At 67.5% G+C, this 56,052-nt stretch carries 56 protein-coding genes and 1 tRNA gene (2 of these 57 only partly in view); 32 read left to right on the top strand and 25 right to left on the bottom strand.

All coding sequences use genetic code 11. From position 1 onward, the window contains the following. The 4 genes in view from BW981_RS01320 to lepB are tightly spaced (at most 26 nt apart) and all read right to left on the bottom strand, a layout consistent with a single transcriptional unit that may run on beyond the window. Positions 1–213, bottom strand: the 5' portion of a protein-coding gene (locus tag BW981_RS01320; RefSeq protein ID WP_076435533.1) for a sugar O-acetyltransferase. The gene continues 333 nt to the left of window position 1, outside the view; the window shows 213 of its 546 coding nt (coding positions 1–213); it begins with the start codon at positions 211–213; the stop codon falls past the left edge of the window. A gap of 11 nt (positions 214–224) precedes the next feature. Next, the gene (gene era, locus BW981_RS01315; RefSeq protein WP_076435530.1) at positions 225–1,136 is read right to left on the bottom strand and encodes a GTPase Era; all 912 of its coding nucleotides are present in this window, start codon (positions 1,134–1,136) and stop codon (positions 225–227) included. After that, entirely contained in the window at positions 1,129–1,830 is a 702-nt protein-coding gene (gene rnc / locus BW981_RS01310) for a ribonuclease III (protein WP_076435528.1), read from the bottom strand. Before rnc ends, era begins: the two co-directional genes overlap by 8 nt. Positions 1,831–1,856: 26 nt before the next feature. Next, positions 1,857–2,624, bottom strand: a complete 768-nt coding sequence (gene lepB / locus BW981_RS01305; protein ID WP_076435526.1) for a signal peptidase I — start codon at positions 2,622–2,624, stop codon at positions 1,857–1,859. A 265-nt stretch (positions 2,625–2,889) separates the two neighbouring features. On the opposite strand from lepB, the gene aqpZ reads away from it, so the two are divergent. Then, positions 2,890–3,615, top strand: coding sequence for an aquaporin Z (gene aqpZ / locus BW981_RS01300; RefSeq protein WP_076435523.1), 726 nt, complete (start codon positions 2,890–2,892; stop codon positions 3,613–3,615). 25 nt (positions 3,616–3,640) lie between these two features. Here aqpZ and BW981_RS01295 read toward each other — a convergent pair whose 3' ends face one another. The 3 genes from BW981_RS01295 to BW981_RS01285 form a co-directional block, all read right to left on the bottom strand. Continuing rightward, positions 3,641–4,762, bottom strand: a complete 1,122-nt coding sequence (locus BW981_RS01295; protein ID WP_076435521.1) for a mechanosensitive ion channel family protein — start codon at positions 4,760–4,762, stop codon at positions 3,641–3,643. Between the two features lie 103 nt (positions 4,763–4,865). Then, positions 4,866–5,276, bottom strand: a complete 411-nt coding sequence (gene acpS, locus BW981_RS01290) for a holo-ACP synthase (RefSeq protein ID WP_076435519.1) — start codon at positions 5,274–5,276, stop codon at positions 4,866–4,868. A 9-nt stretch (positions 5,277–5,285) separates the two neighbouring features. Further along, positions 5,286–6,035 carry a pyridoxine 5'-phosphate synthase gene (locus tag BW981_RS01285; protein WP_076435517.1) on the bottom strand — a complete coding sequence of 250 codons (750 nt, stop codon included), beginning with the start codon at positions 6,033–6,035 and terminating at the stop codon, positions 5,286–5,288. A gap of 274 nt (positions 6,036–6,309) precedes the next feature. On the opposite strand from BW981_RS01285, the gene BW981_RS01280 reads away from it, so the two are divergent. The 5 genes from BW981_RS01280 (at position 6,310) to parC (ending at position 14,025) form a co-directional block, all read left to right on the top strand. Continuing rightward, positions 6,310–8,034 carry an ATP-binding protein gene (locus BW981_RS01280; RefSeq protein WP_076435515.1) on the top strand — a complete coding sequence of 575 codons (1,725 nt, stop codon included), beginning with the start codon at positions 6,310–6,312 and terminating at the stop codon, positions 8,032–8,034. 102 nt (positions 8,035–8,136) lie between these two features. Then, positions 8,137–8,529, top strand: coding sequence for a DNA-directed RNA polymerase subunit omega (gene rpoZ / locus BW981_RS01275; protein ID WP_076435513.1), 393 nt, complete (start codon positions 8,137–8,139; stop codon positions 8,527–8,529). A gap of 166 nt (positions 8,530–8,695) precedes the next feature. Further along, entirely contained in the window at positions 8,696–10,906 is a 2,211-nt protein-coding gene (locus BW981_RS01270; protein WP_076436703.1) for a RelA/SpoT family protein, read from the top strand. Between the two features lie 5 nt (positions 10,907–10,911). Further along, entirely contained in the window at positions 10,912–11,655 is a 744-nt protein-coding gene (gene recO / locus BW981_RS01265; protein ID WP_076435511.1) for a DNA repair protein RecO, read from the top strand. 120 nt (positions 11,656–11,775) lie between these two features. Next, complete coding sequence (gene parC, locus BW981_RS01260) at positions 11,776–14,025, top strand: DNA topoisomerase IV subunit A (protein ID WP_076435509.1); 2,250 nt, start codon at positions 11,776–11,778, stop codon at positions 14,023–14,025. Positions 14,026–14,061: 36 nt separating this feature from the next. Here the strand turns inward: parC and BW981_RS01255 are convergent, their stop codons facing one another. The 7 genes from BW981_RS01255 to BW981_RS01225 form a co-directional block, all read right to left on the bottom strand. Then, positions 14,062–14,661, bottom strand: coding sequence for a hypothetical protein (locus BW981_RS01255; RefSeq protein ID WP_076435507.1), 600 nt, complete (start codon positions 14,659–14,661; stop codon positions 14,062–14,064). 85 nt (positions 14,662–14,746) lie between these two features. Next, on the bottom strand, positions 14,747–15,772 hold the full coding sequence (locus BW981_RS01250; RefSeq protein ID WP_076435505.1) for a DUF2336 domain-containing protein: 1,026 nt from the start codon (positions 15,770–15,772) through the stop codon (positions 14,747–14,749). A gap of 155 nt (positions 15,773–15,927) precedes the next feature. Beyond that, positions 15,928–16,701 carry an arginyltransferase gene (locus BW981_RS01245; RefSeq protein ID WP_076436702.1) on the bottom strand — a complete coding sequence of 258 codons (774 nt, stop codon included), beginning with the start codon at positions 16,699–16,701 and terminating at the stop codon, positions 15,928–15,930. 109 nt (positions 16,702–16,810) lie between these two features. Further along, positions 16,811–17,290: an RDD family protein gene (locus BW981_RS01240; RefSeq protein WP_076435503.1), complete on the bottom strand. Its 480-nt coding sequence runs from the start codon at positions 17,288–17,290 to the stop codon at positions 16,811–16,813. 53 nt (positions 17,291–17,343) lie between these two features. Next, complete coding sequence (locus BW981_RS01235; RefSeq protein WP_076435501.1) at positions 17,344–18,600, bottom strand: threonine ammonia-lyase; 1,257 nt, start codon at positions 18,598–18,600, stop codon at positions 17,344–17,346. A 15-nt stretch (positions 18,601–18,615) separates the two neighbouring features. Beyond that, positions 18,616–19,956, bottom strand: coding sequence for a branched-chain amino acid ABC transporter permease (locus tag BW981_RS01230; protein ID WP_210188636.1), 1,341 nt, complete (start codon positions 19,954–19,956; stop codon positions 18,616–18,618). Between the two features lie 54 nt (positions 19,957–20,010). Further along, a complete protein-coding gene (locus BW981_RS01225) occupies positions 20,011–21,267 on the bottom strand; it encodes an SAM-dependent methyltransferase (RefSeq protein WP_076435497.1) in 1,257 nt (418 codons plus the stop codon). Between the two features lie 263 nt (positions 21,268–21,530). On the opposite strand from BW981_RS01225, the gene glyA reads away from it, so the two are divergent. The 11 genes from glyA to BW981_RS01170 all read left to right on the top strand — a co-directional run bounded on the left by glyA (position 21,531) and on the right by BW981_RS01170 (position 33,141). Further along, positions 21,531–22,829 (top strand): serine hydroxymethyltransferase, encoded by a 1,299-nt coding sequence (glyA, locus tag BW981_RS01220; protein WP_076435495.1) that lies wholly within the window; start codon positions 21,531–21,533, stop codon positions 22,827–22,829. A gap of 39 nt (positions 22,830–22,868) precedes the next feature. Continuing rightward, complete coding sequence (nrdR, locus tag BW981_RS01215; protein ID WP_076435493.1) at positions 22,869–23,360, top strand: transcriptional regulator NrdR; 492 nt, start codon at positions 22,869–22,871, stop codon at positions 23,358–23,360. Continuing rightward, complete coding sequence (gene ribD, locus BW981_RS01210; protein ID WP_076435491.1) at positions 23,353–24,483, top strand: bifunctional diaminohydroxyphosphoribosylaminopyrimidine deaminase/5-amino-6-(5-phosphoribosylamino)uracil reductase RibD; 1,131 nt, start codon at positions 23,353–23,355, stop codon at positions 24,481–24,483. Before nrdR ends, ribD begins: the two co-directional genes overlap by 8 nt. Further along, complete coding sequence (locus BW981_RS01205) at positions 24,483–25,130, top strand: riboflavin synthase (protein ID WP_076435489.1); 648 nt, start codon at positions 24,483–24,485, stop codon at positions 25,128–25,130. The genes ribD and BW981_RS01205 overlap by 1 nt, the downstream gene beginning before the upstream one ends. Positions 25,131–25,313: 183 nt before the next feature. Next, positions 25,314–25,838 (top strand): 6,7-dimethyl-8-ribityllumazine synthase, encoded by a 525-nt coding sequence (gene ribH, locus BW981_RS01200; RefSeq protein WP_076435487.1) that lies wholly within the window; start codon positions 25,314–25,316, stop codon positions 25,836–25,838. Next, positions 25,835–26,302, top strand: coding sequence for a transcription antitermination factor NusB (nusB, locus tag BW981_RS01195; RefSeq protein ID WP_076435485.1), 468 nt, complete (start codon positions 25,835–25,837; stop codon positions 26,300–26,302). The genes ribH and nusB overlap by 4 nt, the downstream gene beginning before the upstream one ends. Before the next feature lie 107 nt (positions 26,303–26,409). Beyond that, a complete protein-coding gene (thiL, locus tag BW981_RS01190) occupies positions 26,410–27,411 on the top strand; it encodes a thiamine-phosphate kinase (protein WP_076435483.1) in 1,002 nt (333 codons plus the stop codon). A gap of 59 nt (positions 27,412–27,470) precedes the next feature. After that, positions 27,471–28,682 carry an MFS transporter gene (locus BW981_RS01185; protein WP_076435481.1) on the top strand — a complete coding sequence of 404 codons (1,212 nt, stop codon included), beginning with the start codon at positions 27,471–27,473 and terminating at the stop codon, positions 28,680–28,682. 14 nt (positions 28,683–28,696) lie between these two features. Continuing rightward, the gene (allE, locus tag BW981_RS01180) at positions 28,697–29,497 is read left to right on the top strand and encodes a (S)-ureidoglycine aminohydrolase (RefSeq protein WP_083712084.1); all 801 of its coding nucleotides are present in this window, start codon (positions 28,697–28,699) and stop codon (positions 29,495–29,497) included. Positions 29,498–29,710: 213 nt separating this feature from the next. Then, positions 29,711–31,867 (top strand): sodium-translocating pyrophosphatase, encoded by a 2,157-nt coding sequence (locus BW981_RS01175; RefSeq protein WP_076435479.1) that lies wholly within the window; start codon positions 29,711–29,713, stop codon positions 31,865–31,867. Positions 31,868–32,214: 347 nt separating this feature from the next. Further along, a complete protein-coding gene (locus tag BW981_RS01170; protein WP_076435477.1) occupies positions 32,215–33,141 on the top strand; it encodes a DMT family transporter in 927 nt (308 codons plus the stop codon). A gap of 77 nt (positions 33,142–33,218) precedes the next feature. On the opposite strand, the gene BW981_RS01165 is transcribed toward BW981_RS01170, so the two are convergent. Next, positions 33,219–33,713: an outer membrane protein assembly factor BamE gene (locus tag BW981_RS01165; RefSeq protein WP_076435475.1), complete on the bottom strand. Its 495-nt coding sequence runs from the start codon at positions 33,711–33,713 to the stop codon at positions 33,219–33,221. 143 nt (positions 33,714–33,856) lie between these two features. Here BW981_RS01165 and BW981_RS01160 point away from each other — a divergent pair, with 143 nt between their 5' ends. The 7 genes from BW981_RS01160 (at position 33,857) to sugE (ending at position 38,659) form a co-directional block, all read left to right on the top strand. Then, positions 33,857–34,402, top strand: coding sequence for a ubiquinol-cytochrome C chaperone family protein (locus tag BW981_RS01160; protein WP_076435473.1), 546 nt, complete (start codon positions 33,857–33,859; stop codon positions 34,400–34,402). Then, positions 34,392–34,946 (top strand): YceD family protein, encoded by a 555-nt coding sequence (locus BW981_RS01155; RefSeq protein ID WP_076435471.1) that lies wholly within the window; start codon positions 34,392–34,394, stop codon positions 34,944–34,946. Before BW981_RS01160 ends, BW981_RS01155 begins: the two co-directional genes overlap by 11 nt. Before the next feature lie 181 nt (positions 34,947–35,127). Then, on the top strand, positions 35,128–36,186 hold the full coding sequence (plsX, locus tag BW981_RS01150) for a phosphate acyltransferase PlsX (protein ID WP_076435469.1): 1,059 nt from the start codon (positions 35,128–35,130) through the stop codon (positions 36,184–36,186). A gap of 13 nt (positions 36,187–36,199) precedes the next feature. After that, a complete protein-coding gene (locus tag BW981_RS01145) occupies positions 36,200–37,177 on the top strand; it encodes a beta-ketoacyl-ACP synthase III (RefSeq protein ID WP_076435467.1) in 978 nt (325 codons plus the stop codon). A gap of 189 nt (positions 37,178–37,366) precedes the next feature. Beyond that, positions 37,367–37,681 carry an integration host factor subunit alpha gene (locus BW981_RS01140; RefSeq protein ID WP_076435465.1) on the top strand — a complete coding sequence of 105 codons (315 nt, stop codon included), beginning with the start codon at positions 37,367–37,369 and terminating at the stop codon, positions 37,679–37,681. A gap of 35 nt (positions 37,682–37,716) precedes the next feature. After that, a complete protein-coding gene (locus tag BW981_RS01135) occupies positions 37,717–38,196 on the top strand; it encodes a MerR family transcriptional regulator (protein ID WP_076436699.1) in 480 nt (159 codons plus the stop codon). A gap of 145 nt (positions 38,197–38,341) precedes the next feature. Then, the gene (gene sugE, locus BW981_RS01130; RefSeq protein WP_076435463.1) at positions 38,342–38,659 is read left to right on the top strand and encodes a quaternary ammonium compound efflux SMR transporter SugE; all 318 of its coding nucleotides are present in this window, start codon (positions 38,342–38,344) and stop codon (positions 38,657–38,659) included. A 4-nt stretch (positions 38,660–38,663) separates the two neighbouring features. On the opposite strand, the gene BW981_RS22420 is transcribed toward sugE, so the two are convergent. Both BW981_RS22420 and BW981_RS01120 read right to left on the bottom strand, forming a co-directional pair. After that, positions 38,664–38,864, bottom strand: a complete 201-nt coding sequence (locus BW981_RS22420) for a hypothetical protein (RefSeq protein WP_076435461.1) — start codon at positions 38,862–38,864, stop codon at positions 38,664–38,666. 15 nt (positions 38,865–38,879) lie between these two features. Further along, positions 38,880–39,842, bottom strand: coding sequence for a LysR family transcriptional regulator (locus BW981_RS01120; protein WP_076435459.1), 963 nt, complete (start codon positions 39,840–39,842; stop codon positions 38,880–38,882). Between the two features lie 185 nt (positions 39,843–40,027). Here BW981_RS01120 and BW981_RS01115 point away from each other — a divergent pair, with 185 nt between their 5' ends. The 3 genes from BW981_RS01115 (at position 40,028) to BW981_RS01105 (ending at position 41,859) form a co-directional block, all read left to right on the top strand. Beyond that, on the top strand, positions 40,028–40,960 hold the full coding sequence (locus BW981_RS01115; protein WP_076435457.1) for a ring-cleaving dioxygenase: 933 nt from the start codon (positions 40,028–40,030) through the stop codon (positions 40,958–40,960). Positions 40,961–41,029: 69 nt separating this feature from the next. Next, positions 41,030–41,650 (top strand): alpha/beta hydrolase, encoded by a 621-nt coding sequence (locus tag BW981_RS01110; protein ID WP_076435454.1) that lies wholly within the window; start codon positions 41,030–41,032, stop codon positions 41,648–41,650. A gap of 131 nt (positions 41,651–41,781) precedes the next feature. Beyond that, positions 41,782–41,859: transfer RNA gene (locus BW981_RS01105), tRNA-Pro, on the top strand. 49 nt (positions 41,860–41,908) lie between these two features. Here the strand turns inward: BW981_RS01105 and BW981_RS01100 are convergent. The 3 genes from BW981_RS01100 to BW981_RS01090 are packed head-to-tail and all read right to left on the bottom strand — an operon-like array spanning position 41,909 to position 45,803. Beyond that, on the bottom strand, positions 41,909–43,018 hold the full coding sequence (locus tag BW981_RS01100; RefSeq protein ID WP_076435452.1) for an acyltransferase family protein: 1,110 nt from the start codon (positions 43,016–43,018) through the stop codon (positions 41,909–41,911). After that, entirely contained in the window at positions 43,015–44,256 is a 1,242-nt protein-coding gene (locus tag BW981_RS01095; protein WP_076435449.1) for an O-antigen ligase family protein, read from the bottom strand. The genes BW981_RS01100 and BW981_RS01095 overlap by 4 nt, the downstream gene beginning before the upstream one ends. Further along, a complete protein-coding gene (locus BW981_RS01090; protein WP_076435446.1) occupies positions 44,253–45,803 on the bottom strand; it encodes an undecaprenyl-phosphate glucose phosphotransferase in 1,551 nt (516 codons plus the stop codon). Before BW981_RS01090 ends, BW981_RS01095 begins: the two co-directional genes overlap by 4 nt. A 511-nt stretch (positions 45,804–46,314) precedes the next feature. Between BW981_RS01090 and BW981_RS01085 the strand changes: the two genes are divergently transcribed. Then, positions 46,315–46,692, top strand: coding sequence for a DMT family transporter (locus tag BW981_RS01085; protein WP_083712083.1), 378 nt, complete (start codon positions 46,315–46,317; stop codon positions 46,690–46,692). Continuing rightward, positions 46,689–47,024 (top strand): SMR family transporter, encoded by a 336-nt coding sequence (locus tag BW981_RS01080; protein WP_280174168.1) that lies wholly within the window; start codon positions 46,689–46,691, stop codon positions 47,022–47,024. The genes BW981_RS01085 and BW981_RS01080 overlap by 4 nt, the downstream gene beginning before the upstream one ends. Positions 47,025–47,032: 8 nt before the next feature. Here BW981_RS01080 and BW981_RS01075 read toward each other — a convergent pair whose 3' ends face one another. Together BW981_RS01075 and BW981_RS01070 are read right to left on the bottom strand one after the other, a co-directional pair. Beyond that, a complete protein-coding gene (locus tag BW981_RS01075) occupies positions 47,033–48,184 on the bottom strand; it encodes a glycosyltransferase (RefSeq protein WP_076435441.1) in 1,152 nt (383 codons plus the stop codon). A 25-nt stretch (positions 48,185–48,209) separates the two neighbouring features. Then, positions 48,210–48,770, bottom strand: a complete 561-nt coding sequence (locus BW981_RS01070; protein WP_076435439.1) for a polysaccharide biosynthesis/export family protein — start codon at positions 48,768–48,770, stop codon at positions 48,210–48,212. A 178-nt stretch (positions 48,771–48,948) separates the two neighbouring features. On the opposite strand from BW981_RS01070, the gene BW981_RS01065 reads away from it, so the two are divergent. Continuing rightward, complete coding sequence (locus BW981_RS01065) at positions 48,949–51,111, top strand: GumC family protein (RefSeq protein ID WP_076435437.1); 2,163 nt, start codon at positions 48,949–48,951, stop codon at positions 51,109–51,111. Between the two features lie 5 nt (positions 51,112–51,116). On the opposite strand, the gene BW981_RS01060 is transcribed toward BW981_RS01065, so the two are convergent. Then, positions 51,117–52,337 (bottom strand): GNAT family N-acetyltransferase, encoded by a 1,221-nt coding sequence (locus BW981_RS01060; RefSeq protein WP_083712082.1) that lies wholly within the window; start codon positions 52,335–52,337, stop codon positions 51,117–51,119. 131 nt (positions 52,338–52,468) lie between these two features. Here BW981_RS01060 and BW981_RS01055 point away from each other — a divergent pair, with 131 nt between their 5' ends. Continuing rightward, positions 52,469–53,521, top strand: coding sequence for a polysaccharide deacetylase family protein (locus tag BW981_RS01055; protein ID WP_076435434.1), 1,053 nt, complete (start codon positions 52,469–52,471; stop codon positions 53,519–53,521). Between the two features lie 32 nt (positions 53,522–53,553). On the opposite strand, the gene BW981_RS01050 is transcribed toward BW981_RS01055, so the two are convergent. Further along, complete coding sequence (locus tag BW981_RS01050; RefSeq protein WP_076435433.1) at positions 53,554–53,763, bottom strand: DUF2842 domain-containing protein; 210 nt, start codon at positions 53,761–53,763, stop codon at positions 53,554–53,556. 173 nt (positions 53,764–53,936) lie between these two features. Here BW981_RS01050 and BW981_RS01045 point away from each other — a divergent pair, with 173 nt between their 5' ends. Further along, a complete protein-coding gene (locus BW981_RS01045; RefSeq protein ID WP_076436693.1) occupies positions 53,937–55,004 on the top strand; it encodes a COX15/CtaA family protein in 1,068 nt (355 codons plus the stop codon). 116 nt (positions 55,005–55,120) lie between these two features. Here the strand turns inward: BW981_RS01045 and BW981_RS01040 are convergent, their stop codons facing one another. After that, positions 55,121–56,052, bottom strand: partial view of an O-acetylhomoserine aminocarboxypropyltransferase gene (locus BW981_RS01040; protein WP_076435431.1) — the 3' portion only. Its footprint extends 346 nt past the window's final position; 932 of the gene's 1,278 nt are visible here — the last part of the coding sequence; the start codon falls outside the window, past its right edge — the gene reads right to left on this strand; the stop codon is at positions 55,121–55,123.

Here is a 56,052-nt window from a genome sequence, read left to right as displayed (position 1 = left end):
GCCGTAGTCGCAATGGAAGGGCGGGCGGATGGTGACATCTCGGCCGACATGGCCGAAGGCCTCGCGCAGCAGCGGGTCGCGATCCTGCGGCCGCGCCGTCGTGGCATTGAAGCGGGCCATCCAATCGCCGATCCGGCGGTTGTCGGCCACGAGTTCCGGGTCATCCGCCCGGTAGAGCGCGCCGGCGAGCATCTTCTGCTTTTCGCTGGGCATCGCTCGGCCGCTCAGCCCTTCGGGAAATCCAGCCCCATCTCGCGATAGCGCTCAGGATCGTCGCTCCAGTTCTCGCGCACCTTCACGAACAGGAAGAGGTGGACCTTGGCCTCGGCCGCCTCGGAAATCTCGATGCGCGCCTTCTGGCCGATGGCCTTGATCGTCTGGCCGCCTTCGCCGAGCACGATCTTCCGCTGGCCCTCGCGCTCGACATAGATCGTCTGCTCGATGCGCACCGAGCCGTCCGGCTTCTGCTGCCAGCTCTCGGTCTCGACGGTCGAGCGGTAGGGCAATTCGTCATGCAGCCGCTCGAAGATTTTCTCGCGGGTGATCTCGGCGGCGAGGAAGCGCAGCGGCGCGTCGGAGATCTGGTCCTCCGGATAGAGCCAGGGACCGGGCGGCAGCCGCTTTTCCAGCCAGGTCAGGATGTCCTTGACCCCGTACCCGGTCAGCGCCGCGACCATGAAGGTCGTCTCGAAGGTCGAGCGCTCGTTCACCTTGGCGGTGATCTCGAGCAGTTTCTCCTTCGGCACGGTATCGATCTTGTTGAGGATCAGGAACTTCGGCTGCTTCAGCTCGGCGAGCTTCTCCAGCAGCACGGTGTTCTCCTCGTGGTCGAAGCGCGCGACGTCGATCAGCACGCCGATCAGGTCGGCATCCGTCGCACCGCCCCAGGCGCTGGTCACCATGGCGCGGTCGAGCCGGCGCTTGGGCGCGAAGATGCCCGGCGTGTCGACGAAGATGATCTGCGCAGCGCCCGAGAGCGCGATGCCACGGACCTGTGTGCGCGTCGTCTGGACCTTGCGGGAGACGATGGAAATCTTGGCGCCGACGAGCTGGTTCAGCAGCGTCGACTTGCCGGCATTTGGGGCGCCGATCAGCGCGACGAATCCGCAGCGCGTCGGCTCTTTGATGTCAGACATTCTCGCCTTCCGGGCTTTCGTTCCAAAGGCCGAGTCGTCGCAGGAAGGCCTCGGCCGCCGCCTGCTCCGCCAGCCGCTTCGAGAGGCCGCGCCCTTCGGCGTCAGGCAGCCCCGTGATCTTGGCCGCCACGACGAAGACCGGAGCATGGTCCGGGCCCGAGCGGCCGCGCTCGCTATAGGTCGGCGTCGGATAACCTTCGCCCTGTGCCCATTCCTGCAACGCGGTCTTGGCGTCGCGCAGGGGGCGGGCCGGCTTCAGCAGGCGCTCGCCGAAGGCGCGCTCGACGAGGCCGCGAGCCTTATCGTAGCCGCCATCCATGAACACCGCGCCGATCACCGCCTCGCAGGCATCGGCGAGGATCGCCTTGTTCTTGCGGGCGCCGCCGAGGATCTCGCCTTCGCCCAGCCGCATGAACTGGCCGAGGTTCCAGGCCTGCGCAACCTCGGCGCAGGTTTCCTTGCGTACGAGATCCGCCAGGCGCCGCGAGAGATTGCCCTCCTCCGCCAGGGGATAGCGGCGGAACAGCATGTCGGCGATGGACAGGCCGAGCACCCGGTCGCCCAGGAATTCGAGCCGCTGATAGGTGGCGAGCCGCGAGCCCTCGGCGCTCATATGGGTGAGCGCCGTCGCCAGCAGCGAGGCGTCGGCGAAGCGGTGCTCGAGGATGGCCTCGAGCCGCGCGATGTCGGGCATGGTGCGCCCAGTTGCGTTCGGCTTGCTCACTTGATGGTGCTGAAGATCCGGTTCCAGCGAACCGTATACGGCCATTCCCAGATCTTCCAGGCCGATGCGCCTTCGTCGATCGAGAAGAAGATGATCTCGGCCCGGCCGACGAAGTTCTCGAACGGCACGTAGCCGACGCTGCGGTCGCGCGAATCCAGCGAGTTGTCGCGGTTGTCGCCCATCATGAAGAAGTGGCCCGGCGGCACGACGAAGACCTGGGTGTTGTCGAAGGTGCCGGTGTCGCCCTCGCGCTCGATGATCTCATGCTTCACCCCATTGGGCAGCGTCTCGACATAGCGGATAACCGGGGCGTTGCGCCCCCAATTATCCGTCGTCGTGTAGTCCGCGATGCGCTCGCGCTTTACCGGCTGGCCGTTGATGTTGAGGATGCCGTCGATCATCTGGATGCGGTCGCCGGGCAGGCCGATGACGCGCTTGATGTAGTCGGTCGAATTGTCGCTTGGCAGCTTGAAGACCGCAATGTCGCCCCGCTTGGGCTCGGCGGCCCAGACGCGGCCCGACATCACAGGCGGCCCGAACGGGATCGAGTAGCGCGAATAGCCGTAGGTGTATTTCGACACGAACAGATAATCGCCGATCAGCAGCGTCGGGATCAGCGAGCCGGATGGGATGTTGAAGGGCTGGAACAGCAGCGTGCGGATGACGAGCGCGATCAGGAGCGCCTGGACGACGACCTTGATCGTCTCCAGGATGCCGCCCTCGTCCTTGGCCGGCTTGGATTTCGTGTCGACGTCGTTGGCCACGCGGGCGCTCCTTGGACTGCGATCCGGCGCGCGGTCTACAGCATCGGGCGATGCTTTGCCAAAGGAATAGATCGCCAGGCTGCGTCAGCTCGGGCGATCTAGCCTGTTATCGCGTGCCCGGCAATCATCCGGCGGGTTGGTGGCGATTCCGCGGCGGCGCCGATCGACAGATCGCTGACATGGCACGCGTCCATGCCGGGCCCAATATTGACGGAATCGTGGCGGAGGCGCAGGTTGCTCAATATTTAACCGGGGGGATCAGGTTATGAATGCAAGGAAATACGCCGCTGAAGCCCTGGGGACCTTCTGGCTTACTTTCGCAGGGTGCGGGAGCGCGGTCATCGCCGCCGGGTTTCCCAATGTGGGCATCGGCCTGCTCGGCGTGTCGCTCGCCTTTGGCCTGACTGTCGTGACCATGGCCTATGCGATCGGCCATGTCTCGGGCTGCCATCTCAATCCGGCCGTGACGGTCGGTCTGGCCGCCGGCGGTCGCTTTCCGGCAGGGCAGATCCTGCCCTACATCGTTGCGCAGGTGGTCGGCGCGGTTGCAGGCGCCGCGCTGCTCTACATCATCGCGCGCGGGGCGCCGGGCTTCGATCTCGCCGGCGGCTTCGCCTCGAACGGCTATGGCGACCATTCTCCCGGAAAATACAGCCTCGTCTCGGCCTTCCTGATGGAGGTGGTGATGACCATGATGTTCCTGTTCATCATCATGGGCTCCACGCATGGCAAGGCGCCCGCCGGCTTTGCTCCGCTCGCCATCGGGCTCGGGCTGGCGCTGATCCACCTCGTCAGCATCCCGGTGACCAACACCTCGGTCAATCCGGCCCGCAGCACGGGTCCGGCGCTGTTCGCCGGCGGCTGGGCTCTCGGCCAGCTCTGGCTGTTCTGGGTCGCCCCGCTGATCGGCGGCGCGCTGGGCGGCATCCTCTACCGCTGGCTCAGCGAGGAGCCGGAGGGTCTCGTCACCGGAAGCCAGCCGGCAGAGTGACGGTCATCATCCGGCAGGTTCGCGGCTATTCCGCAGCGAGGGCCAGATCCGTCCGCTGCTGCCGCTCATCGCGCTCGCCGGGCTGCATCCGCAGACGCGGCAGCGCGTAGGGGTGTTCGCGCTGCAGGAAGGCGACCAGCTTCTCGCGGACCTCGCAGCGCAAATCGAAGGCGCGCCCCGCCGTGCGCGCGCTGGCGAGGACGCGGACCTCCATCACATGCTCGCGGAAATCGGTCACCTGGACCACAGCGACCTGGCCGTCCCAGATGCTCGACGCCGCGGCGATCTCCGCCACCTTGGCACGGATGAGGTCCACCGGCGCGCGGTGGTCGAGATAGATCATCACCGTGCCGATGAGCGAGGCGCTGTCGCGGGTCCAGTTCTGGAACGGCTTTTCGATGAAGTAGGACAGAGGCAGGATCAGGCGGCGCCAGTCCCACAGGCGCATGACGACATAGGTCGAGGTGATCTCCTCGACATTGCCCCATTCGCCCTCGACCAGCAGTGCGTCGTCGATGCGGATCGGCTGTGTGACCGCGAGCTGGATGCCGGCGAAGATGTTCTTCAGCACAGGTTGCAGCGCCAGGGCGGCGACGAGGCCTGCGGCGCCGGCGGAGGCCAGGAGGCTGACGCCATATTGCCGGACATTGTCGAAGGTCATCAGCATCGTCGAGACGACGAGCATGACGATCAGCACCTCGCCGATGCGCTTGAGAATGCGCGTCTGGGTGACGTGCTTGCGCGCCAGCAGGTTGTCGTCCGCATCGAGCTTGAAGCGCCGCAGATAGACCGTCGTCCAGACATGCAGGGCCGTCTTGGCGATCCATCCGGCCAGGCCGATGAAGCCGAGCAGCAGGGAGTGCCGCAGGAGACTGGTCTGCATGTCGGTGAGCGGGGCGACGCTGGCGCCGAAGGACAAGGCGATCGCGAGCGTGACGAAGCGCGTCGGCCCTTCGGTTCGGGCGATGAGCGAGCGCCAGAACAGGTCCCATCGGCTGACGAGGCGGCTCGCCAGCCGGAAGACGATGCGGTGGATCAACAAGCCGGCCCCGACCGCCACCGCCAGGATCGCGAGGCTCGCCAGCCAGGCCGGCACGAATCCGAGATGCTGATCGAGCCAAAGATTGACCTGCGCTGCTGCGCTCAAGCCATCCTCCTCTCAGCTTTTGGAACGATGATGCAACGCGAAAGCAGCGCTGCGGTTCGATGCCAACCTTAGAGAGCCGATGCGGCGAGGATGAGACGGCCTCCTAGCGGCAGCCAGTCAGGGGCCGCGCCTCGATGACGACGAAGGCCTGCGCCATCGGCGGGTCGTCCGTCAGCGAGACATGGACGAAGGCTTCATGCCCGGCCGGCGTCATCGCCTTGAGCTTCTCGGCCGCGCCGCCTGTCAGGCGCATCGTTGGGCGCCCGCCGGGCAGGTTGACGACCTCCATGTCGCGCCAGAACACGCCGGCGCGCAGGCCCGTCCCCAGTGCCTTGGAGCAGGCCTCCTTGGCCGCGAAGCGGCGGGCATAGGAGGCTGCACGCGTCGAGCGCCGGTCGGATTTCGCGCGCTCACCCTCGGTGAAGATCCGGTGGGTGAAGCGCTCGCCGAAGCGGTCGAGCGATTGCTGGATCCGCGTGATGTCGCAGAGGTCGGAGCCGATGCCGAGGATCATGGGTCCGGCTTAAGTGCTGGCGCGGCCCTCGTCCATCGCTTTGCGCATCTGTCTAATCGCAGCCTCCAGGCCGATGAAGATCGCTTCGCCGACGAGGAAATGGCCGATGTTGAACTCGACGAATTCGGGCACGCGCGCCAGCCTCCGCGCGCTGTCGAAATCGAGGCCGTGGCCGGCATGGACCTCGAGCCCGAGCGAAGCCCCAAGGGCCGCCCCGCTGCGCAGACGCTCGAATTCGGCCTGCGCCTTTTCGGCCTCGCCATGCGCCAGCGCCTCGCACCAGCTTCCGGTATGCAGCTCGATGACGGGCGCGCCGAGTTCGGCCGCCATCGCGATCGGCGCCTTGTCCGGCTCGATGAAGAGCGAGACGCGGCAGCCCGCCGCTTTCAGGCGTGCGATGCGCGGGGCGAGATGCTCCCGCTGCCCCACCACGTCGAGCCCGCCTTCGGTCGTGCGCTCCTCGCGCTTCTCGGGCACGAGGCAGGCCGCATGGGGCCCCAGCCGCTCGGCAAGGGCGATCATCTCGTCGGTCGCTCCCATTTCGAAATTGAGCGGTTTGGTCAGTTCGCGCGCCAGCCGCTCCATGTCCGCATCGCGGATGTGGCGCCGGTCCTCGCGCAGATGCGCGGTGATGCCGTCGGCCCCGGCCGCGATCGCTAGATGCGCGGCCCGCACCGGATCGGGCAGGGCGCCGCCGCGTGCATTGCGCACGGTCGCCACGTGATCGATGTTGATGCCCAGACGCAGCCGTTCGGCCATCCCTGCCCCCTTCAAAGTCGCGCGACGCGAGGCCGCCCGCCGGGGGGCGTGCAGCATCGTTGTGCCTCGTGGATAGCCAAACCCGCGCGTCCGCTCAATCGCGCCTCCGGTATGGCCGATGCTCCCCAAGGACTTGGCGCAAAAAGGCCCGGCAGATGCAAGCCGTGGCCTTGGCGATTTGCTAACCGCGATCGGACGAAGTCGTCGCCCTCCAAGAAAATCGTAACCGGGCTCCCCTTTCCATGGCTCGGCAGGACTTGGAACGGGTAAAGACATGCAGCTCGCCGTCGAAGCGGGGCTTTTCAACACCGACATCATGAACGACCGCCGCAACGCCCAGCAGCCTCCTGAGCGCGTGATCGGCCGCGTGATCGGCTGCGATGGCGGGCGGGCCACGATCCTCAGCGCCGTCTCGACCGGAAGCTGGCTCGCCACGGATGCCTGGGCCATCGGCAAGCTGATCTCGATCAATCTCGGCCAGAGCCGCATCGTCGCCCTCGTCTATAAGGTCCATGCCGTCGAGCCGACCTGGAACGACGAGGCCGAGAACCCGATCCGCGTCGAGGTCGAGTTTCTCGGCGAGGTGCTCGACGGCACGGGCGGCGGTGCCCCGCGTTTCCAGAGCGGCATCACCGGCTATCCGCCGATCGGCGCCGTCGCCCATCGCATCCGGGCCGCCGACCTCGCACTGGTCTACGAGCTCGGCGGCCGCAAGGGCGTTGTCATCGGCAAGATCACCCAGGATGCGAGTATCGACGCCACCGTCGACATGGAAGGCATGCTGTCGCGTCACTTCGCCCTGCTGGGGACCACCGGCGTTGGCAAGTCGAGCGCGGTCGCCCTGCTCCTGCGCCGGGCGGTGGCGGTCCGGCCGCGCCTGAGGGTTCTCATCCTCGATCCGCACAACGAATATGCCAGCGCTTTTCCGGATCTCGCGCTGACGATCGATGGAGAGGCGCTCGACCTTCCCATCTGGATGTTCAAACAGGAGGAGCTGGCCGACGTCGTGTTCCGCGGCCGTCCCACGCTGCCCGACGAGCCGGACATTCTCCGCGAGGTCGTGGCGACGGCGCGGGCGCGTTATCGTCTGCCAGCCGTTCCCGACAACGCGCGGGACTTCGCGTCACCCCTGCTCAAGCGGCCTCTGGATCACGGCGGCCAGCGCGCCGGGGCCGATCCGGCGTCCACGGCGCAGGGGACGGCGTCCGACGTGGCGACGCCCTACCGCGTCAAGGACATCTTCGCGGCGATCGATGAACTGATCGGCCTTCACGAACTGCGGTGGCCGAGGCCCGCGCTGCGCTCGCTGAAGGTGCGGCTGGAGTCGCTGCATGCCGATCCGCGCTACCAGTTCATGTTCGGCCGGGCCAACATGCATGAGACGGTGGCCCCGATCCTCGCGCAGATCTTCCGCGTGCCGCTGCATGGCCGGCCGATCACCGCCTTTCAGCTCGGCGGCCTCCCGGGCGAGGTGGTGAACGCCGTCGCCTCCGTCCTGTCGCGGCTGGCCTTCGAGATCGCCATGGCCAGCCAGGGCGCGATGGAGGTGCTGGTCCTTTGCGAGGAAGCGCATCGCTATGTGCCGAGCGACCCAAGGCTCGGCTTTGCGCCGACGCGCCAGGCCATCGCCCGCATCGCCAAGGAGGGCCGCAAATACGGCTGTTATCTCGGCGTCGTGACGCAGCGGCCAGGTGAGCTCGATCCCACGATCCTGTCGCAATGCTCGACGATCTTCGCGATGCGGCTCGCCAACGAGCGGGACCAGCAGATCATCCGGTCTGCGATCTCCGACGCTTCGGCGAGCACGATCGCCTTCCTGGCCTCGATCGGCAATCGCGAGGCGATCGCTTTCGGAGAGGGGGTGGCGACCACGATGCGGATGCGCTTCGCGACGCTCGCGCCCCACGAACTGCCGGCGATGAGCAGCCGCAGGACTGTTCCCGACGGGCCGCGTTTCGACCCGACGCTCGACGACATCGTCAGGCGCATGCGAGCCTGACGGCCCGCCTGCTGCCCCGAAATTCTTGCATCGGCGGCGCATTGCCTGTATGGCCCTCCACAAATCCATTTCCCTGCATCGCCGAGATCGGAAGGAGCCGCCATGGCTCGCGTCACCGTTGAAGACTGCATCGACAAGGTCGAGAACCGCTTCGAACTGGTCCTGCTCGCCAGCCATCGCGCCCGCATGATCGGCTCGGGATCGCAGATCCTGGTCAACCGCGACAACGACAAGAACCCGGTCGTGGCCCTGCGCGAGATCGCCGACGAGAAGCTGAAGCCCGAGGATCTGAAGGAAGACCTGATCCACTCGCTGCAGAAGCATGTCGAGGTCGACGAGCCGGAGGCGGAGGCCGTGCCGCTGCTCGCCAGCCCCACCGCGGCTGCCGCCGGCGCCGACGCCGAGGTTCAGTTCGACCGCATGAGCGAGGAAGATCTCCTGCGCGGGCTCGACGGTCTGGTCCCCCCGACCGAGAGCGCCGACGACGAGGATTGAGCGCGTTCCGCGTGATCGCGGAATTCCTTCACCTTGCTGCCCTAAAGCCCGGCGATGCCGGGCTTTTTCATGCCCGCTTTCTGGAAAACGCCTTGCCGCCATTGAAGCCCCCGTCGATAATCGAACGTTGCGACAACCGCAGGACGAGGCTAGGGCCCGCATGGGCATGATGCGGCAGTACGAGCTCGTTGACCGGGTCAGGAGCTACAATCCGAACACCGACGAGGACCTGCTCAACCGGGCCTACGTCTACGCGATGCGTGCGCATGGCACGCAGAAGCGGGCCTCCGGCGACCCCTTCTTCGCGCATCCGCTGGAAGTTGCGGCGATCCTGACCGATCTCAAGCTCGACGACGCCACCATCGTCGCCGCCGTCCTCCACGACACGGTGGAGGATACGGCCGCGACGCTTGAGGAGATCGAGAGTTTCTTCGGCGCCGAGATTCGCCGGCTGGTTGATGGTCTCACCAAGATCAAGAAGCTCGACCTCGTCTCGAAGAAGGCGGCCCAGGGCGAGAACTTCCGCAAACTGCTGCTCGCCATCGTCGACGACATCCGGGTGCTGCTGGTGAAGCTCGCCGACCGGCTCCACAACATGCGCACGCTCCATTTCGTGCTGCCGGAAAAGCGCCTGCGCATCGCCGAGGAGACGCTGGAGATCTACGCTCCGCTCGCGGGCCGCATGGGCATGCAGGAACTGCGCGAGGAGCTGGAGGAGCTCGCCTTCCGTCACATCAAGCCGGAAGCGCATGAGACCGTCACGAAGCGGCTCGAAGAGGTGACCGAGCGCGAAGGCAAGGTCATCGGCGCGATCGAGCTCGACCTGCGCGAGAAACTCGCCGCGAGCGGCATCGCCGCGGATGTCTCCGGGCGCCGCAAGCGGCCCTATTCGATCTGGAAGAAGATGGAGCGCAAATCCGTCTCCTTCGAGCAACTCTCCGACATTTTCGGCTTCCGCGTCATCGTCGAGGAGCCGCAGGATTGCTACCGCGTGCTCGGCATCGTCCACATGACCTGGCCGATGGTTCCGGGTCGCTACAAGGACTACATCTCGACGCCGAAGCAGAACGACTACCGCTCGATCCACACCACGGTCGTGGGGCCGGGCCATAGCCGCGTCGAACTGCAGATCCGCACCGACGCCATGGACCGCATCGCGGAATTCGGCATCGCCGCTCATGCCCACTACAAGGACGGCCGCCCCGGCGAGCCGATCCAGCTCGCCGACGAGAGCCGCGCCTATCAATGGCTGCGCCGCACGGTCGATCTGCTGGCTGAGGGCGACAGCCCCGAGGAGTTCCTGGAGCACACCAAGCTCGAACTCTTCCACGACCAGGTCTTCTGCTTCACGCCCAAGGGCCGCCTGATCGCCCTTCCGCGCGGTGCGACCCCGATCGACTTCGCCTATGCGGTCCACACGGATGTCGGCAACAGCGCGGTCGGCGCCAAGATCAACGGCCGCATTGCCCCGCTTCTGACCGAGCTGCAGAATGGCGACGAGGTCGAGATCACCCGCGCCGAGGGGCAGGCCCCGCCCGCCGCCTGGGAGGCGCTCGTTGTCACCGGCAAGGCCCGCGCCGCGATCCGCCGCGCGACCCGCACCGCCGTGCGCCGGCAATATGCCGGCCTCGGCCGTCAGATCCTCGAGCGCGCCTTCTCGCGTGTCGAGCGCGTCTTCTCCGACGACAAGCTCAAGGCCGCGCTGAAGCGGTTGGCCCGCAACACGGTCGACGACGTGCTGGCGGCGGTCGGGCGCGGCGAGATGTATTCAGGCGACGTGCTCAGGGCCGTCTATCCCGATCTGGAGCCGGAGAAGCGCACCCCCGCCGAGTCCCGGCCCAACGGCGCAGCTCCCGGCAAGGGCTGGTTCGAGCTAGGCAAGGGCGACAACCTCAAGTTCAAGCTGCCGGGCGAGCCGGGCACCGACGCCATCCCGATCCGCGGGCTCGGGCGCGATCTGCCGGTGCGTTTCTCGCCGGATGGCGGTGCCGTCCCCGGGGATCGAATCGTCGGCATCATGTCGCCGGGCGAAGGCGTGACGATCTATCCGATCCAGTCGCCGGCGCTCGCCGCCTTCGACAACGAGCCCGATCGCTGGCTCGATGTCCGCTGGGACCTCGACGACAAGGCGCCGCAGCGTTTTCCCGCCCGCATCGCCCTGAAATCGCTGAACGAGCCCGGTTCCCTGGCACAGGTGACGACGACGATCGCCGAGCACGACGGCAATATCGACTCCGTCCACATGCACCGGCCCAATCCGGACTTCACCGACGTCACCATCGACCTCAGCGTCTGGGACCTGAAGCACCTCTCGGCGATCATCAGCGAATTGCGGGAGAAGCGGCAGATCAGCCGGGTGGACCGCGTGCTGGGCTAGCCGGCATGGAATGGACCGACGAGGGCACGATCATCGGCCTCAGGGCGCATGGCGAAAGCGCCGTGATCCTTGAGGTGATGACGCGCGATCATGGCCGCCATCTCGGCCTCGTCAGGGGAGGCCGCTCACACAAGGCCCAGCCGACGCTCCAGCCGGGCAACGCGGTTTCGCTGACCTGGCGTGCGCGGCTCGACGAGCATCTCGGCGAGTACAAGGTCGAATTGATGACGTCCCATGCGGCGCGGCTGATCGCGGCACCCGTGGCGCTCTATGGGCTGGGGACGCTCGCCGGACTGCTGCGGCTTTTGCCCGAGCGCGACCCGCACCCCGGCCTCTATGAAGGCCTCGCCCTGCTCGTCGGCCATCTCGACGAACCGGCGCTGGCACCGGCGCTCATCGTGCGCTTCGAGCTGGCGATGCTGTCGGACCTCGGCTTCGGTCTCGATCTGACCCGATGCGCGGCGACCGGCTCGACCGACCAGCTCACCCATGTCTCGCCGAAATCAGGCAAGGCCGTGAGCCGGCCCGCCGCCGCCCCCTATCTCGACCGCCTGCTGGCGCTCCCGGCCTTTCTCGCCGAAGGGCAGGGCGGGCGCTCTCCCTCCGCCGCCGAAATCCTCGCCGGCTTTGCGCTGACCGGCTTCTTCCTCCGCAGGCATATCTGGGAGCCGCGCGGCCTGCGCGAGCCGCCGGAGCGGGAACGGCTGATCGAGCTCGCCGGCCGAAACAGCGAATCATCCACTGTTTGATCGCGATTTCCCCACGCTCATGTTTGCGCGGGCTGCTTCGTCCCGGCATCGTTCTGGCGGGGCGATTCGCGCTGTGCCATAGAGGCCGCACGAATGGACAGGCATGAGGGCTGACAGCGTATGGGCAAACCGGTCGATCCGCCGCCGGAGGACGAATCCGAGCGCATCGATCTGAAATCGGCGCTCGAGGAGCGCTATCTCGCCTATGCGCTCTCCACCATCATGCACCGCGCCCTGCCGGACGCGCGCGACGGGCTGAAGCCGGTCCACCGCCGCATCCTCCATGCCATGCGCCTGTTGCGGCTCGATCCCGGCCAGGTCCACAAGAAATGCGCCCGCATCGTCGGCGACGTCATCGGTAAGTTCCATCCGCATGGCGACCAGTCCGTCTACGACGCGCTGGTGCGTCTCGCGCAGGATTTCGCCCAGCGCTACCCGCTCGTCGACGGCCAGGGCAATTTCGGCAATATCGACGGCGATAACGCCGCCGCCTACCGCTACACCGAAGCGCGCATGACCGAGGTCGCGCGCCTCCTCCTCGATGGCATCGACGAGGATGCGGTCGATTTCCGCGAGACCTATAATGGCGAGGACGAGGAGCCGGTGGTGCTCCCCGCTGCCTTCCCGAACCTGCTCGCCAACGGCTCGCAGGGCATCGCGGTCGGCATGGCGACCTCGATCCCGCCGCACAACGCGGCCGAGCTTTGCGACGCGGCGCTCTACCTGATCCAGCACCCGGATACGCCGTCCGAGAAGCTGATGACCTTCGTGCCGGGGCCGGATTTCCCGACCGGCGGCATCATCGTGGAATCCAGGGCCTCGATGGAGGAGACCTATCGTACCGGGCGCGGCGCCTTCCGCACCCGGGCGCGCTGGGTCAGGGAGGATCTGGAGCGCGGCGCCTGGCATGTCGTCGTCACCGAAATCCCCTACATGGTCTCCAAGGGCCGGCTGATCGAGAAGATCGCCGAACTCCTGAACGACAAGAAGCTGCCATTGGTCGCCGATCTGCGCGACGAATCGGCGGAGGATATCCGCGTCGTCATCGAGCCGCGCGCCCGCAACGTCGATCCCAATCTTATGATGGAATCGCTGTTCCGGCTCTCCGAGCTGGAAGCGCGCATTCCGATGAACATGAACGTGCTGACGGGCGGGCTCGTGCCGCGTGTTCTGGGCCTCGCCGAGGCTCTGCGGGCCTGGCTGGATCACCGCCGCGAGGTGCTGCAGCGGCGCTCGCGCTTCCGCCTGGGGCAGATCGAGAAGCGGCTCGAGATCCTGCGTGGCCTGCTGATCGTCTATCTCGACCTCGACCGGGTGATCAAAATCATCCGCGAGGAGGACGAGCCGAAGGTCGAGCTCATGCGGTATTTCGAGCTGACCGAGGTCCAGGCCAACGCGATCCTCGACACCCGCCTGCGCGCCTTGCGCAAGCTGGAGGAGATGCAGCTCAAGACCGAGCTCGACGAACTGACCAAGGAGAAGGGGCAGATCGAGGAATTGCTCGCCTCCGATGCCACGCAGTGGAAGACCATCGCCTGGGACATCCGGCAGGTGAAGAAAGCCTTCGGCCCCGAAACCGCGATCGGCAAGCGCCGGACCACTTTCGCCGACATGCCCGACACGACCGATATCGACCTGACGCAGGCGATGGTCGAGCGCGAGCCGATCACCGTCGTCATCTCCAAGAAGGGCTGGATCCGCGCGCTCAAGGGCCATGTGCAGGACAAGTCGAGCTTCTCCTTCAAGGGCGACGACGCGCTGCAGACGGCCTTCTTCACGGAGACCACGGCGAAGGTGCTGGTGCTGGCCTCCAACGGCAAGGTCTTTACGCTCGATGCCTCGAAGCTCCCCGGCGGGCGTGGCTTCGGCGATCCGATCCGGCTCATGATCGAGCTGGAGGAGACGGCCGAGATCGTCCAGGCCTTCCCCTACAAGCCGGGCTCGAAACTGCTGATGGTGACGAGCGAGGGCAGGGGCTTCGTCGCTCCCTCAGACGACGTCGTCGCCAACACCCGCAAGGGCCGGCAGGTGCTCAATGTCGATGGGGGCCATGTCGCGCTGCTCGCCGCGCCGGTCGAGGGCGACCATGTCGCCATCATCGGCCAGAACCGCAAGCTGCTCTGCTTTCCGATCTCGGAAGTGGCCGAGATGGGGCGCGGCAAGGGCGTGCGTCTGCAGCGCTACAAGACCGATGGCGTCTCGGATGCGAAGGTCTTTACGCTGGCGGAGGGCCTGACATGGCTCGATAAATCGGGCCGGACTCGCACCGTTGCGCCGAACGATCTCACCAAATGGCTCGGCCACCGCGGCGAAAGCGGATCGTTTCCACTGCCCGCTCAGTTCCCCAGCACGAACAAATTCGTCGGGTGAGACGCTGTCTGTAGGGGCGGCTCGGCAGTTTGGCCGTCAGCGGAGCTGTTGCCCGACCAGTCCGACTTCCAGCCCGAGCTTCAGCTTGTCGGTCACCTGCCATTCGACGCCGGCCCGCGCCTCCGGCCTGACCGCGATCTCGCTGCGGCTGAAGGGTGACGAGAACGGCGTCGCGCCATAGCGCCAGGTTTCGTTCGCAGCGCTCATGCCGATCTTGCCGTAGATCAGCACGTCGGGCGTCGCGAGCACGCCGGCCTTGATCTGGAAGGCGCCGGCGACATCGCGCGTATAGGCGACGTTCCCGAAGCTCGGCGTGCCGTAGCCGCCGATGGCCGGGGCGTAATCGATCGCACCGACGATGCCGTAGACGAAATTGCCCTCTTGCCGCATCGTCCCGGCTTCCAGCCCGATGGTCGGCCCGGCACTGGTGCGGATGTTCTTGCCGCTGGTCACCTGGAAGCCCGAGGAGATGCGCGCATAGGACCCCTCCCATTTGGGTGAGAGCGACGGCTGGTCCCAGGCGAAGGAGGGGAGCGTGGCGAAACCCGTCATCGGCAGGAAGGTCTGCGCCCGGGCCGCGCCCGTCGCGATGGCGCCAAAGGCGCAAGCCAGGGCGAAAGCAACCGGAATTCTCACGTCGAAGCCATCCTCGCGCCGGTTCGGTCGGCTGAAGCTAGCATGAGGCCTCGGCAATGTCGCCGATTTATGGCCGATCCTGCAATCAGGCGATCTTGGTGCGCAGCTTCAGGAAGCGCAGCGTCCGCTCCGCTGTGGCGAGATCGAGCTTGGCGTAGCCGTCGACATCGTCGTCGATGTCGCTCTGCGAGAAGTACAGGCGCCGCGCCCGCAGTTGCAGGAGCGCGCGGAAGGCGGTGGGGCCTATGCCGAGCGAGCGGCAGGTGACGGCGATGCCGCTGGCATCCCGCTGCATCAGCACGCGCAGCGCCTGCTCGACAGTGATGCCCGCGATCTGCCCGAGCACCTGGGCAAGATGATAGGCGCGATCCTCGTCGGCGAGCATGGTCAGCACGTCGTCGACCTCGCGAGTCTTCGTCGCGAGGTCCGCGAGCAGGAGCTTGACCTCGAGGCGCTGCTGCCGGGCCTGCCGGGCGAGCGAGGCGCTTTCGGGCGAGGCCGGCCCCTGCGATGCGCCGCCTTCCGACAGCTGCTCCACGATGCGCAGCACCCGCTCCGCGCGTTGTGGCGCCAGATCGGAGCGGCGGGCGAGATTGCCGGCAATGGCGGCATCGCCGTCGCCGCGCTCCAGCAGCCTGTCGAAGCCTTTGTCCGAGAACGCCGCACCCTCATTGGCGCTGACGGTGTGCAGCACGGTCTGGTCGCCACGCTCGACCAGGATGTCGGTGACGCTTTCCGACAGGCGGGCGCGATCGGCGATCGCCGCCAGATGCTGTTGCGACTGGCTGACGGCGATGGCGGCCAGGTCGGTGTCGGTCAGGACTGGCGACAGTTTCAGGACAAGCCGGGCGACATCGGCATTGGAGTCGGTTCCCAGCGTGGTGGCCACGTTGCGCGGCAGGGTCGGTATGGCCGCGACGCGGTCGGCGTATCCCTTGCGGTCGTCATCCGCCAGATGCGGCAGCGAGGTGACCGCAATGTTGCCGTAATGCTCCTTGCTCGCCTCGTTCGGGTCCTCGTCCAGCAGGAAGAGGTCGGTGACGGCGTTGAGCAGCTGCCGGCGCGAATCCGACGATAGGTCGGTTTGCATCCGGGTCAGGTTGCGCAGCATGGATTCCCCCAGGAATAACGTCCGGGAACCTTCCGCGACCTCCGCTTGATTTACTCTTAAGTTTGCCGCGGAAGCCACCGCCCGAGGCTGCATCGCCGCCCGGTTGGTTAACGTTCTGCTTCGCTGCTGTCGCGTCGGGGCGCCAGCCGGCCGTCTCAAGCGTCGTCGGAGGCGAGGTCGTTGCGCTCGACACGCTCCCACCCCTGCGGCATCAGCCGCTCCTGCGGCAGGAAGCGTGATTTGTAGTCCATCTTGGGCGAGCCCTCGACCCAATAGCCGAGATAGACGTAAGGCAGGCCGAGCTTGCGGGCGCGCAGGACATGGTCGAGCACCATGAAGGTGCCGAGCGATCGCGCCTCCAGCCCGGGATCGTACACCGAATAGACCATCGACAGCCCGTCGTTCAGCGTATCGGTCAGCGCCATGGCGAAGAGGTCGCCTTGGCCGCGCCCGGTGAAGCCGGAATCGGGGCCGCGCCGGCGATACTCGATCAGGCCAGTCTCGACATGGGTGTCCTCGATCATCATCGCGAAATCGAGCGCCGTCATCGTCGCCATGCCTCCATCGGGATGGCGGATGTCCAGATAGGAGCGGAACAGCGAGTAATGCTCCGATTTCGGCTGGGGCGGGCGCACCTCGCCGACCAGATCCGCATTGCGCGCCAGCACCTTGCGGAAGCCGCGCGACCAGCGGAAATCCTCCACCGGGACCCGGACGGAGACACAGGAACGGCAGGTCTCGCAGGCCGGGCGGTAGGCAATGCTCTGCGAGCGCCGAAAGCCGCCCTGGGACAGGACGTTGTTGAGGTCCGGCGCGCGTGGGCCCACCAGATGGGTGAACACCTTCCGCTCCTCGCGACCCGGCAGATAGGGGCACGTGGTCGGAGATGTCAGGTAGAATTGCGGGGCATCCCGCAACGGGCGCGTCACGTCGACGGACTCCGGCAAAGCTTCGCCGCGCGAGTGTAGCAGCCCGCGCGGCGGCAACAAGCGGCGATCATGGCCGGGGCACGATGGCGCGGCCGTGGCACGTCTTGCGTCAGGCCCTGACGACGACCAGCCCGGTCAGCAGATCGTGGCCGAGGCGCCGATCGGCGCGGAAGAAGCCGCAGGCGACATCCAGCAGCCAGAGCGCCACGGTGCCGGCCGCGACATAGAAGAACAGCGCATGCACGGCTGCGACGATCCCGTCCGGGCGCCCGCCATTGGCGGTCTCGACCCTCAGCCCGGCGACGCGCATGCCCCAGGTGGACTGCCGGCTGCCGCCGATCGTCAGGGCCGCGTAGCCGAGCGCCGTCGCGACTGTGGCGGCCGGGATCAGGAACCAGGTCGCTCCGAACGTCACCACGCCGAGCAGCAACAGCAGGAAGAAGACCATCCAGCCGAGGAAGAACAGCACGACGATATCGACGATCCAGGCGAACAGCCGGGCGCCGAGCACGCCGCTGGTGTTCTGGTAGGGCTGCGCATCCAGCGCCGAAAGCGGCTGCCGGGTGGTGCCGTAGCGGGTATCGCTCATCGAACGCTCGTCTCCATCGCGCCGCGAACTGCGGCCCGAACCATAATGTTTGATCAGCGCGCCGGTTCCGCAAGACCGCGGGGCAGGATCCGCCGCGGCGCGAAGCCGTTTTCCGCCAGAACCGCCTCGATCGCCCGCGAATGCGCTTCGCCGCGGGTCTCGACGGTGACGTCCAGCGTCACGCCCTTCGCCGGGACGTCGAGGAAGAGGCGGCCATGGCTGACCTCGAGGATATTGGCGCCCTCAGTGCCGAGCAGGCTCGCGATCTTGCCGAGCAGCCCAGGCCGGTCGCTGGAGGTCAGACGGAAGGCGATGATGCGGTCCTCACGCTCCAGCTCGCGCACCATGATCGCTGCCAGCAGGCGGGTGTCGATATTGCCGCCGCAGAGGATGAGGCCGACCTTGCGTCCGGCATAGCGCTCGGGTTCCTTCAGCATGGCCGCGAGCCCCGCGGCGCCCGCGCCCTCGGCCAGCGTGTGCTGCAGGCAGGCATAGGCGTTGACGGCGCGCTCGATCAGATCCTCCCCGACCAGCACGATGTCCGAGACCAGGCTGGAGACGATCGGCAGCGTCATCCGCCCGACCGTCTTGACCGCGATGCCCTCGGCCAGGGTCGCGCCGCCGATCGGCCTGTCGTGCCCGTGGATCGCGTTGGAAAAGGAGGGGTAAAGCTCGGCCTCGACGCCTATGAGCTCGATGCCGGGCTTGATCGCCTTGGCCGCCACCGCGTTGCCCGCCATCAGCCCGCCGCCGCCGAGCGGGATGATCAGCACGTCGAGGTCGGGCTCGTCCGCCAGCATCTCCCGCGCCGCGGTGCCCTGTCCCGCCATGACGGCTGCGTCATCATAGGGGTGGACGAAGACCAGTCCCTCGCTGCCGGCCAGCTCATGCGCCTTCTCGGCGGATTCGTAGAGCGTCTCGCCATGCAGGACGACGCGCGCGCCGTGGCCGCGCGTGTTCTCGACCTTCACCAGTGGCGTGGTCTCCGGCATCACGATGGTCGCGGGGATGCCGAAGCGCCTGGCGTGATAGGCCACGGCCTGCGCGTGGTTTCCTGCGGACATCGCGATGACGCCGCGCGCCCGTTCCGCCTCGCTGAGCGAGAGCAGCTTGTTCACCGCGCCGCGCTCCTTGAAGGAGGCCGTCGCCTGCATGTTCTCGTGCTTCACCAGCACGGTCGCCCCGGTCAGTTCGGAGAGGCGCGGGGCCGGCACCAGCGGCGTGCGCAGCACATGACCGGCGATGCGCCGGGCTGCGGCGTCGATGTCGGCGGGAGTGATGGCGAAATCGTCTGTCGTCGAGCGGCTCATGGCGGCAAGCTGCGGTCAAACCTGGCGCGGCGTCAATTCGCGGTCGCCGAAGAAGCCGCCCGGCCGCCAGATCAGCACGACCGCGAGCAGGAGGTAGACGGCGAGGTCACGCTGCTCGATCGGAAAGGCGGAAGACCAGCCGGCCTCGAACAGCGCGATGAAAAGACCGCCGAGAGCCGCGCCCGGAACCGAGCCGATGCCGCCGAGGATCGCGCCGACCAGCGCCTTTAACCCCAGGGAGAAGCCCCCTGCGAACCCCATGCCGCCATAAATCGCGGTGACCACCACGCCCGCCATGCCGCAGAGCGCGCAGGCGATGATCACCGCGACATCGTGCACGGCGCGCGGATCGACGCCGAAGAGCGAGGCCGTGGGCGCATCGTCCGCCACTGCACGCCAGGCACGGCCATAGGCCGTATGGCGGATCAGCAGCACGAGGCCGAGCGTCGCGCCCAGCCCGACCAGCGTCAGCAGCGTCGCGATCGGATTGAGCGTGACGACGAAGGCGCCGGCATGGGCGATGGGGACGGGCGTGTTGAAGACCGGTGGCAGCCAGCGCAACTGCGGCCCCTGCATCAGCCGCAGATATTCCGAGAGCCCGATGGCGAGGCCGATCGTTGCGATGAGCATCTGCTGGCCGCTCGAGCGCTCCAGTCGCCGCAGCACATAGCGGCCCATCGCAAAACCGTGCAGCGCCGCGACCAGGACCGCCACGACGAAGGCGACGGCCAGCCCCGTCAGAGGCGTCGAAACAGCCAGCGAGAGCAGCAGCGCCACGCCGACGACGGACGCCAGCGCGCCCAGCGCCGCGAACTCTCCGAAGCACAGGATGATGCGCCCGGTCAGGCCGTAGACGAGCGCATAGGCGCAGGCGAGGAGGCTGTAAATCGCGGCCGAGGGCAGGGCGTTCAGGCCCTGCTGGACGCCATAGGCGAGGGCCGACGGCATGGCGGGAAGATCCTGCACTGCGCCGACCGCCGGATCGGGCGGCGGATCCCCGCGATCCTCAAGATAAAAGCGCCTCAGGAAATAGAAGCTCGCATCGGGCAGCGGGCGCCCGTCCGCGGCGATGCCGATCAGCTGAGGCCGCCCCAGGCCGTTCTCGCGGGTGCCGAACAGGCAATCGACGCTGCGCTGGCGGGCGATGCCATTGCCGATCTGCACGAGATAATAGATGCGCAGCGCCCGCCTGAACGGGCCGGTGGCGGTCCGCTCGATCTCGATGCGGGCCCCATCCTGGTTCAGCGGCGGGATCGCCTGCCGGCACAGCCGCGCCTGGTCGGTGTCGAAATCGTCGCCGCAGCCGCTCAGAGCGGCCATCAGCAGGGCCAGAATCGAGAGCAGGAGAGGGCGCATGCGCTTGCGACGGTAACGCCGCATGCGCCGGTTTGGAACCTGCATGCGGCGCGGTCAGCCCCGCTCCGCCACGCGCAGCGCCGTCCCGCTCTCGGCCTCGCGCAGCCTCGCTTCGCGTTGGGCAATGTAGTCGCGCGTCAGCGGCACGGCCTCCTGCCGCTTGACGAGCTGCACCTGGAACACTGCGACGTCCTGATACTCGAAGGCGGTCTGGCTCATCGCCAGGTAGAATTCCCACATCAGGCAGAAGCGCTCGTCATAGAGCGCCAGCGCCTCGTCGCGCCGCGCCATGAAGCGCTCGCGCCAATGCTGCAGCGTTTTTGCGTAATGCAGCCGCAGGATCTCGACATCGGTGACGACGAGGCCCGCTTTCTCGATCGCCGGCATCATCTCGGACAGCGAGGGCAGATAGCCGCCGGGGAAGATGTAGCGGTTGAGCCAGGGGTTTGGGTGGTTCGGCCCGTCCGAGCAGCCGATCGTGTGCAGCAGCATGACGCCGTTCTCGTCGAGGAGGCGATGGCAGGTCTCGAAATACCCCGAGAAGAAGCGCGGGCCGATATGCTCGAACATCCCGACCGAGACGATCCGGTCGAAGGTGCCGGTGACGTCCCGGTAATCCTGCAGAGCGAAGCGCGCCCGCTCGCTCGCGCCGCGTTCGGCCGCGCGCCGCTGGGCGACCTCCAGCTGCTCGGTCGAGAGGGTGACGCCAAAGGCCTCGCGCGCCTTCGCCGTCTCGGTCAGATAAAGGCACATCCCGCCCCAGCCGCAGCCGATATCGAGCACGCGGTGATGCGGCTCCACCAGGAGCTTGGCGACGATGTGCCGCTTCTTGGCGAGCTGGGCGTCGTCGAGCGACTGGTCCGGCTGCTCGAAATAGGCGCAGGAATATTGCCAGTCCTCGTCGAGGAAGAGGGCATAGAGCCGGTCGTCGAGGTCGTAGTGACGGGCGACGTTGTCGCGCGAGCGGTCTCGCGTGTTGCGCGTGGTGACGTGGCGCAGCAGGAAGCGGGCCCGGTCGAGCCCGCGCTCCCACCATGCGGCCGGCTGGCCGCGGGCGCCGGCCAGCACCAGCGCCAGGAAGTCGTAGATTGTGCCCTGTTCGACGATCAGCCGCCGGTTCATGAACAGCTCGCCGAGCTGCATCTCGGGATCGGTCAGGAAGCCGAGCACCGCCTTGGCGTCGGCGAAGCGGATCGCGACGGGATCCCCCGTGTCATCGCCGAAGGTGAAGCTGCGGCCGTCAGGCAGGGTAACGCGGAGGTTGCCCCTCGTCACGAGCTGCGACAGGGCGGCACGCAGAAGGCGTTCCATCGGGATGTCCTCGCGAAGCGGTAGCGCCAGCGCTGCGAGTCCGCTCTCGCATCGCGGGCCGCAGAAGCCGCTGTCTTGACCGGTGCCGCCGGTGGCCGCGCTTTAGAGCATCGCGCGCGAAAAGGGAACGGCCTGCGCCGGCAGGCGAGCCGTCAGGCCGGAGCCGTCCGGCTGCGGCGATTGATGGCTTGGACAGCCCCGGCGCGCGTGATAGGGACGCCGCGACGGGCCGCCACCGACTGGCCTTCCCTCAGGAGCCGGACATGACCGAAGCCGCGCTGGACAAGCACCTCTCGAACTCCTTCTTCGGCGCCTCGCTCGGTGATGTCGATCCCGAGATCGCGCGCGCCATCGAACTGGAGCTCGGTCGTCAGCGCGACGAGATCGAGCTGATCGCCTCCGAGAACATCGTCTCCCGCGCCGTGCTGGAAGCGCAGGGCTCGGTGATGACCAACAAATACGCCGAGGGCTATCCGGGCCGGCGCTATTATGGCGGCTGCCAGTTCGTCGATATCGCGGAGAAGCTGGCGATCGAGCGCGCCTGCCGCCTGTTCGGCTGCTCCTTCGCCAATGTCCAGCCGAACTCCGGCAGCCAGGCCAATCAGGGCGTGTTCATGGCGCTGATGCAGCCGGGCGACACCTTCATGGGCCTCGACCTCGCCGCCGGCGGGCACCTGACCCATGGCGCGCCGGTCAACCAGTCCGGCAAGTGGTTCAACGTCGTCTCCTACGGCGTCTGCGTCGCCGACCAGCTCATCGACTATGACGCGCTGGAGCGCCTCGCGGTCGAGAACAAGCCCAAGGTCATCGTCGCCGGCGGCTCGGCCTATGCCCGCCACTGGGACTTCGCCCGCTTCCGGGAAATCTGCGACAAGGTCGGCGCCTATTTCATGGTCGACATCGCGCATTTCGCCGGGCTCGTCGCCGGCGGCGCCCATCCCTCGCCGTTCCCGCATGCCCATGTCGTCACCACCACGACGCACAAGACGCTGCGCGGCCCGCGCGGCGGCATGATCCTGACCAATGACGAGGCGCTGGCGAAGAAGTTCAATTCGGCGATCTTCCCCGGCATCCAGGGTGGCCCGCTGATGCATGTCATCGCCGCCAAGGCCGTGGCCTTCCACGAGGCGCTGCAGCCCGACTTCAAGACCTATGCCCATGCCGTGGTCGCCAACGCCAAGGCGCTGGCCGAGACGCTGAAGTCGAAGGGCTTCGACCTCGTCACCGGGGGCACGGACAACCACCTGATGCTGGTCGATCTGCGCTCCAAGAGGCTGACCGGCAAGGCGGCGGAAGCCGCGCTCGGCCGCGCCCACATCACCTGCAACAAGAACGGCATCCCCTTCGACCCCGAGAAGCCGATGACCACCTCCGGCGTTCGCCTCGGCACGCCGGCCGCCACCTCGCGCGGCTTCGGCGTCGCCGAGTTCAAGCAGGTCGGCGAGCTGATCGCCGAGGTGCTGGACGGCCTCTCGGCCAGTGGGGAAGAGGGCAATGCCGCAAACGAGCAGGCCGTGGCCGCCAAGGTCAAGGCGCTGACGGGGCGCTTCCCGATCTATTGAGGATCGCCTGAGGGTTCCGAGAAAGGCTGGCCAACCGGCATGCGCTGTCCCTATTGCGGCTCCCTCGACACGCAGGTGAAGGATTCCCGGCCGACCGAGGACTCCGCCTCGATTCGCCGCCGCCGCGTCTGCCCCGATTGCGGCGGCCGTTTCACCACCTTCGAGCGCGTGCAGTTGCGCGAACTGACGGTGGTGAAGCGCTCCGGACGGCGCACGCCCTTCGACCGCGACAAGCTGGAGACCTCGATCGCGCATGCCTTGCGCAAGCGCCCGGTCGCGCCCGAGCGCATCGAGCGGATGGTCAACGGGATCGTCCGCCAGCTCGAAAGCTCCGGCGAGGCCGAGATCGCCAGCCCGACGATCGGCGAACTGGTGATGGAAGGGCTCAAGGGCCTCGACGACGTCGCCTATGTGCGCTTCGCCTCGGTCTACAAGAACTTCCGCGAGGCCAAGGATTTCGAGGAGCTGCTCGGCCAGCTCGGCACGGTGGAGGAGGGCGCGATCGCGCCACCCGACCGGACCGATGACTGACCGGACTGCCGTCGACCGCGCCTACATGGCGCAAGCGCTGAGCTATGGCGCGCGCCATCTCGGCGCGACCTGGCCCAACCCCTCGGTCGGCGCCATCGTCACGCAGGACACGCCGGACGGGCCAGTGGTCGTCGCGCGCGGCCTGACCCAGCTCGGCGGGCGCCCCCATGGCGAGGCCCACGCCTTCTCGCGCGCAGGCGCCGCGGCGATGGGCGGCACGCTCTATGTCACGCTCGAACCCTGCTCGCATCGCTCGGTGCGCGGCGGCATCCCTTGCGTCGAGCACACCATCCTTTCCGGCGTGATGCGGGTGGTCTCGGCGATGGCCGATCCCAATCCCTTCATCGCCGGGCTCGGCCACGCCCTGTTGCGCACCGCGGGGCTGGAGGTGGTGACCGGCGTTCTCGAAGATCAGGCGCAGCGCGCCCATCGCGGCCATGTGCTGCGGGTGACGCAGGGCCGGCCGATGGTGACCTTCAAGATCGCGCGCACGGCGGACGGCTATGCCGGCGGCCCCGGCGGCACGCCGATCAGGGTTTCGAGCGCCCAGGCCTCGGCCTGGGTCCACCTCCAGCGGGCTCATCACGACGCGATCATGCTCGGCATCGGCTCGGTTCTGGCGGACGATCCGCAGCTCACGGTGCGTCTGCCGGGGCTGGAAGCGCGCTCGCCGGTGCGCGTCATTCTCGACAGCCACCTCAAGCTGCCTCTGGCTTCGACCCTCGTGCGCACGGCTCATGAGGTGCCGGTCTGGGTGATCGCGGCGGAAGGCGCTCCGGTCGGACCCGAGCTGGCGCTGGCCGCAGCCGGCGTCGAGGTGATGCGCGTCTCCGCCGGCGCGGATGGCCGTCTCGACCTCGCCGAGGCGCTGAGCTTGCTCGGCACCCGCGGCATCACCCGCGTCTTTTCGGAAGGCGGCCCGCGGATCGGCGAGAAGCTGGCGCTGGCCGGCCTCGCCGACGAGGTCATCGTGTCGACCTCGCCGCGCGCGCTCGGGAGCGAGGGCGTCGTCGCGGTGCGGCCCGACCTTGCGCGCGCGCTGACCAGCCCCGATCTCTACCGCCTTGCGGAGACCGAGTTGATCGGCGACGACCGCTTCGAGCATTTCGTGAGGAGAGGCTGATGTTCACCGGCATCGTCACCGCCATCGGTGAGGTCGTGGAGGCCGAGCGCAAGGGGCCGAGCCTGAAGCGGCTCGCCATCGCCAGCCCCTATGAGGCGCGCGGCATCGAGCTTGGCGCCTCGATCGCCTGCGCCGGCGTCTGCCTCACCGTGACCGCGCTGCGCGAGCGTGCGGACGGCCAGCCGGGCTGCGTCTTCCAGGTCGAGGCCGCGGCCGAGACGCTGGCCAAGACGACCGTCGCGGATTGGGAGGCCGGCACGCGGATCAATCTCGAGCGCTCGCTGAAGGTGGGGGACGAGCTCGGCGGCCATCTCGTGACGGGGCATGTCGACGGCGTCGCGACCATCGCCCGCATCGAGCCGATCGCGGCCGATCCGGACGAACCCTGGGGCGCCACTGCGCGCTTCCACATCCGCGCGCCGGAGGCGCTGATGCGCTTCGTCGCGACCAAGGGCTCGGTCTGCCTCGACGGCACCTCGCTAACGGTGAACAGTGTCGAGGGAGAAGTCTTCACGGTGCTGCTGATCCCGCATTCGCTCTCGGTCACGACCTGGGGGCTGCGCAAGGAAGGCGACCCGGTCCATCTCGAGGTCGATCTGATGGCCCGTTATGCCGCGCGGCTTGCGGAGGCGCGCCCGCAGGGGTAGACCGTCGCCCCTATCACCATCCGCGCCGTCATCCCGGGCGACCGAAGGGCGACCCGGGATCCATGCCTGAGCCTCTTCGGTTGAAGTTCAGGCATGGATCCCGGCTCTGCGCTTCGCTCCGGCCGGAATGACGGCGCGGTCGGTTCAACGTTGAAACGACTGCTCGATCTAAGGACAAGAACCATGGCCGGACCCCGGCAGATCTCGGCCGAAGAGGCCGCAACTCCTGCGCTCGACATCGAGGGCGCCCGCGTGCTCGTGGTCGAGGCGCGCTTTTACGACACGCTCGCCGACGAGCTTCTGGCCGGCGCGACCGCGGTCCTCGACAAGGCCGGCTGCCGCGTCGATGTCGTCACCGTGCCCGGCGCGCTCGAAATTCCCTCGGCCATCGTCATCGGCCTGCGCGCCGCCGACGAGTCGGTCGATCCCTACGAGGCCGTGGTCGCGCTCGGCACCGTGATCCGCGGCGAGACCGGCCATTACGACATCGTCGCGGGCGAGAGCTCGCGCGCGCTGATGGATCTGTCGGTCGCCTTCGCCCTGCCGCTCGGCAATGGCATCCTGACCGTCGAGAACGAGGCGCAGGCCTGGGCGCGGGCGAACCGTTCGGAGATGGACAAGGGCGGCGGCGCAGCCGAGGCGGCGCTCGCCGTGCTGCGCTACAAGCGCTCCCTCGCCGGAGCCTCCGATGCGGAGCAGCCGGAATGAGCCGGGCCGAGATGCGGCGCGGCGCACGGCTTTCGGCCGTCCAGGCGCTCTACGAGATGGAAATCGGCGGTCGCGGCGTGACCGAGGCGATGGCCGAGTTCGAGGCGTTCTGGATCGGCAAGGAGGTCGAGGAGATCGAGCTGCCGAAAGCGGAGATCGCCTTTTTCCGCGATCTGCTGGGCGGTGTGGTGCGCGAGCAGTTGCTGGTCGACCGGACGGTCGACCGCCTGCTGGCCGAGGGCTGGCCGCTGAAGCGCGTCGAGGCCGTGGTCCGGGCGATCTTCCGCGCCGGCGCCTATGAACTGGCCTTCCGCAAGGACGTGCCGGCCCGTGCCGTCATCTCCGAATATGTCGCCGTCGCCCGCGCCTTCTACGAGGGCGAGGAGATCGGCATGGTCAACGCCGTGCTGGACAAGATGGCCCGCGAGTTCCGGGCCGACGAGTTCGACGCCCCGGCGGCGTGACGATCGTCATTGCGAGCGTAGCGAAGCAATCCACGGGCACGTAGAGCGCTGCTGGTTCCGGGTGGGGGCGTCGCTTCGCTCTTCGCAATGACGTAGAGATCTTTGTCATGTCCGACGAAACCTGTCAGCGCCCCGGTGAATTCGAGCTGATCGCGCGCTATTTCGCGCCGCTCGCGGGTCCCGGCGGCCTGGGCCTGATCGACGATGCCGGGCTGCTGCGGCCCGGGCGCGGCTATGAAGTGGTGGTCACGGCGGACGCGCTGGTCGCGGGCGTCCATTTCTTCCCCGTTGACCCGCCGGCGGCGATCGGCTGGAAGGCACTGGCCGTCAACCTCTCCGACCTCGCGGCGAAGGGCGCCAAGCCCGAAGGCTTCGTGCTGACCATCGCCTTGCCGCGCGACTGGACGGAAGCCTGGCTGGACGCATTCGCCGAGGGGCTCGGCAGGCTGGCGAAGGACGCCGGCTGTCCGCTGATCGGCGGCGACACGGTCTCGACGCCGGGGCCGCTGACCCTCTCAATCACCGCTTTCGGCGTCGTGCCGGCCGGACGCATGGTGCGCCGGACGGGCGCCAAGCCGGGCGATGTCGTGCTGGTCTCCGGGACGATCGGCGACGGCGCGCTCGGGCTCAAGGTCCATGGTCCGGACCAACCGGGATGGGTCGCTGCGCTCGACGCGCAGGAGCGTGGCTTCCTCGCGGACCGCTACCTGCGTCCGCAGCCGCGCCACGCACTGGCGAAAGTCCTGCAGCAGCATGCCTCGGCGGCGATGGACGTCTCGGACGGGCTGATCGGCGATCTTGGCAAGCTGCTGAAGGCGTCCGGAGTCGGCGCCGAGATCGACCTCGATACCGTGCCGCTCTCTGCGCCGGCCCGCGCCGCGCTCATGGCCGATCCTGCGCTGGCGGAACTGGCCTGGACCGGCGGAGACGACTACGAAATTCTCTGCACGGCGCCGGACGGAGAGGTTTTTACTCTTGTAGGTGCCGCGGCGGAGGCAGGTATTCCCCTGACGGCAATCGGGCGAATCGTTGCCGGGCCAGGTGCCGTGCGGTACGGCGGAAAAGGAGAGCGCCCTGCGTCGGGCTCAAGCTCCTATTCGCACTTCTAGGGCATGGTGATGCCCGCTCTTTAAGGCAGGCGGCGCCAGCGCCGCGGAACGGCGTGGCGATGAACCAGCATGTCCAGATTCATGAAGGCGACCGCCTCGCGAAGCGCAACGCGCTGATCCTGACCGGCGCTCAGGCGCTCGGCGGCGCCAATCCGGCGATCGTCGTCTCGCTCGGCGGCCTGGTTGGCACGCAGCTCGCTTCCGACCAGACCTTCGCCACCGTTCCCGTCAGCCTGTTGCAGCTCGGGATCGCGGCCGGCGTCATCCCCGCGGCGATGCTGATGCGGCGGCTCGGTCGGCGCGGTGGCTATCTGATCGGCGCCCTGGTCGGCGCATCGGGCGCGAGCGTGGCTGCCGCCGGCGTGGTCACGCGCGACTTCGCGCTGTTCTGCCTCGGGACCTTCATCTGCGGGCTCTACGGCTCCTTCGTCCAGAGCTACCGCTTCGCGGCCGCCGACACGGCGAGCCCGGCCTTCAAGGCGCGTGCCATCTCCTGGGTGATGCTCGGCGGGCTGGCTGCAGGCGTCATCGGCCCGCAATCGGTCTACTGGACGCGCGACCTCACGCCGGCCGCGCCCTTCGCCGCGAGCTTTCTCGCGCAGGGCGCGCTGGCGCTGCTCGCGATCCTCGTCGTCTCTCAGTTGCACGCGCCGCCCGTCGCAGCGGTCAAGGCGGATCGCGGCCGCCCGCTCGGCGAGATCATGCGCCAGCCGAAATTCGTCGCCTCGGTCATCGCGGCCCTCGTCGCCTATGGGCTGATGAGCTTCGTCATGACGGCCGCGCCGATCGCCATGGTCGCCTGCGGCCATTCGGTCGGCGAGGCCGCCCTCGGGATTCAGTGGCACGTGCTGGCGATGTACGGGCCCAGCTTCTTCACCGGCCGGCTGATCGAGCGCTTCGGCAAGGAAGGCGTCACCATCGCCGGCCTCGTCCTGACGGCGTTCGCCGCCATCGTCGGGCTGTCGGGCCTCAGCGTCGCGCATTTCTGGATCGCGCTCGTGCTGCTCGGTCTCGGCTGGAACCTCGGCTTCATCGGCGCGACGTCGCTGGTGACGGATTGCTACCGGCCGGAGGAGCGGGTCAAGGTGCAGGCGGCGAACGATTTCCTCGTCTTCGGTTCAGTGGCGATCGCCTCCTTCTCCTCGGGCGGGTTGGTCAGCCATGGCGGCTGGGACACCGTGAACTGGATGGTGTTCCCGCCCGTCGCGATTGCGCTCGCTCTCGTCGCCTGGCAGCATTACCAGCGCAAAACGGCGTCGGCTGCCGTCTGACGGAGGCGCCTTCCTTGAGCGATCGCCCCTTTCCTGCGGCGACCGGGCGCGTGCCGCCCGGCGCCTTTGGCCATAACCGCGGCGTGGTCGCGCGGAACTATGCCTTCATGCCGCCCGAAGGCGTGCTCGTCAGCCGGCTTCCGCAGTTCGAGAGGACGATCGCGCGCATTCTCACCGCGCCGGTGATGGGCGCGCGCTTCGCTCAATATGTGCTGGAGATCGCGGAAGGCGGAGGGATGCCGGCGGCCTTCGCCGAGGATGGCATTCAGCATTTCTATTATGTGCTCGGCGGCGAGGTGGTGCTCTCCATCGAAGGCGGCGAGAGCCGGACACTGGCTGTCGGGGGCTTTGCCTATCTGCCGCCGGGGACGCGCTTTACCCTGCGCCAGTCGGGCGAGGGGCGGGCCGACGTCCTGGCCCTGCGCAAGCGCTACGAGCCCGCCCCCGGCATCGCCGTCCCGGGCGCCATCCTGTCCCATCGCGATGCCGTGCCCATGACGAATCACACCGGCATGGAGGGGCGCGGCTTCCAGTTCCTGTTGCCCTATGGCGACATGCGCTTCGACTTCGAGATGAACCTGATGTGGTTCAAGCCGGGGGTCTGCTTCCCGGCCGTGGAGACCCATGTGATGGAGCACGGCCTCTACATGCTGGAAGGGCAGGGGCTCTATTTGCTGGGGAGCGATTGGCACGAGATCTGGGCGCGCGATTTCATCTGGATGGGCGGGTATTGCCCGCAGCAGTTCTATCCGACCGGCCAGGGCGACGCGTGCTATCTGCTTTACAAGAACGTCAACCGCGACATCGCGCTCTGACGTCCTGCCGTCCATTCGTGACATCCGACGAAATCTGTAAGCGGCGCCGTTTGCGCTTCTTCGCGAAACTTGCCACAAATTCGCCTGACACTGGCGACGCGGAGCGGGCCTTGTAGTCTTTCAGGGCTCGTTTTTCGCTGCCTGACGTCCAACGCTGCAGAACGAGGAGCGGTAACGCTCCCGACGGCAACGCCTTTAGGGTCAGGAAAACGAATGTCAGCTCTGCTTGTCATCATTCTATTGAGTGCGCTCTCGATAGCCTACGGCGTCTGGGCCTATGGCGACGTCATGAAGCGCGACGCCGGCAGCCAGCGCATGCAGGAGATCTCCGGCGCGGTCGCTGAAGGCGCGCAGGCCTATCTCAAGCGGCAATATCTCACGATTTCCATCGTCGGCATCGTGCTGTTCGTCGCACTTGCCTGGCTGCTGGGCAAATGGGTTGCGATCGGCTTCCTGATCGGCGCCGTGCTGTCGGGCGCGGCCGGCTTCATCGGCATGAACGTCTCGGTGCGCGCCAATGTCCGCACCGCCCAGGCCGCGATGCAGTCGCTGGGCGAGGGGCTCGACGTCGCCTTCAAGGCGGGTGCGGTCACCGGGATGCTCGTCGCCGGCCTCGCTCTGCTCGGTGTCGCCGTCTATTACGGCATCCTGACCTCGTCGCTCGGCTTCGAACCCTCCAGCCGCACGGTGATCGATTCGCTGGTGGCGCTCGGCTTCGGCGCCTCGCTGATCTCGATCTTTGCCCGTCTCGGCGGCGGCATCTTCACCAAGGGCGCCGATGTCGGCGCCGACCTCGTCGGCAAGGTCGAGGCCGGCATCCCGGAGGACGATCCGCGCAACCCCGCCACGATCGCGGACAATGTCGGTGACAATGTCGGCGACTGCGCCGGCATGGCGGCCGACCTGTTCGAGACTTATGCGGTGACGTTGGTCGCGACCATGGTGCTCGCCGCCATCTTCTTCGCGGGCCAGCCCGTGCTCGGCACGATGATGCTGTATCCGATGGCGATCGGCGCCGCCTGCATCGTGACCTCGATCATCGGCACCTTCTTCGTCAAGCTCGGCGCCAACCAGTCGATCATGGGCGCGCTCTACAAGGGCTTCATCGCCGCCGGTGTGCTCTCCATCGCTGCGATCGCGGCGGTGAACTACGTCATGTTCGGCGGCTTTTCCGCCTCCTTCACGACGGTCCAGAACGTCACCTTCACCTCTGGCAAGCTCTTCGGCTGCGCGATGGTGGGCCTGGCCGTGACGCTGCTGATCGTCGTCATCACCGAATACTACACCGGCACCGGCAAGCGCCCGGTGGTCTCGATCGCCCAGGCTTCGGTGACGGGCCATGGCACCAACGTCATCCAGGGCCTCGCGGTCTCGCTGGAATCGACGGCCCTGCCGACGATCGTCATCATCGCCGGCATCATCGTCAGCTACACGCTCGCCGGTCTCTTCGGCATCGCCATCGCCACCACCGCCATGCTGGCGCTGGCGGGCGTCGTCGTGGCGCTCGACGCCTTCGGCCCCGTTACCGACAATGCCGGCGGCATCGCGGAGATGGCCGGCCTGCCCAAGGAGGTCCGCCACTCCACCGACGCGCTCGACGCCGTCGGCAACACCACCAAGGCGATCACCAAGGGTTACGCGATCGGCTCGGCCGGCCTCGGCGCGCTGGTGCTGTTCGCGGCCTACACTTCGGACCTCAACTTCTTCATTTCCGAGGCCAACAAGGCGGGATCGACCACGTTCCAGTACTTCAAGGGCGTCACGGTCGATTTCTCCTTGTCCAACCCCTACGTCGTCGTCGGCCTGCTGCTCGGCGGCCTCATCCCCTTCCTCTTCGCGGGCATGGGCATGACGGCGGTGGGACGGGCGGCTGGATCGGTCGTCGAGGAGGTTCGACGCCAGTTCCGCGAGAAGCCCGGCATCATGCAGGGCACGGACCGGCCCGATTACGGCCGTGCCGTCGACATGCTGACGAAGGCGGCAATCAAGGAGATGGTGGTTCCGTCCCTGCTGCCGGTGCTGGCGCCGTTCCTGACCTATTTCGTGATCTACTGGATCGCGGGCAAGAACAACGCCTTCGCCGCTGTCGGCGCCATGCTGATGGGCGTGATCGTGACGGGCATCTTCGTCGCGATCTCGATGACCTCGGGCGGCGGCGCCTGGGACAATGCCAAGAAGAGCTTCGAGGACGGCTTCGTCGACAAGGACGGTGTGCGTCACATGAAGGGCTCGGAGGCGCACAAGGCCTCGGTGACCGGTGACACCGTCGGCGATCCCTACAAGGACACGGCGGGCCCGGCCGTGAACCCCGCGATCAAGATCACCAACATCATCGCGCTGCTGCTGCTCGCGATCCTCGCCCACTCCTGATCGCGAGGAACGTTGAGCCAATCACCAGCCCGCGGCGAAAGCCGCGGGTTTTTGGTTGAGCCTGCCGGCGAGCCGCCATGGCCTGGAGCGAAGTGACGGGGCAATCCAGGGGGCCGGGTCGAACGCCTCCGCCCAGCTCCCTGGATTGCTTGTCCGCGCTGGCAACAGCCGTGTAGCCTGCCGCGCTCCGAAGGCGGAATGCCTTGCGCGCCAACGACTTGCGCCCCTCGCCTGAAACAACGTGGCAGCGTCTTGAATCAACCCGGCAAGCTACGGCCGGCTCCGTAGTGTTCCCGCATGCGCCGATACAGCCCGGCTGGCATGGTCCGCCCATCCGAGGAGGAACCATGTCAACGCCAATGCTCGACCGACCCGCCGCCATTCCAGGCCGTGCCGCCGACCTCGCCCTGTTGCTGGTGCTCGCCACGCTCTGGGGCGGCTCCTACAGCTTCATCAAGATCGGTGTCGACACCATCCCGCCGCTGACGCTGATCGCGGCGCGCACGCTGATCGCGGGTGTGACGCTGCTCGCCTTCCTCCGCTGGCGCGGCCTGAGGCTGCCGCGCGACCTCGCGACATGGCGGCAATTCCTGATCCAGGCCTGCCTCAACAGCGTCGCGCCCTTCACTCTGATCGCCTGGGCCGAGCGCAGCGTCGATGCCGGTCTGGCGACGATCCTGAGCTCGACCAGCCCGATCTTCGTCGTCCTGCTCTCCTGCCTGACGGCCGGCGTCGAGCGGTTGCCGCCGGTCCGGTTGCTGGGGATCGGGGCAGGCCTTGCCGGCACTGTCCTCATCGTCGGCACGCAGGCGATGTCCGGCGTTGGCGATCAGCTCTGGGCCCAGCTGGCCCTGGTCGCGGCCAGCATCTGCTATGGCGGCGCCGCCCTGTTCGGTCGGAATTTCAAGGGGCTCGCTCCGGTCATGCCCGCCGCGGGTTCCCTGCTATGCGGCGCGGTCGTCCTGCTGCCGCTCAGCCTGGCTGTCGATCGGCCCTGGACGCTGACGCCGTCAGCCCAGTCGCTCCAGGCCCTGATCGCCTTGTCGCTCGTGTCGACCGCCCTGGCCTTCGTGATCTATTTCCGGCTGATCGCCAGGCTGGGCTCGGTCGCCACCACGTCGGTCGCCTATCTGCGCGTCCCGACCGGCGTGCTGATCGGCATGCTCTTCCTTGGGGAGACACTGGCGCCGACCGCCTGGGGCGGCCTCGTCCTCGTGATCGGCGGCGTCCTGGCGATGACGTTGCCGCCGCGCCGCCGCGACAGGTCCCGCTGACGGCAAGGCCACGGCCCAAAACGGAAAACCCGCGGCGTGAGCCGCGGGTCTTGTGTTCGATCGCCGCGAGCAGCCGTTCAGCTGCCGAGCGGGTTGAACTTGGTGACGCCGCGGAAGAGGTTGCGCAGGAAGCTCTGCTCTTGGCCGCCCGACGCCGTCGTCCGGCTGATGAAGTCGAAGATCACGCCGTCCTGCAGGCCGTAATGCGCGATGCGCTCCACCTTGAAGCCCTTGTTGAAGTAGACCACCAGCACCTGCTGGTCGATCACCTGCGGGTCCTGGAACTGGAAGCGGCGGCGCACCGTCTGGCTGATGTAGTAGAAGGTGCGGTTGCCGACGGTCGAGGTCGTGGACGGCGTGCCGAGAATCTCCAGCACCTTGTGAACGTCCATGCCGACCTTCACCTGGGCGACCAGCGCATCGTCCATGACGAAGCCGCGCTTGAACTCCTCGTTGAGGCCCGCCGAGGTCGGAAGCACGAAGCCGCCAGCGTCGGGGCCGCAGCCGGCGATCGTCAGCGTTGTTGTCGCGAGGGCCCCGAGCAGAGCCGTGCGGCGGGTGATGAGGGTCATGCGGGCACGATCCGAAGGCGGGGCGGCCAAGGAACGCTCTGCGTTCCAAGCCGCTTGTCAAATGGGTGAGGGTTGGCGTAACGCCCGAGGATGGCTTTGGCAAGGCAAGGACGCGCGGGAAGGCGCTGGATGGAGGAAATCCGGTGATCTTCGGCTGGTTCGGCAAGCGCGCGCGGCGGCGTGCGCCGGCTGATGCGCTGTTCGCGCGCATCGCCGACGCCTCGCGGCGCCCTGCGCTCTACATGGATGGCGGCATCCCCGACAGTTTCGAGGGACGTTTCGAATCGCTGGCGCTCCACATGTTCCTGGTGCTGCGGAGGCTGCGCGAGCTCCCTTCGCCATCTGACGACCTGGCCCAGGACCTTACGGATTGCTGCTTCGACTATCTGGAGCTCGGCTTTCGCAATGGCGGCGTCAGCGATATCGCCGTGCCGAAGCGAATGAAAAAGATCGGCCAGATGTTCTATGGGCGTCTGCAAGCCTATGGCACGGCCTTCTCGGAGGCGGATCCCGCGGCGCTGGAGGAGGCACTGCGCCGCAACGCCGCGCCTTCTGCCGACGCTGCCCTTCTGGCGGACTATCTGCGCACGGCGCAGGCGCAGCTTGCCGGGTACGATCTGGACCTCATCCTGGAAAAGGTCACGCTGTTTCCCATATTCTGCGGCAAGGAACCCCCTGATGAAGCCTGATCGCAGCAGTCCAGCCCTCAGCCACCCGGTCCGGGTGGAGCAGATTCGTCCGCGCGGGACGCAGGTGACGCTGCAGGCCGAGGCGGACCAACTCGCGGCCATTGCGAAAACGCTCGGCCTTGCCTCCGTCGAGACGCTGGACGCCCGTTACGACCTGTCACGCAATGGCGAGCGGGTGAAGCTGGAGGGCCGCATCAAGGCGCAGTTCCATCAGATCTGCGTCGTCTCGGTCGAGTCATTCCCCGTCGTGCTCGACGTGCCGATCAAGCTTGACCTCGTGCCGGCGAGCGATCCGATCTTCGCCGTACGAGAGGCCGGTTCCGACGAGGGCGCTATCGACATCGAGGTTATGTTGAACGAGGCGGACCCGCCGGAGCCGATCGTCGATGGCGTGATCGATCTCGGCGCCATCACGCAGGAGTTTCTGGCGCTGGCGCTCGATCCCTATCCGCGCAAGCCCGGGGTCGCCTTCGAGCCACCGGCTGCGGCCGAACCGGAGCCTTCGCCTTTCGCGGCGCTGGCGAAGCTCAGGCGCGATGGCTGAGGGGTGCATCGCCGCTCCGCCGGCCCTGGAGTGCGCCTGTATGGATATGAAACGTAACAATGATTGAGGAGCGCAACCCGATCTGCGCAGCTTGCGGCTCAGCCGCAAACCGCTATTGTCCGGCCGGCAAAGAGCCGCTCCGGGTGGAAGGTCGGCCGTTCCCGGGACACGCCAGAATTCCATGAACAGACCGGTTACAATCGCGCTCGATGCGATGGGCGGGGACCATGGCCCGAGCGTCGTCATCCCCGGCGCCGCACTCATGCTGGAGCGCCGCCCCGATACGCGCTTCGTCATCTTCGGAGACGAGAAGGAGGTGCTGCCGCTGATCGAGCAGCACCCGAAGCTGAAGGCCGTCACCACTTTCCACCACACCGAGGTTGCGGTGAAGATGGATGACAAGCCCAGCCAGGCCTTGCGCTATGGCCGCTACAAATCCTCGATGTGGCGCGCCATCGACGCCACGAAGACGGGGGAGGCGGACGTCACCGTTTCGGCCGGCAACACCGGCGCGCTGATGGCGATGTCGAAATTCTGCCTGAAGTCGATGCCGCTGGTCGACCGGCCTGCCATCGCCTGCCTGTGGCCCACCGCCCGGGGCGAGAGCATCGTGCTCGATGTCGGTGCGACGATCGGCGCGGATGCGCGTCATCTCGTCGATCTGGCGGTGATGGGCGCGGCGATGGCCCGCGTCGTCTTCGATCTCGACCGGCCGACGGTAGGCCTGCTCAATGTCGGCGTCGAGGAGATCAAGGGCGTCGAGGCGGTCAAGGACGCCGGCCGCATCCTGCGCGAGAGCAATCTGCCCCACATGGCCTATCACGGCTTCGTCGAGGGCGACGACCTCGGCAAGGGCACGGTCGACGTGGTGGTGACGGAAGGCTTCACCGGCAACATCGCGCTGAAGACCGCCGAGGGGACCGCCCGCCAGATCCAGTCCTACCTGCGCGCGGCGATGAGCCGATCGCTGATGGCCAAGATCGGCTACCTCTTCGCCAAGGGCGCCTTCGGGGCTCTGCGCGAGAAGCTCGATCCCCGCAAGTCCAACGGCGGCGTCTTCCTGGGCCTGGAGGGCATCGTCATCAAGAGCCATGGCGGCACCGACGCGATCGGCTTCGCCAGCGCCGCCGAACTCGGCTACGAGATGGCCCGCGAGGACCTGATGGCCAAGGTCCGGGAGATGGTCGCCGCCAGCACGCGCCCCGGCTCGCCCGCCGCGCAGCCCGCGGACGCTCAGTAAGGAAACGGTGTCCTTGTCGATTCTGCGCTCACAAGTCGTTGGCTGCGGCTCCTATCTGCCCGCCCGCATCCTCACCAACGCCGAACTCGCCACCCGGGTCGATACCAGCGACGACTGGATCGTCCAGCGCACGGGCATCCGCCAGCGCCACATCGCCGCCGATGATGAGCCGACCTCGGTGGTCGGCCTGAAGGCGGCGCAGGACGCGATCGCCGACGCCGGCATCGACGCATCCGAGATCGACCTGATCATCGTCGCCACCGCGACGCCCGACCACACCTTTCCCGCTACTGCGACGCAGATCCAGGCGGCTCTCGGCATCACCGGCGGCGTCGCCTTCGACCTGCAGGCGGTCTGCTCGGGCTTCGTGTTCGCGCTGGCCACCGCCGACAAGTTTCTCTCGACGGGAGGCGCGAAGACGGCGCTCGTCATCGGTGCCGAGACCTTCTCCCGCATTCTCGACTGGGAAGACCGCGCGACGTGCGTCCTCTTCGGTGACGGCGCGGGCGCGCTGGTGCTCAGGGCCGCACCAGGCGAGGGCACGCTGGCCGATCGCGGCGTCCTGACGACCCATATCCGCTCGGACGGCCGCTACAAGGACAAGCTCTACGTCGATGGCGGCGCCGGCTCGACCGGGACGGTCGGCCTCCTGCGCATGGAGGGCAAGGAGGTCTTCCGCCACGCAGTCACCAATCTCGCCGAGACCGTGCGCCACACCTTCCAGGAGACCGGACTGTCGGGTGCCGACATCGACTGGTTCGTGCCGCACCAGGCGAACCGCCGCATCATCGATGCCACCGCCGACAAGCTGGGGATCGACCCTGCCCATGTCGTCATCACCGTCGATCGCCATGGCAACACCTCGGCGGCCTCGATCCCGCTCGCGCTGGCGGAGGCCTACAAGGACGGCCGCATCAAGCGCGGTCAGCTGATCCTGATCGAGGCGATGGGCGGTGGCTTCACCTGGGGCTCCGCGCTCATCCGCTGGTGAGCGGTCGAGCCGAAATTCGCTCGAATGCGATGTTTCTGGCCGATTTTGAGGTGATTTTCTGCTCCGGCCGATGGCGGAGCGGTTTGTCGAGGATTGACCGGGATGGCCGGGGCGCCTAGCGTCCGCCGTCCATGATGGCGAACGACGCCGGTCTTGGCCGGCGTCGGGGGCGACGCCTTGGAGGATGGAATGTCGGGGCAAACGGTGACGCGCGCGGATCTGTGCGAGGCGGTCTACCAGAAGATCGGATTGTCGCGGACGGAATCGTCCAAGCTCGTCGAAGCGGTGCTCGACGAGATCTGCGATGCTGTCGCGCGTGGGGAAAACGTCAAGTTATCCTCGTTCGGGTCCTTCGTCGTGCGAGACAAGGGCGAGCGAATCGGGCGTAATCCGAAAACTGGCGTTGAAGTGCCGATCGAGCCGCGTCGTGTGATGGTGTTCAAGCCCTCCAACGTGATGAAGGCCCGCATCAACGGGCAGAGTGCCGAGGGCGAGACTGAGTGAGCCTGGAGTTCCACGCCGGCAACACAGAGGCCGAATTGGACACCAAGAGCCCGGACGCTTTCAGGACCATCAGCGAGGTCGCTGAAGACCTCGACGTTCCCCAGCACGTTCTGCGCTTCTGGGAAACACGCTTCAGCCAGATCAAGCCGCTGAAGCGCGGCGGCGGGCGCCGCTACTATCGGCCCGACGATGTTGCGCTGCTGAAGGGCATCCGCCGGCTGCTCTACGGCGAAGGCTACACGATCAAGGGCCTGCAGCGCATCCTCAAGGAGCAGGGCCCGCGCCATGTCCAGGCGATCGGCCGCGGTGGACCGATCGGCGCGATGGCGCAGGCGCCAGGCGCCCCCGGGACCGAGCCCGCCGGGGCGGCGGAACCGGGCTGGGCCCCGTCGAGGCCGTCCGTTCCGGAGGGGCTCGACGACGTCACCGTCCTGACTGCCGTCATGCAGGAGCTCGGCGAGTGCCGCCGCATCCTCGAACGGGCCCTGAAGCCCGTCGAGGAGGAGCCGGCCTGACCGCCCTTCGCATGGGGGCTGACCCCAGCGATCCGCCGCTTGACCTCTTCGGCCCGAGCCGTCATCCGAAGCTTGGGGACGACCCCGGCATTTGCCTTCCATACCAGGGATGCGGGACGACCCGCTCCGCAGCGGGAGCGCCGTCATGGCCTGGCTGACACTCTTCATCGCGGGCCTGTTCGAGGTCGGCTGGGCGATCGGTCTCAAATACACGCAAGGCTTCACCCGCCTGCTGCCGTCGGTCTTCACCCTCGTCAGCATGGCGGTGAGCGTCGGGTTGCTCGGGCTCGCGCTGAAGAGCCTGCCGGTGGGCACCGCCTATGCGGTCTGGACCGGAATCGGCACCGTCGGCACGGCCATTCTCGGCATGCTGCTGCTGGGCGAGCCGGCAGGCGCGCTGCGGCTGGGCTGCATCGGCCTGATCGTGGCCGGCATCGTCGGGTTGAAGCTGGTCTCGGCCTGACGGGTCAGGGCCGGCGAAACGCTTCGGGCCAGTAGTCGCTTCGTTCCAGCGCCACGATCAGGACGATGATCGCCAGGGTGACGACGAGGGTCATCAGCCTGGCGTTCCACGGCACGCCGCGGCCGATCAGCCAGATCAGGCTGAGGCCGATGATCAGGGGAACGACGATCTCCATGCGGGTAGTGTAGCGGCCCCGGCCCGCCATCGGAACCGGCGATTTTCAGACACCGCCGGACTGCGACGGCTCCATCTCCGCCTCCGCCGCGGGAGGCCGACGTTCGCCCTCGATCTGCGGCTTCAGCCGCGCGATCTCCGTCGCGATGAAGTCGAGGAAGAGCCGCACGCGCGGCGTGTGCCGCATGTCGGGATGGGTCAGGATCCAGAGGTCGGCCGCCAGCCTGGGGTCTGGCGGCGCCAGCCGCTTCAGGCCCGGCCGCGCATCGCCGATGAAGCAGGGCAGGAAGCCGATGCCGATTCCGGCCTCCACCGCTTCCGCGAGCCCGAGCACGGTGTTGAGCTTGTAGACAACCCGCTCGGCCGCGACGTGGCGGGCGATGTAGCGCACTGCGCTCATCATCGTGAACTGCTCGCCCAGCGAGACCCAGGGGCACTGCCAAAGATCACTCTCGCTCGCCGGCTCCGGGCCGGGGAAGTCCTCGGCGCGGCCATAGAGAGCCCAGGCGATGCGGGCGGGCTTGCGCCCCACCAGCGTCTCCGGAGGGCTGTCCGTCGCCCGGATCGCGACATCGGCATCGCGTTTGGACAGGTTGGCGGCCCGGTTGCCGACGAGGATGTCGAGCCGGATATCCGGGCATTGCGCCAGGAATTTCGAGAAGAGCGGCGTCAGCAGGTCGACCAGCAGCGTGTCGTTGGTTGCGACGCGCAATTCTCCTGCGGGCTTGATCTCCTGGCCCGCGAGCTTGCGGGTGAAGGCGGTGATGTCCTCGTCGACCCGGCCTGCCAGCAGCACCATCTCCTCGCCGGCAGGTGTCGCGACATAGCCGCTGCGGTGCCGCTCGAAGAGCTTCACGCCGAGCGCCTCCTCGATTTGCCCGAGCCGCCGGAAGACCGTCGAATGGTTGATCCCGAGCGCATGGGCCGCCGCGGGCAGGGCACGCTCCTCGGCGATGGCCTTGATCAGGCGGAAGTCGTCCCAGGCGAGGGCCTTGGCGGCAGGTGTCATGGCGTCTTTTCCGCAATCGAGAAGGGCATGGTCTGATCTGCTCCGACGAGGGCCACGCATTGTGCGGGCTGGAATGGTCCATTGCAACTGTGCAATGATCTTCCACTGGTACTTTGCGCGAGATGGCACGATCTTCTGCCCAACGACGCCGCCCATCCGAGCGGCAGCCCGAGACGGAGGACATCATGCAGATCAACGGCCTTCACCACGTCACCGCGATTTCCGGCCCCGCGCGCCGCAACCTCGACTTCTACGGTCGGGTTCTGGGGCTGCGCCTTGTCAAGAAGACGGTCAATTTCGACGATCCGGGCACCTATCACCTCTATTACGGCGATGCCGATGCGGCGCCGGGCTCGATCCTGACCTTCTTTCCCTGGGACCAGGCCGCGCCGGGTCGGCTCGGCATCGGCGAGACGCAGGAGACGGTGTTCCGCGTTCCCGAGGGCGCGATCGGTTTCTGGACGCATCGCCTGATCGAGCAGGGCGTGCCGCATGAGGCGCCGGCGAAGCGTTTCGGCGAAAGCGTCCTGAGCTTCCGCGATCCGGACGGGATGCGGCTGGCCCTGGTCGGCGTTCCCGGCGTGGAAAGCGAGCCCTACTGGACCGAAGGCGGCATCGACGCCGAGAACGCGATCCGCGGCTTCCACAGCGTCAGCCTGCTGCTGGCGGATGCGGCGCCGACCGGGGCGATCCTCACCGACGTCTTCGGCTTCGCCGAGGCCGGTCGCGAGGATACGCTGATCCGCTACAAGGTCGAGGGCACCGCCATTGGCGGCATCGTCGATCTCAGGGTGGCGGGGGGCTTCCTGCCGGCGCGCCAGGGCGCGGGCTCGGTGCACCACATCGCCTTCCGCGCCGCCGATGACGCGGCGCAGGAAGGGATGGTACGGCGCCTGGCGGAGAACCATGGCATCCGCACCACGGAACAGCGCGACCGGAACTATTTCCGCTCGGTCTATTTCCGTGAGCCCGGCCATGTCCTGTTCGAGATCGCGACCGACGTACCCGGCTTCGCCGTGGACGAGCCGGCCGCGGAGCTCGGCAAGGCGCTGAAGCTGCCGCCGCAATACGAGGCGCATCGCAAGGAGATCGAGGCCGTGCTGCCCGCACTTGCCTGATCGCCACCTCGGGCCGCCCTGTCGCTTTCGGGGGCAGGGCGGCCTCTCCGCTCGAGAAGGGAGAAAACCATGACGAACACCGTCACCGCCGATTTCATCCATGTCTTCGAACCCGGTGAGGATTCAGCGCGGCCGCCGCTTCTGCTGCTGCACGGCACAGGCGGCGACGAGCGCGACCTGCTGCCGCTCGGCCGGGCCGTCGCGCCGGGCGCGAGCCTGCTCTCGCCGCGCGGCAAGGTGCTGGAAGGCGCGGCTCCGCGCTTCTTTCGCCGGTTGGCGGAAGGCGTCTTCGACGAGGCCGATCTGACGGCCCGCACCCATGAACTCGCCGATTTCGTCGAGGAGGCGCGCGAGCGTCATGGCCTGCCGGCGCCGATCGCGCTCGGCTTCTCGAACGGCGCCAACATCGCCGCGAGCCTGCTGCTGCTGCGACCGGAGGTTCTGGCCGGCGCCGCGCTGCTGAGGGCGATGCCGCCCTTCCGCGAGCCGCCAAGCCCGGATCTGTCCGGCAAGCCGATCCTGCTGCTCTCCGGCCTGATGGACCCGATCATGCCCGCGGCAGCCTCCAACGTGCTGGCAGACGGCTTGGTCGCGCTCGGCGCCGAGGTCGAGCATCGTGCGCTGCCCGCCGGGCACGGGCTGATCCAGGCCGATATCGGGCTGCTCCAGGCCTGGCTTGCGCAACGTTGATCGTGAGACCGGCAGCGCTGGCGCGGCCGGCCTCATTCCGTGGCCGGCTGACGGTGGCCGCGTGAAGCCTCCACAGAAGACGCATCAAGCGCATTGCATCCTGCCCGGCCCGCCACTATAAGCCGGTCCGTCGGAGCGTAGCGCAGCCCGGTTAGCGCACTTGTCTGGGGGACAAGGGGTCGGAGGTTCGAATCCTCTCGCTCCGACCATTCTTTCCAACATCGTCGGACTCTGTGGCCGGTCGCGGCGCGCGGCCTTCTACGCCGTTGTCCGCAGCGGCGCGGGCAGGGAGCCTTGCCCAGCCCTGTCGCTGCGGCGCTTCAACCAGGACTGGCAGACCCGCAGGAGCGGCCGCTCCACGAAGCGATGCGTGGCCAGCGCCACCAGTACGCCGAATCCCACCGCGCAGAGAACATAGGTTTCGAGCGGCAGCGCTCCGCCCACCAGCCGGGTCCAGACCTCGCGGAGCGGCCTGAGCGCGAAGGGGTGGACGAGATAGAGGCTGTAGGAGGCGTCGCCCAGCCCCGCCAGCAGCAGCGCGATGCGCGGTGCCTTTCCGCCGTAGAGCGCCGCTCCCGCGACGACCAGAAGCGCCGGCACGCCCCAGCGCAGGACCGGGGGCCAGCCCGGGGCGTCGTCGAGGCCCGGAAGCCGGACCATCGCCGCGAGCCCGACCGCGACCGCAAGGGCGGCGGCCGGCCCCTTTAGCCGCGCCCCTCTCCGATAGGCGAGAGCCAGCAGGCAGCCGAACAGGAATTCCAGGATGATGCCTTGCGTCCAGAAGGCGAGCTGCACTTGGGCCGGCTGGAACAGTGCTCCGCAGAGCGCCAGTCCCGACAAGATCAGGGCGAGTGCGGTGATGCCCGACCGCAACGGCAGAACCAGCGTCGCGGCGAAGAGAAGGTAGAAGAACATCTCCAGGTTCAGCGTCCAGCCCAGCGCCATCACCGGCCGGATCTCGCCGCCGCGCAGGCTCGGGATGAAGAGATAGGAGGACAGCACATGCTGCCAGTCGCCGATCGGCACGTTGAGGAGCTGCGGGGCGACGAGCGCGCCCGCCAGCAGGAGGGTGGTCAGGAGCCAGTAGAGCGGGGCGATCCGGATGAAGCGGCGCAGCAGGAACTGCCGCGGCGCGCCCGGCTGGCCATAGAGCCCGGCCGAGGTGTAGACCATGATGAAGCCGGAGATGACGAAGAAGATGTCGACGCCCGCCCCGAGCTGAAGCATCGAGAGATCGACCACCGCCCGGCCGACTTTGGGGCCCAGCGCCTCCGTCTCGTGGCCGGCATGAGCCAGCACCACCATCAGCGCCGCGACGGCGCGCAGCGCCTGGATATTCTGGTTCTGGGCGGGGGCGGCCGCGCTCATCGGCGTTCGGCGGCGGAGGTGGTCCGCGGCAGTGCCGCCAGCCCCCAGATCAGGCCGAGCATCAGGTAGAGATGCCGCCAGTGGTCGGTGTCGATCTGCATCCCCTGCAGGATCAGCACGAACAGCACCGACCAGATCGCGATGGCATGCTGCTGCAGCGGACCACGCCGAAACACGAGCCGCCAGCCGACATAGCAGGTCGCCACCATCAGCCCCAGCCAGGCGATGCCGCCGAGCCAGCCATAGGAAGCGAAGGCGTTCACATAGACGTTATGCGGGTCGGCCTGGTTGAAGATCCAGCGGAAGCGCAGCGGCCCGAACCCGTTCGGGTCGTCGAGCAGCATCGGGATGGCCCGCAACTGGTTGCCGAAGCGGCCCGTGACGCCCTGATCGTAATCCTGGTCGAGGCTGGCGCGAACCTCGAAGACCGCGCGGATATTCTCGAAGGACAGCGCGATCAGCAGGGCGGCGACCATGGCAACGAGCGCAGTCACCGCCATTCCCACGATGCGGGCCCGTTGCCGGGCCGTCGGAGCCGTCAGGAAGGACAGCCCGATCATGAGGACCATCGCCCCGACCAGCACACCCCAGCCGCCGCGCGAAAAGGACAGGAACAGACCCGCGAGGGGGACGCTGATCAGAAAAAGCCCGCGCAGGATGCCGGTCCGGCCCGTCAGAACGCGCTGCAGCCCATAGACGATCGGCAGCGCCAGATAGGGCGCCAGCACGTTCGGGTCCTTGAAGGTGCCCGAGCCACGGCCGTACAGCGTGAACAGGTCGCCGAGGCCCGCAATGTCGAAATAGCCCAGGACGGCTGCGCCTCCGGCGACCCAGGCGGCGAAGAGATAGCCCTGCCGCAGCGTCTCCAGCCGCCCGCCCGCATCCTCCGCCATGATGGCGGCCAGAAAGATCGCGGTCAGCATCAGGTAGAGCGAAACCGCCATGAAGCGGACGGAGTCGCCGTCCTCCGTCCAGGGAATCAGCGAGACGAGGCCGCCGATGTTGAACAGCAGCAGCAGCGCCGCCAGCGGAAGCAGTTTCTGGGAGAAGCGGATGCCGGTCAGCGTGTAGACGAACAGCGCCAGCAGGAAGGCGACCTCATAGGGCGAGGGCTCGATCAGCACGATGCCGCTGCACGCACCCAGCAGCCACAAGGTGCCGCGCTTCAGCGCGCCATAGGACAGCAGCAGGGGCCGCCGTTCCGTCCCGCGCTCGCGATGATCGGCGACCGCGCTCAATAGGCGTTCTCGCTCTTGGTCAGCAGCGAGAAGGGCGTCTTCATCAGGATATAGATGTCGAGCAGCACCGACCAGTTCTCGATGTAGTAGAGATCGTGCTCGACGCGGCGCTGGATCTTGTCGTCGGTGTCGGTCTCGCCGCGCCAGCCATTCACCTGCGCCCAGCCGGTGATGCCGGGCTTGACCTTGTGCCGGGCGAAATAGCCGTCGACGACCTGCTCATAGGCGCGGTTCGAGGTCGAGGCGTGGATCGCATGGGGGCGGGGGCCGACCAGCGAGAGATCGCCCTTGAACACCACGTTGAAGAGCTGCGGCAGCTCGTCCAGCGAGGTCTTGCGGATGAAGCGGCCGACGCGAGTGACGCGTGGATCGTCCTTGGTCACCTGCCTGGCGGCCGTATGGTCGGTCATCTCGTGATAGAGCGAGCGGAACTTGAAGACGTCGATCGCCTCGTTGTTGAAGCCGTAGCGCTTCTGCCGGAAGAAGATCGGGCCGCGCGAATCGAGCTTCACCGCGATCGCGACGGCGAGCATGACGGGCGAGAGCGCGATCAGCGCCAGCGTGCCGACGATCTTGTCGAACAGCCATTTCACCACGACGTCCCAATCGGCGATGGGGCGGTCGAACACGTCGAGCACCGGCACGGCGCCGAAATAGGAGTAGGAGCGCGGGCGGAAACGCAGCTTTGACATATGCGCCGAGAGGCGGATGTCGATCGGCAGCACCCAGAGCTTGCGCAGCATGGTCAGGAGCCGCGCCTCCGCCGAGATCGGCAGGGTGAAGATGACGAGGTCGAGCTTGGTGCGCCGCGCGAATTCGACGAGGTCGTCGATCGTGCCGAGCTTGGGGTAGCCGGCCACCAGATCGGGCGAGCGGGTGTCGCCGCGGTCGTCGAAGACGCCGCAGATCCGCAGGCCGGTGTCGTTCTGGGCTTCCAGCGCCTTGATCAGGGCGATGCCCGCCTCGCCGCCGCCGACGATTGCCGTACGACGCTCCAGCCGCCCCGAGCGGGTCAGGCGCAGCACGATCTGGCTCGCGACGAGCCTCTCGGCCAGAAGCGCGACGGCGCCCGTAAGATAGAAGCCGACGAGCCAGCCTCGCGACACCAGATCGCCGATCTTCAGGAAGAAGAACGTTGCCAGCGCGATCAGGAACAGCATCGTCCAGCCGCCGATCAGGCGGATCGCCGTGCTGACATAGTTGCGCAGCGCCCCGACCGGATAAAGCCGCAGTGCCTGGAACAGCGCCAATGCGCCGATCGCCAGCGCGGCCACGGTGAGCTGGTATGTCAGCACCGAGGCGACATGGCCGGCCGCATAGACGGCATAGATCAGGCCTCCCACCGCACAGACCGTCACGGCATCGGCAAGCCGCACCAGCCCCTCGATCATGACGGGCGACAGCGTCGGCTTGACCGGGATCGCCGCGATGCGCTCGGCCAGCGGGTGAAAGCGATGCGTCCGGTTCTCGGCGCCAGCGCCGGAACCCGTCAGCGTCGCGGAGGCGTCATCCGCCTTCAGCATGTCGCGGACGTCGAAAGCAGCCATGACTCGTATCCTCAACCCGGAACGCGGCGTTCTCGGCGCTGCGGTCCCGGTCGCGGGTCTAGCTCAAATTGCTCACGGAACGTTTAACCCGACGCATCGCTGTTTCCGGGGATTCCGCGCTGCCGAAGGCACTCGCGGAATCTTTTTTCGGCGCTGCAAAAGCGGCTTCTCAAAAACCTCGAATTGTCGTGGCCGCCCAATGTCTTGCGTAAGGTTTTCAGGTCGAGATTTTCAAGGTCGTTTTCCGTAAGTGACTGTTTTAAAACGCCTATGCGAGTTGACAAGAAATCGGGCGAGGCGCATATCAGTCCACGATGAGTGTCTGAGAAGCACATTTTCCGCGACCGACCTTCGCCCTAGCCGGCGTTGTTTTTCGTCGCAGTGCCGTTCGCCTCGATTGTGTTGTCGCGAACTTCGATTTCGGACCCGTCTATTTTATCATCTGAAGGATTGCTTGGCTGTCCCTGCGCCGTTCTCGCGGCGTTCAGCGCCGGCTTCGCCCGTGTGCAACATGTCTTTTCATTGGTTGGTTCTGCTCGCGGCCATTGCCGTCGAGATCATCGCGACCGCTGCTCTCAAATCGGTCGTCTCATCATCCTGGCTGGTTGGGGTGCTGCCTCTCCTGCTGATCGGTGTTTCCTTTGCGCTCGTCAGCATCGCGCTGCGCGTCATCCCGATGGCGGTCGCCTATGCGGTGTGGGAGGGGCTCGGCATCGTCGGCATCGCGGCGATCGGCCATGTACTCTTCGGTGAGCATCTGACGCCCGGCCGCCTTCTGGCGCTCGGCGCGATCCTCGCCGGCATCCTGCTGATCGAGGCCGGCGTCGGGGACGGCAAGGTTGCGCGGGACGGCGGGCCGGAGCGGCTGGGCGAGGGGAGGCTGGCGTGACCATCGCCTTCGCGCCCTTCATCCCGTATCTCTGGCTTCTTCTGGCTGTGGCGCTTGAGCTGTCGGGGACCTATTTCCTGAAGCTCTCCAATGGCTTCGTGGTCCGCCGCCATGGCTTTGCCGGCGTGGCGCTGGTCATGGGCGCCTTCGGTGCGCTGGCCCAGGCGATCAAGGGCATGGACCTTTCTGTCGCCTATGCGGTCTGGGGCGGGGTCGGCCTCGTCGCCACTGCGATCATCGGCGCGCTTGCCTTCGGCCAGCGTATCGGTCCCGCCGGATGGCTCGGGATTGCGCTGGTGGTCGCCGGGGTCGTCGGCCTCAAGCTGATGTAGTGGCCTCTCTAGCGGCGGCGCGCCTGCAGCGCGCCCCGATAGGCGGAGAGAACACCGTCGATCATCGTATCGAGCCGGAAGTGCTGCCGTACATTCTCGGCGAGATCGGCAGCCTCACGTTGGCGCTCGGCCTCGGGCCGCGCCAGCATGGCGCGGATCGCATCGGCCAACACGCCGACGTCATCGGCCGGGATCAGGCGATGGCGGTGCTGCGGGCCATAGATCTCGCCGATGCCGCCGACATCGGTCGCGATCAGCGGCTGCGCCGCGGCCGCGGCTTCGAGGATCACGTAAGGCAGCGATTCGGCTCGCGACGGGATCACCATGATGCGCGCCTGCGCCAGGGCTCGCCGGATCGGGCCCGGCGGCTCGAACACGCATTGGTCGGCCACGCCCTGGCTCACCGTCATGCCCCTGAGCAGGGCCTCGTCCGGTCCGGAACCGACGATCAGGATGCGAGGGGCCAGATCGTCGCGCTTCCGCAGGAGGGCGAGTGCCTGGATCAGCGTGTCGACGCCCTTGGCCGCGCGCAGCTCCCCCAGATAGAGCAGGTCGAAGCTTGCATCCGCGTGATCGACGGGCTCGAACTCCGCTTCCGAGATGCCGTTCAGCACCACGCGGTGGTCGGTGCGGGGCATATGCCCGATACAGGCCTCGAAGCGGCCCGCGATGAACCGGCTCTCGAACAGGAACATGTCCGTCGCCGGCTCAAGCAGCCTTTCCACGCCCATGTAGATCCGATGCTCGCGGCTCCCCGGCTTGTAGTTGAAGCTCCCGCCATGGGGCGTATAGGCGGTGACATAGCGGCGGCGCGGCGCGAACAGCGCAGGCACGCGGCCGTAAACCCCGCCCTTCGAGCCGTGGCAGTGCACGACGTCGGGCTCGAGGCGCTTGCGGAGCGATATGGCCTCGTACTGCGCCTTGAGGTCGGTCAGGCTCGGATAGCGTGACATCGGCACCCGCGTGATGCCGAGCGTGAGAGTGCGCGACAGCTCTTGGAAGACGTCGTTCGCCCGCGCTCCGCCCGTCGTCGCGTCGCAGAAGATGCCGACGTCGTGACCGCGCTCGGCCTGGCCGCGGGCGACGTCGAGCACGTGCCGGAACAGTCCGCCGAGCGGTGCCCTGAAGACGTGGAGGATCTTGAGCGGCGGGGCGTTCAACGCGGCATCCTCGGCACGGGCCGGATCAGAACCAGCGTTCCTTGATCACGATCGTGTCGCCGGGCTGGACCGGATAGGTGATCGGCACGGTCGCGGTGACGAGCTGGCCGTCGATCTGGCGCGTGACTTCGGCCGAGTTGCGCTGCCCTCGCGGCGTGAACCCGCCGGCGATGGCGACGGCGGTCTGCACCGTCATGCCGTTGACGAACGGGAACTGGCCGGAGGTCGTGACCTCGCCGAGGACGAAGAACGGGCGGTAGGTGTCGACGTCGACCGCGACCTTCGGCTCGCGCAGATAACCCGCGCGCAGCTTGGCTTCGATCGCTTGGGCGAGTTGCTGGGTCGTGCGCCCGCGTGCCTCGACCGTGTCGATCAACGGCATGGTGATTCGGCCCGAGCCGTCGACCGCATAGATGTTGGAGAGATTGTCCTGCCCGAAGACGATGACGCGCAGCTTGTCGCCGCTGGCGAGCCGATAGGGCCCTGCGGCCTGCTCGAGCGCATAGTCGGACGCCCGGTACTGCGGCGCGCAGGCGCTGACAGCCAGCGCGGCGGCCAAGGCGAGAAGGGCGGGGCGGCGATTCATCACTGGCGAAACCTGTGCGGAACTCGCCCAGAGGGTTAGGTCGATATGGTTAACAAAGGCTTCCGACAACGTTCGGGCACGGCGCAGCGCAGCGCTTAACGCGACGATAACCTTAACACCCTCCAATGCGGGCACGCGCTGCCGTGGCGCGCCGAGTTTTGCGTTGAACGGGTGAGCCATGACCGCTGCAGTCGGGATCGATGCGCGTGACGATGGCGAGAGGCGGGGCGAGATGCTCGACCTCTCGGCGTTGTGGGCCGCGATCAAGCGTCACAAGCTCTGGATTCTCGGGCCGACCCTGGTCGCGCTCGCCCTGTCGTTCGTCGCCGTCAACATCGTCACGCCCCGCTACACGGGCGAGGCGCGCATCCTGCTGGAGAGCCGCAGCAGCTTTTATACGCTGCCGGGCCAGGCAGGAGATGGAGCGGCGCAGTTCGATTCCGAGGCGGTGCAGAGCCAGGTCCAGGTCATCATGTCCCGCGACCTGGCGCGCGAGGCGATCAAACGCATCGGCCTCGTCGGCAATTCCGAGTTCGATTCCGGGGCGGGGGCCCTGAGCACGCTGCGCAAGATCGCCGTCCTCGTTGGCCTGGGCGGTCATCCGGCCGACCGCTCGCCGGAAGAGCGCGTTCTGGAGAAGTACTTCGACCGCTTGCTGGTCTATCCCGTCGGCAGGTCACGCATCGTCTCGATCGAGTTCACCTCGCGCGATCCGGCTCTTGCGGCCAAGGGCGCCAACATCATCGCCGAGACCTATCTGGAGTTCCAGGAGGCGGCGAAGGCGGACAATGCCCGCAGCGCCTCCGCCTGGCTGTCCAGCACCATCGAGCCGCTGCGCAAGCGGGTCGCCGAGGCCGACGCCAAGGTCGAGGCGTTCCGCTCCGCCAACGGCCTCTTCGCCGGCCCCAACAACACCAGTCTCGACTCGCAGCAGCTCTCGGACCTGTCCTCGCAGCTCTCCCAGGCGCGCAGCCAGCAGTCCGAGGCGCAGGCCAAGGCCGGGCTGATCCGCGACGCGATCAAGCAGGGCCGCACCTTCGAGATCCCCGACGTCGCCAACAACGAGCTCGTGCGCCGGCTGATCGAGCAGCGCGTGACCTTGCGCGCGCAGATCGCCGCCGAATCGCGCAGCCTCCTGCCGGGCCATCCGCGCATCAAGGAGCTGAGCGCCCAGCTCGCCGACCTCGAAGGCCAGCTGCGCGCCGCCGCCGAACGCACCGTCCGCACGCTGGAGAACGAGGCCAAGATCGCCGGCCAGCGGGTCGAGAGCTTCCAGGCCGCGCTCGACGGCCAGAAGAAGAACGTCTCCAGCTCCAATGACAGTGAGGTCCAGCTGCGTGCGCTCGAGCGGGAATCGCGCACCTTGCGCGAGCAGCTCGAGCAATACATGCAGCGCTATCGCGAGGCCGTTGCCCGCGACACGCTGAACGCCACGCCCGCCGATGCGCGCATCGTCTCGCGCGCCATCGAGCCGACGGAGCCGTCCTTCCCCAAGAAGGTACCGGTGGTGCTGGTCGCGACGCTCGCCACCTTCCTGATCGCGCTCGCCACCGTCGTGACCCGCGAATTGCTGAACGGCCGCGGCGAACCGCTGCCGAACGCGCCGCGCTGGGTCCCTGTCGGCCCGTCCGGCAGCGACGAGGCCGAGCCGCAGACACCCCGCGCCACGCCAGAGACGCCGCGTCGCGAACGCGTCGCGGGCCTGCTGACCCATACCGGCAGGCTCGGCCAGATCAGCCTCGACCGCGAGCATCCCGATGAAACCCTGGCCGAGATCGCGGAACGCACCCAGGAGCCGAAGCGGGGCATGGCGCCGATCGTCCTAGTGCTCGATGCCGGCGGAGAAGGCGCGACCCGCCCGGTCGATCTCGCCGAGCTGCTGGCCCAGCGCTGCCGCTGCGTCCTGCTCGATCTCGCGGGCGACGACGATCACGGCGAGGCAGGCTTCTCCGAGCTTCTGGCCGGCGAAGCGCTGTTTTCCGACATCATCATGCGTGAGCAGGGCTCGCGGCTGCACAGGATCGGGCCGGGCCGGGCGGGCCGGCAGGCGGTCTTCGCCGCCTCCGATCTGGTCGATGTCGCGCTCGATGCGCTGAGCGAGACCTATGACTGGGTTCTCGTGGCGGCCGCCTCGAACGACGAAAGCGCGATGCTGGAGCCATTGGCCGGGCGCATCCAGGGTGGCCTCGTGATCGGCGGTCATGTCGGCAACGGCCACGCGCTGGAGGCCGCCTATCGCCTCAGCGAACTCACGGCGGCGCCCGTCTCGATCGTCCTCGATGCCGAGCGCGAGGCCGAGCGGCCGCTGCCCAAGGCGGACGAGGAGCCGGTCGAGGCCTGAGAGGGCTACTCGGCTTCGCTCGCCGGGGTTTTCCGGCGCAGCAGCCCGGACAGGCGCTGTGCGAGCCGCAGCGCCAGCGGCGAGGCCTTGATCCTGCGCTTGATGTCGCGCCTCGCGCGCGCCAGCGCCACGAAGATCCGGCCCTTGGCCGTCAGCGGCAGGAAGCTGTCGACGAGATCGTCATGGTCGTCGCAGAAGCTCGTCTTGTAGCGTGCTTCGCCGACGCCGAGGTCGAAGCTGGTGAAGCCTTCATCGCATTTCAGGCGGATCAGTTCGGCGAGGAGCAACTCGCCGGGGCTCGTCTTCACCGTCTCGCTGGCCATGTCGAAGGCGGTGGCCATGCCGGAGAATCGGCCGCCCTGGACCGCGCCGATATAGGTCGAGACGCAGCGGCCAGCGAGGTCGAGCGAGTAGATCTCGAGCGCCGGCTGCTCGCCCAGCGCGCCTTCTATCAGGAAGCGCCGGATCGCGGGCGGCGCGAACGGATCGGGGATGCCCATCAGGCGAAAGCGTTCGGCCTTCTGAGCCAGGAAGGCATCGACAACCTGTTCGATCTCGGCCGGCTTGAGCGCCCGGCGCACCGTGGACGGCCCGAAATCGGCGAAGCGGCTGCGCTTGTTCTTCAGCTTCTTGCGCGAATGGCTGCTCATCGAGCGCTTGAACGTGGCGTCGCCGTCACCGGGAATGAGCGCGAGCTTGTAGGCGCGGCTCGGGCTCGGGCCGGAGGCGATCAGGGCCGGCGGATTGGGCTGGCCCTGCCAGGCGACCGGCTGGTTCACGAAGACCAGCGCGTCGAGCCCGCCGATCGCCGCGCCCACCTCCGCCAGCATGGCACCGGCGAGCGCAGCATCGAAGCGCGCCGCGAGCTCCGGCGCATAGAGGCCCATATGGTAATTGGCATGCTTGCCGCCGATGAATTCGGCGAAGCGGGCCCCGCTGCGCCGCGTGACGACGAGCGGCAGCAAGGCACAGAGCGCCCCAGCCTCGTCGCGCAGCAGCACGTAGCGGAAGATCATGCCCTCCGCCGCGCCGATGGTCTCGACATAGGCGCGCACCCAGCCATAGCTCTGATAGGGCGTGACGAGCGCGCGCATTTCGAGATCGCGCCACGCGGCCTCGAGAGCCACGATATCGGTCTCGACCGAGATCGCGCGCCACGGCTTCGCGGCTGCGGGCGCGGTGCCGTCCTCAACCAGTGCTTCGGTGGTTCGGGCGATGGCCTGCACGTCTCCGTGCGCCTCCTGCGCGGATGCAATGCCGCTCCTTAACCCGGCATTGTGAACGGACCCGCCATGATCCGCGAAACCCGCGGCGCGATCCTTCGACAGCGTTAGCGGCTGGTTTCACGGACGATCCGATGAATGCGCGTCACAAGGCCATTGCTGCTGCCTTCCGCCTGACGGCGGCGACCGGCGCCGACCGCTGGAGCAGGGGCTTTGCGCAGGGCGCGGGCGTGATCCTGACGCTGCATCATGTCCGCCCGGCGGCGCCGTCCGGCTTCGCCCCGAATGCGCTGCTCGAGGTCACGCCGGATTTCCTCGACGCAGCGTTGCGCCTGATCCGCGCCGAGGGCTACGATCTTGTCTCGATCGACGAGGCGATCGGGCGCCTGCGCCGGCCGAAAATGGGCCGCTTCTTCGTCGCGCTGACCTTCGACGACGGCTATCGCGACAATGTCGAGCATGCCTGGCCGGTGCTGGCGAAGCATGGCGTGCCCTGGACCCTGTTCGTCACGCCCGGCTTCGCGGATCGCACCGCCCGGCTCTGGTGGCTGGAACTGGAGGAGGCGATCCGTGCCCTGCCGGAGATCGAACTGAGTCTTCCGGATGGGCCGTTTCGGATGGTGAGCCGGACGGATGCGGAGAAGGCGAGGGCCTTCGGCAGGCTCTACTGGCGTCTGCGCAAAGGGCCGGAAGCGACTCTGCTCGCGGCGATTTCCGATCTGGCCCGGCAGGCCGGCGTCGATGCCGCCGCGCTGGTCGAGCGCGAATGTCTGCCTTGGGAGACGCTGCGCGCGCTGGCTGGCGCGCCTGGCGTCACCATCGGCGCTCACACCATGACGCATCCGATGCTGGCCAAGCACGATGGCGAAATCGCCCGCCGCGAGATCGTCGAAAGCAAGGCCCGGCTCGAAGCGGAGCTGGGCATGCCGATCCGCCATTTCGCCTATCCGGTCGGCGATCCCACCTCCGCCGGTCAGCGGGAATTCGGCCTTGCGCGGGAAGCGGGGTTTGCCAGCGCCGTGACCACGCGCCCGGGCCATCTCTGGCCGGAGCATGCCGGCCACCTTCAGGCCCTGCCGCGCGTCTCGCTCAACGGCCTTCACCAGAACGAGGTCGCGCTGCGGGCGCTGCTGTCGGGATTGCCGTTCTGGCTGAGGAACAGGGGAAATCGGCTGGACGTCGCGTGAGGCGAGCGCGACGTCTCGCGCCCCGCCGCGCCTCAGACCTCGTCCTTGCGCTCCATCCACCTGATCAGAGGCAGCAGCGGCAGCACCCAGGCGAGGCCCAGCACGACATAGGCGACCGTCTGAACCAGCTTCGGCGCCTCGGTGATCCGGCCCTGGGCCAGCGCCATCGCGACCAGCGCATAGACGCAGACGAAGACGAGGATCAGCACGGTCCCGATCAGCTTGCGACTGCGTTGGTTCATGGTGGAATCGATGCTCCAACGATCGCCCGGATCATCGTGCCCGCGTCAGTTCGGACGCGCGACGATCTAGGCTGCGGCATTGCGGGCGTTGTATAGGCCCGCGGGCGGGGACTATCTGTCACCTGCCGAGGCGCTTGTGAAGCGCCCATGCTGTGACCGAAGGCCCCGCTTCCGTGACGATTGCCGCAGAACGACCGAAATCGATCATCCTCCAGGGCGGCCGGCATGCCGGCATCCGCCGCTGGCTCTGGAGCGTCGCGGCGCTGGTCTTCCTGATGGTCGTGGTCGGCGGCGCCACCCGCCTGACGGGCTCCGGTCTCTCGATCACCGAATGGAAGCCGATCACCGGCGCCCTGCCGCCGCTCTCCGGCGCGGCCTGGGCCGAGGAGTTCGCCAAATACAAGGCGAGTCCGCAATATCAGCTGCTCAACGAGGGCATGAGCCTCGGCCAGTTCCAGTTCATCTATTGGTGGGAATGGGGTCACCGCCAGCTCGGCCGCTTCATCGGGCTCGTCTTTCTCGCCGGCTTCCTGGTGGTGGCCTTCAGGCGTCTGCTGCCCGCCCGGCAGACCGTCCTGCTCTTCGGCATGGGGCTTCTGCTGGGCCTGCAGGGTGCTATCGGCTGGATCATGGTCGCCTCCGGCCTGCAGCCCGGCATGGTCGCGGTGGCGCCGGTCAAGCTGACGCTGCATCTCACCTTCGCCGGGCTGTTCTTCGCCTCCGTGATCGCCTTCGCCACGGCGCTGACGCCGCTGCGCCGCGTCGAGCCTGCGCGGGGCAGGGGCATGGCGTGGCTGCTGCTCCTGCTGGTCTTCCTGCAGATCGCGCTCGGCGGGCTCGTCGCCGGTTCGCGCGCGGGCTTTGCCTTCAACACCTGGCCGCTGCTGGATGGCGGCCTGATCCCGCCCGGTTCGCAGCTCTTCGCCCAGACGCCGTTCTGGGAGAACTTCGTCGACAATATCGTGCTGGTGCAGTTCAACCACCGCATCGGCGCTTATGTGTTGTTCGCACTGGCGCTCTGGCATGCGTGGCGGATGCGCGCCTCAGTGCCGGGCTCGGGCAGCGCCAGGCGCGCGACCGCCATCGCCGGACTGGTCCTGGCGCAGTCGGCGCTCGGCATCGTCACGCTGCTCTTGGTCGTGCCGCTCTGGGCGGGCCTCGCCCATCAGGCCCTCGGCTTCGCCGTGCTGGCGATGGCCGTGGTGAATGCGACGCGCACGGAGCAGGCGGCACGGGCCTGAAGAACCGTCATGCTCGGGCCTGACCCGAGCATCTCCCGCAGAAAAAACGTCTTTCCGTCGCCTCGTCCCGAGATTCTCGGGTCGACGCTGTGCGCCGCCCGAGAATAACGCCGCGACTAGGCCAGAGCCTGATCCAGGTCGGCGATCAGGTCCTCGACATCCTCGAGCCCGATCGAGAGCCGCACCACCTGCGGGCCGGCGCCTGAGGCCGCCTTCTGCTCGTCGGTGAGCTGGCGGTGGGTGGTCGAAGCCGGGTGGATGACCAGCGAGCGCGTATCCCCGATATTGGCGAGATGCGAGAACAGCTTCAGCTCCGAGACGAGCTTGACGCCGGCCTCGTAGCCGCCCTTGAGCCCGAAAGTGAAGACCGCGCCCGCGCCCTTCGGCGAATAGCGCTTGGCGAGCTCGTGATACTTGTCGCCCGGCAGGCCGGGGTAGCTGACCCACTCGACGGCCGGATGCTGCGCCAGATGCTGCGCCACCTTCAGCGCGTTTTCGCAGTGCCGCTGCATCCGCAGGGGCAGCGTCTCGATGCCGGTCAGCAGCATGAAGGCGTTGAAGGGGGAGAGAGCGGGCCCCAGATCGCGCAGGCCGAGTACCCGCGTCGCGATGGCGAAGGCGAAATTGCCGAAGGTCTCGCCCAGCACCATACCGTTGTATTCCGGCCGGGGCTTCGACAGCATCGGGTAGCGCTCGTCACCGGCCCAGTTGAACGAGCCGCCATCGACGATCAGCCCTCCGATCGAGTTGCCGTGTCCGCCGAGGAACTTCGTCGCCGAATGCACGACGATGTCGGCTCCGTGCTCGAAAGGCCGGATCAGGTAGGGGCTCGCCATCGTGTTGTCGACGATGAGCGGGATGTTGTGCTTCTTGGCGATCGCGCTGATCGCTGCGATGTCGGTGACGACGCCGCCCGGATTGGCGATGGATTCGATGAAGATCGCCTTGGTCTTGGGCGTGACGGCCGCGGCAAAGGCGTCGATGTCGTCGGAATCGGCCCAGATCACATTCCAGCCGAAGCTCTTGTAGGAATGGTTGAACTGGTTGA

This window comes from Allobosea sp. TND4EK4, assembly GCF_900156025.1.
In the GTDB taxonomy this organism is placed as follows: domain Bacteria; phylum Pseudomonadota; class Alphaproteobacteria; order Rhizobiales; family Beijerinckiaceae; genus Allobosea.
The sequence above is the reverse complement of the archived record's forward strand: the minus strand, read 5'-3'. Positions and strand labels throughout refer to the sequence as shown.

Coding starts and splice junctions, on each gene's coding strand:
- era (WP_076435530.1), bottom strand. CDS start 1,136: ATGTCTGACATCAAAGAGCCGACGCGCTGCGGATTCGTCGCGCTGATC.
- rnc (WP_076435528.1), bottom strand. CDS start 1,830: ATGCCCGACATCGCGCGGCTCGAGGCCATCCTCGAGCACCGCTTCGCC.
- aqpZ (WP_076435523.1), top strand. CDS start 2,890: ATGAATGCAAGGAAATACGCCGCTGAAGCCCTGGGGACCTTCTGGCTT.
- acpS (WP_076435519.1), bottom strand. CDS start 5,276: ATGATCCTCGGCATCGGCTCCGACCTCTGCGACATCACGCGGATCCAG.
- BW981_RS01285 (WP_076435517.1), bottom strand. CDS start 6,035: ATGGCCGAACGGCTGCGTCTGGGCATCAACATCGATCACGTGGCGACC.
- BW981_RS01280 (WP_076435515.1), top strand. CDS start 6,310: ATGCAGCTCGCCGTCGAAGCGGGGCTTTTCAACACCGACATCATGAAC.
- rpoZ (WP_076435513.1), top strand. CDS start 8,137: ATGGCTCGCGTCACCGTTGAAGACTGCATCGACAAGGTCGAGAACCGC.
- BW981_RS01270 (WP_076436703.1), top strand. CDS start 8,696: ATGATGCGGCAGTACGAGCTCGTTGACCGGGTCAGGAGCTACAATCCG.
- recO (WP_076435511.1), top strand. CDS start 10,912: ATGGAATGGACCGACGAGGGCACGATCATCGGCCTCAGGGCGCATGGC.
- parC (WP_076435509.1), top strand. CDS start 11,776: ATGGGCAAACCGGTCGATCCGCCGCCGGAGGACGAATCCGAGCGCATC.
- BW981_RS01250 (WP_076435505.1), bottom strand. CDS start 15,772: ATGCTGCGCAACCTGACCCGGATGCAAACCGACCTATCGTCGGATTCG.
- BW981_RS01240 (WP_076435503.1), bottom strand. CDS start 17,290: ATGAGCGATACCCGCTACGGCACCACCCGGCAGCCGCTTTCGGCGCTG.
- BW981_RS01235 (WP_076435501.1), bottom strand. CDS start 18,600: ATGAGCCGCTCGACGACAGACGATTTCGCCATCACTCCCGCCGACATC.
- BW981_RS01230 (WP_210188636.1), bottom strand. CDS start 19,956: ATGCGCCCTCTCCTGCTCTCGATTCTGGCCCTGCTGATGGCCGCTCTG.
- BW981_RS01225 (WP_076435497.1), bottom strand. CDS start 21,267: ATGGAACGCCTTCTGCGTGCCGCCCTGTCGCAGCTCGTGACGAGGGGC.
- glyA (WP_076435495.1), top strand. CDS start 21,531: ATGACCGAAGCCGCGCTGGACAAGCACCTCTCGAACTCCTTCTTCGGC.
- nrdR (WP_076435493.1), top strand. CDS start 22,869: ATGCGCTGTCCCTATTGCGGCTCCCTCGACACGCAGGTGAAGGATTCC.
- ribD (WP_076435491.1), top strand. CDS start 23,353: ATGACTGACCGGACTGCCGTCGACCGCGCCTACATGGCGCAAGCGCTG.
- BW981_RS01205 (WP_076435489.1), top strand. CDS start 24,483: ATGTTCACCGGCATCGTCACCGCCATCGGTGAGGTCGTGGAGGCCGAG.
- ribH (WP_076435487.1), top strand. CDS start 25,314: ATGGCCGGACCCCGGCAGATCTCGGCCGAAGAGGCCGCAACTCCTGCG.
- nusB (WP_076435485.1), top strand. CDS start 25,835: ATGAGCCGGGCCGAGATGCGGCGCGGCGCACGGCTTTCGGCCGTCCAG.
- thiL (WP_076435483.1), top strand. CDS start 26,410: ATGTCCGACGAAACCTGTCAGCGCCCCGGTGAATTCGAGCTGATCGCG.
- BW981_RS01185 (WP_076435481.1), top strand. CDS start 27,471: ATGAACCAGCATGTCCAGATTCATGAAGGCGACCGCCTCGCGAAGCGC.
- BW981_RS01175 (WP_076435479.1), top strand. CDS start 29,711: ATGTCAGCTCTGCTTGTCATCATTCTATTGAGTGCGCTCTCGATAGCC.
- BW981_RS01170 (WP_076435477.1), top strand. CDS start 32,215: ATGTCAACGCCAATGCTCGACCGACCCGCCGCCATTCCAGGCCGTGCC.
- BW981_RS01165 (WP_076435475.1), bottom strand. CDS start 33,713: ATGACCCTCATCACCCGCCGCACGGCTCTGCTCGGGGCCCTCGCGACA.
- BW981_RS01155 (WP_076435471.1), top strand. CDS start 34,392: ATGAAGCCTGATCGCAGCAGTCCAGCCCTCAGCCACCCGGTCCGGGTG.
- plsX (WP_076435469.1), top strand. CDS start 35,128: ATGAACAGACCGGTTACAATCGCGCTCGATGCGATGGGCGGGGACCAT.
- BW981_RS01140 (WP_076435465.1), top strand. CDS start 37,367: ATGTCGGGGCAAACGGTGACGCGCGCGGATCTGTGCGAGGCGGTCTAC.
- sugE (WP_076435463.1), top strand. CDS start 38,342: ATGGCCTGGCTGACACTCTTCATCGCGGGCCTGTTCGAGGTCGGCTGG.
- BW981_RS22420 (WP_076435461.1), bottom strand. CDS start 38,864: ATGGCGGGCCGGGGCCGCTACACTACCCGCATGGAGATCGTCGTTCCC.
- BW981_RS01120 (WP_076435459.1), bottom strand. CDS start 39,842: ATGACACCTGCCGCCAAGGCCCTCGCCTGGGACGACTTCCGCCTGATC.
- BW981_RS01115 (WP_076435457.1), top strand. CDS start 40,028: ATGCAGATCAACGGCCTTCACCACGTCACCGCGATTTCCGGCCCCGCG.
- BW981_RS01110 (WP_076435454.1), top strand. CDS start 41,030: ATGACGAACACCGTCACCGCCGATTTCATCCATGTCTTCGAACCCGGT.
- BW981_RS01100 (WP_076435452.1), bottom strand. CDS start 43,018: ATGAGCGCGGCCGCCCCCGCCCAGAACCAGAATATCCAGGCGCTGCGC.
- BW981_RS01090 (WP_076435446.1), bottom strand. CDS start 45,803: ATGGCTGCTTTCGACGTCCGCGACATGCTGAAGGCGGATGACGCCTCC.
- BW981_RS01085 (WP_083712083.1), top strand. CDS start 46,315: ATGTCTTTTCATTGGTTGGTTCTGCTCGCGGCCATTGCCGTCGAGATC.
- BW981_RS01070 (WP_076435439.1), bottom strand. CDS start 48,770: ATGAATCGCCGCCCCGCCCTTCTCGCCTTGGCCGCCGCGCTGGCTGTC.
- BW981_RS01065 (WP_076435437.1), top strand. CDS start 48,949: ATGACCGCTGCAGTCGGGATCGATGCGCGTGACGATGGCGAGAGGCGG.
- BW981_RS01055 (WP_076435434.1), top strand. CDS start 52,469: ATGAATGCGCGTCACAAGGCCATTGCTGCTGCCTTCCGCCTGACGGCG.
- BW981_RS01050 (WP_076435433.1), bottom strand. CDS start 53,763: ATGAACCAACGCAGTCGCAAGCTGATCGGGACCGTGCTGATCCTCGTC.